Here is a 57,671-nt window from a genome sequence, read left to right as displayed (position 1 = left end):
ACGTCACTCATCAGTGGCGGATCCGGCGTCCGGAATCGGCGGCCGCGCGGCCGCCACGCAGGAGGGGTGCAGTTGACCGAGCGGAGCGAGCGGAACCGGACGGCCTCCGGTGGTCTCGGCCTGGCCGGCGCCTGCGCCGAAACGTTCGAACTTGTCCCGCTGCCGGCCGCACCGGCCCTGCTGAGCACCGCGGACGGCATCGTGGTGCGGGCGACGGAACAGGCCGCGACGCTCGCCGGCGAGACCGGCCCCGACGCGCTGATCGGCTGCCGCCTCGCGGACCTCGTGTCCCGCGACGGCGTGGTTTCAATGCTGCGGACGCGCACCGGCCGGATCCCGGTCCGCCCGCTGAGCTGGCCGCACGCCGACGACGAGCAGCTGCGCGTCACGGTGCTGACGGACGTCTCCGACCTCACCGAGGCGGCACCGGCGGTGGCCGACGCCGCCAACTCCAACGAGCGGCGCTGGCTGATCGAGGCGCAGCGCATCGCCAAGGTCGGCAGCTGGGTGTTCTACCCGGAAACCGGTGAGCTCTACCGCAGCCCGGTGCTCGCCGAGTTCCTCGGCGGCTCGGGCGCCGAGAACGCCACCGACGCGGGCTCGATGATCTCGGCGACCCATCCCGAGGACATGGATCGCGCCGCCCAGTTCTACGCCGACGTGCTCTCCGCGCCCGAGGGCGAACTGCTGGAGGTCGAGCTCCGCGACCTGCCCGGCAAGCGGGTCTACCTGTGCACCGGCCGCGCCGAGTACAACCGCTCCGGCCGGATCGAGCGGGTGCAGGGCACCGTCCAGGACGTCACCGAACACCGGGCGCTGGAACGCCAGCTCCGCGACGAGCGGCGCAAGCTGCAGGACGCGCAGCGGATCGCCCGGCTCGGCACCTGGGAGTGGGATCCGCGGGTCGACGACATCCGGCTGTCGCGGATGCTGCACGAGATCATCGGCAAGCCGGCCACCGCGCACACCACCTTCGCCACCTACCTGGAGCGGGTGCACCCGGACGACAAGGACTGGGTCCGGCAGGCCTGGGAACCGCTGCTCGACCGGCGCGAACCGATCGAGGTCGAGCACCGCTACGTGCGGATCGACGGCACGATGCGGATCCTGCGGCTGCACGGCACCGCGATCGAGGACGCCGACGGCGAAGTCGTCCTGGTCGGCACCGTGCAGGACGTCACCGAGCAGCGCGCGGTGGTGACCCGCATGGAGCGGTCCAGCCAGCGCTTCAGCGACCTGGTCAACATCACGCCGGTCGGGATCGGGCTGTTCGACCGGGCCGAACGGCTGGTCGACGCCAACGACACGCTGTGCGACCTGCTCGGCTACCGGCTGGAGCAGCTGCGCGGCATGTCGGTGCCCCAGATCACCCACCCCGACGAGCGGGATACCGGCCTGCCCACGCCGAGCGAGCGGCCGGGCCTCCGGCGCCGGGTGCCGCAGCGGGTGCTGGTGCGCTCCGACGGCGAGCCGGTGTACTGCGAGCTGCACACGTCGTCGTCGGTGCAGGACGACGGCACCCAGTTCTGGCTGGTGGTCTTCCAGGACATCACCGAGCGGCGCCGCGCGGCCGAGGCCCTGCGCTACCAGGCCACCCACGACGACCTGACCGGGCTGCCGAACCGCGCGGCGGTGAAGGACCTGCTGCTCGGGTTGCTCGGGCGCGCCGACTCGCACCGCGTCGCGGTGCTGTTCTGCGACATCGACAACTTCAAACGGGTAAACGATTCACTGGGCCACGACGCCGGGGACGAGCTGCTGGTCGCGCTGGCCCGGCGGCTCGAAGGCGGGCTGCCGGACGGCTGCACGGCGGCCCGGTTGTCCGGCGACGAATTCGTGATCATCTGCCAGGACATCGAGGCCGTCGGCGGCGTCGACTCGCTGGCGACCCGGGTGTCCGGGCTGCTGCGCACCGCGGTGCCGGTGCACGGCCAGCTGATCCGGGTGTCGTCGTCGATCGGCGCCGCGGTGCCCAACGGATCGGGGGCCGGCGGCGAGGACCTGCTGCGGTTCGCCGACGCGGCGATGTTCGAGGCGAAGCGCCGCGGCACGGGCAAGGTCTCGCTGGCCAGCCCCGCCCTGATGGCCTCGGCGGACCGGCAGCTGCAGCTGGAGGGCCAGCTGCGGGAGGCGCTGAACAACGACGGGCTCGTCCTGCACTACCAGCCGGTGGTGAACTCCGAAGGCGTGGTCGTCACCGCCGAGGCGCTGGTGCGCTGGCCGCACCCGGATCGCGGGATGCTCGCGCCGGACGCGTTCCTGCCGGTCGCGGAGCAGGGCGACCTGCTGCGCGAGCTGGACCGCTGGGTGCTGCGGACCGCGCTCCGGGAGGCGGCGACGTGGCCGGCCCGCAACGGCCGCCCGGTCGGCGTCGCGGTGAACCTGGCGGGCCTGGTGCCGGGCGGCCCGGAGTTCGTCGACGGGGTCGCCGACATCGTCGCCGAGACCGGCATCGCCTGGAGCCGGGTGATCCTGGAGCTGGTGGAGACGGCGCTGGTGGACCTGCCGTCGCGGACCCGGCACGAGATGGGCGAGCTGGTGGCGCGCGGCGTGCGGTTCGCCGTCGACGACTTCGGCACCGGCTACTCGTCGCTGGCCCGCCTGAAGGACCTGCCGGCGCAGATCATCAAGGTGGACCGCCGGTTCGTCGCCGGCGTCGGCGGCGACGCCTCGGACTTCGCGGTGGCGCGGGCGGTCGTGGACATGGCGCGAGCGATGGGCCGCCAGTGCGTCGCCGAGGGCGTGGAGACCGCGACGCAGTTCCACGTGCTCTGCGGCGTCGGCGTGGACGCCTACCAGGGCTGGCTGTTCTCCAAGGCGATCCCGGCCCACGAGTTCCGCGACCTCCTCGAACGCGGCCCCGTGCCGATCCCAGGAGCCTGACCCCGGGGCATCGCGCTTCAGGAGCGGCGTTTCCGCAGGTCCGGGGCCGTGAGTACTTTGTGTCGCTGTAGCCGCTGTAGCAGCCCAAAAGACTCACGGCCCCTTCACGGCCCCGTTGCCGGCGGGAACGCCGAATCGCGGCCGTTACGGTGTCGCGGCGCGGAGCAGGTCGCCGATCCGGTGGCGGGGCAGGTCGATCAGGCGCAGTTCGAGGTCGGCCGCGTTCGGGGCGAGCGCGGCGACCCGTTCCCTGGCTTCGCGCTTGGTCAGGTCCGCCTCGGAGCGCGCGATCAGCGCCTCCCGCCAGACGTTGCCGACCTTGCCGTGCGCCCGGGTCAGCAGGTGGTGCGCCACCGTCGGGGTGTCGACCAGGTCCGCCACCAGGATCGCGTGCTTCGAGTCCGGGCTGCTGCGGTGGAACCGCAGCCGGTACTTCGCCGCGACCAGCTCGGAAATGGCGCGCTGGGCACGCTCGTTGGTGATGTCCGGGTGGTTGTTCGGCACCACGAATCCGGCGCGTTCGGCGTTGCAGGCCAACAACATCCGCAGCAGCCACGGCCCCGGGTCGGCCCGCAGGTCGAACACCGGCGCGCCCTGCTGCTGCCGGATCGGCCGGGGCCAGCCGGGATCCCGCAGCGACGTGACCGGGCCGCCGACCCGTTCGCCGATCGCCTCCAGGAATTCCGCGGGCGCGGAGGCTTCCAGCGCCTCCACCGACTGCGGGCCGTGCGTGTAGATCCCCGGCGCTTGGCGCAGCGCCAGCTTGCGGGTGTGCGCGGTCGGCTGGCACACGTACAGGTCGCTGGCGCTGCCGATGGCCTGCGCGCCGAAGTACCGGTGGAACCGGGGCAGGATCGCCTCGAACACCATGCCCAGCCGCAGCAGTTCCTGCTGCACCTTGTGCCCCAGCGCCGGCGTCCGCGGGCTGTAGCCGTAGGCGATCAGCAGCCGGCTGTTCGGGCCGGCCAGGCATTCGGCGGCCCGGGTGGCGAACAACCCGATGCCCTCCGGGGTGTAGGGCGGGTCGGTGAACACCAGGTCCGCGCTGCTCTCCAGCACCGGCGGCACCCCGAACCGCAGGTCGGCGTGCATCGTGCGGACGGCGAAGCCGTGCTCGGCCGAGATCGAGTCGATGTGCTCCAGGATGCGCTCGTCGACGTCCACCACGGTCACCGACGCCGACGGCACGACGATGCTCAACGCCAGCGAAGTCAGGTCGTGGTCGCCGAGGCAGAGCACCTGCGCGCCGCGCAGGTCGTAGGTGTCGCGCAGCCATTCGGCGCGGCGCAGCGCCGTTTCCGGCGTGGCCGTCACGTGGTCGAGCGCCGCCGTAGGCGCCGGCCCGTTCTCGACGAACTCGCGCATCTTCGCCAGCTGCTCGGCACCGGTGGGCGCGGCGGGGCGCAGCTCGTCCAGCGCGAAGCGCCGCCGGTAGCGGTCGCGGGCCTCCGGCGTCAGCCGGTACGTCTCGCCGGAGGCTTCGACGTCGGGGCCTGCGGTGGCGATCAGGTCCTCGACCGTGCGCCGCGTGACGGCCGTCCGGCGGATCAGCTCGTCGAGCGGCAGCGCGCCTTCGGCGAGCTGGGCGAGGACTTCGCGCAGCCGTCGGGCGAGGACTCCGGCTTCGGCGAGTACCGCGTGCACGGCGTCGACGGGCTCGGGAGTTGCGGGGTGCTGAGCAGTGTTCATCGGGTTCTCAACCTTACGGCGTGCCCCGCGCGGCCGCTGCCGCGCCGGTTCCCAGAACGTGGGAGCGCGCTGTTGAGAAGATCACGCGATGGTCTCAGCCGATCGCACGATTCGGCCGATCGAGCTAGGGTCGGCCAGGTTTGGGGGACCGCGACGATCTACGAGGGGGCTCGGTTGATCGAGTTCCAGGCCGTGCGCAAGCAGTACGACAACGGCACTGTCGCCGTCCAAGAGCTGAGCCTGTCGGTGGGGGCTGGCACGATCACCGTCCTGGTGGGGCCGTCCGGGTGCGGCAAGACCACCCTGATGCGGATGGTGAACCGGATGATCGAGCCGTCGTCGGGAACGGTGCTGGTGGGCGGCGAAGACGTCCGCCGGCGCGATCCCGCGCAGCTGCGCCGCGGCATCGGCTACGTGATCCAGCAGGCCGGGCTGTTCCCGCACCGCAACGTCCTCGACAACGTGGCGACGGTGCCCGTGCTGGACGGTCGCAGCAAGCAGGAGGCGCGGCGGCGCGCGAGCGAGCTGCTGGAGCTGGTGGGGCTGTCGCAGGAGCTGGGCAAGCGCTACCCGGCGCAGCTCTCCGGTGGTCAGCAGCAGCGCGTCGGGGTGGCCCGGGCGCTGGCCGCCGATCCGCCGGTGCTGCTGATGGACGAGCCGTTCAGCGCCGTGGACCCGGTCGTGCGCGAGGGCTTGCAGGACGAGCTGCTGCGGTTGCAGGACGAGCTGGACAAGACGGTCCTGTTCGTCACGCACGACATCGACGAGGCCGTGAAGCTGGGCGAGAAGGTCGCGGTGCTGCGCCAGGGCGGGCACCTCGTCCAGTACGCCGCGCCCGATGACCTGCTCGCGGAGCCGGCCGACGACTTCGTGACCTCCTTCGTCGGCAAGGACCGCGGCTACCGCCGGCTGTCCTTCGTGGACTCCGAAGGGCTGAGCGCGAAACCGGTGGCCACGGTAGAGGTGGGGACGCGGGTGGCGCCGGAGCAGCGCTGGCGGCTCGCGCTGGACGGCGACGGCCGGCCGCGCGGCTGGCTCCCGCCGGGCTCCACTGTGGATGGTGAGCTGGCCGAGGCGCAGCTGGTCGCCGGCGGCTCGCTGCACACCCGGCACACCCCGCTGCGCGGAGCGCTGGACGCGGCGCTGTCCGCGCCGTCGGGCCTCGGCGTCGTCGTCGACGGCGACGGCCGGTACGTCGGCGTGATCACCGCCGACCACGTGCTCGGCCTGATCGAGCAGCACCGCCGCGCGGACGGCGAAGGGCTGACATGATCGACTTCTTCAGCAGCCCCAGCAACCGGGAGATGGTGCTCGAACAACTCGGCCAGCACATCTACCTATCGCTGCTGCCGCTGCTGCTCGGCGTCCTGGTGGCGCTGCCGCTGGGCCGCCTCGCGCAGCAGGTGCGCTGGCTGCGCGGCCTACTGCAGGGCAGCGCCAACATCTTCTACACGATCCCGTCGCTGGCCCTGTTCGTGATCATCCCCGGGCTGCTGGGCACGCCGCTGCTGTCCTCGATCAACGTGATCATCGCCCTGACGCTCTACACCGCGGCGCTGCTGGTGCGGCCGGTCCGGGACGCCCTGGAATCGGTGCCCGCGCACATCGTCACCGCCGCGACCGCGATGGGCTACCGCTCCGGCCGGCGGTTCCTGGCCGTGGAGCTGCCGCTGGCGGTGCCGGTGCTGGCGGCAGCCGTCCGGGTCGCGTCGGTCAGCAACATCAGCCTGGTCAGCGTGGGCGCGCTGGTCGGCATCGGCGGCCTGGGGAGGCTGTTCACCGCCGGGTTCCAGCTGGACTACCCGGCGCAGATCATCGTGGGCATCGTGCTGACCGTGCTGCTGGCACTGGTGGTCGACCTGCTGCTGGTGGCGTTGTGGCGGCTGCTGACGCCGTGGGCGCGGGCGGGGGTGAGCGGCGCATGATCGGCTCGCTGATCGCCTGGCTGACCGACCCGGCGCACTGGACGGGGCCGGGCGGAATCGCGGCGCAAACCCTGCTGCACCTGTATTACTGCGTGCTCTCGGTCGCCGCCGCGTCCGTGGTGGCCGTCCCGCTGGGTGTCTACATCGGGCACACCGGGCGCGGCGCGGTGTTCGTGGTGGGGATCAGCAACGCGATGCGGGCGCTGCCGACGCTGGGCGTGGTGACGCTGCTGGTGCTGGGGTTCGGGCTCGGGGAAGGCCCGGCGCTGGCCGGGCTGGTCATCCTCGCCATCCCGGCGATCCTCTCCGGCGCCTACGCCGGGGTCCGCAACGCGCCCGCCGACGCGGTCGACGCGGCCAAGGGCATGGGCATGACGCCGATGCAGCGGCTGTGGCAGGTGGAGCTGCCGACCGCGCTGCCGCTGCTGCTCGGCGGGGTGCGCAGCGCGATGCTGCAGGTGGTCGCCACCGCGGCCGTCGCCGCCTACGTCGGGCTCGGCGGGCTGGGGCGGATCCTGCTGGACGGGTTGAAGATCAGCAACTACGCGCAGATGGCCTCGGCCGCGATCGTCATCGCGGGGCTCGCGGTCCTGCTCGACCTGGTGTTGGCCGGCGCGACCCGGCTGTTGGTGCCGCGCGGTCTGGTGCTGGCCGCCCGACGAGGAGGTAAGGATTGATGAAGCGGTTGCTGGTGTGCGCCGCCGCGGCGGCGCTGCTGCTGACCGGCTGCGGTTCGCAGGACCCGTTGCAGGCCAACCGGGACGCCGCCGGTGGCGCGCTGGTGGTCGGCTCGGCGGACTTCGCCGAGAGCGAGCTGCTGATGCACGTCTACGCCGAGGCGCTGAAGACCACCGGTGCCGAGGTGGAGACCCGGCCGCGCATCGGCGCCCGGGAGTTCTACGTGAACGCGGTGCGCAACGGCGAGCTGGCGGTGGTTCCCGACTACACCGGCAACCTGCTCCAGTACCTGGACCCGCAGTCGCCGGCGACCGAGACCCAGCAGGTCTACGACCAGCTGAAGAAGGCCGTGCCGGGCGAAATGGAGCTGCTGGAGCAGTCCCCGGCCGAGGACTCCGACGTGCTGACCGTCACCGCGGCCACCGCGGGCACCGGGGTGCGCTCGATGGCCGACCTCGGGCCGCGCTGCGGTGAGTTCGTGCTCGGCGCGCCCGCGGAGTGGAAGTCCCGCTGGGAGACCAAGATCGCGGAGGTCTACGGCTGCCGGTTCAAGGAGATCCGCCCCGTGGAGGCGGGCACCATCACGGTCAACGCGTTGACCGCCGGGCAGATCCAGGTGGCGAACCTGTTCACCACCTCGTCGCAGATCGCGGCGAACAACCTGGTGAAGCTGGACGACCCGAAGAACATGTTCCCGGCGCAGAACGTGGTTCCGCTGGTGCACAAGGGGAAGCTGACCCCACAGCAGGCGGAGGCGCTGAACAAGGTGTCCCGGGCCCTCGACACGGACAAGCTCACGGAGCTCAACCGCAAGCTGGAGGTCGAGAAGGCCAACCCGGCGGACGTCGCCAAGGAATTCGTCGCCTCGGCGGGGCTGTGATCTCGCGGCTCGTTCAAGGCCCGTGAGCGTTTTGTGCTGCTATGGCGACACAAAGCGCTCACGGGCTTAGGCGGTGCGGCCGCTGATTCTGGTGGTCAGCTCCGTTGCCGCGTGGTGGACCTGGGCGGCCAGGTCCGGCCAGGTCTCGGCGCAGGGTTCGCCGCCCGGGGTGTCGCAGAAGTGGCGGAACGTCACGCTGATCGCCGCGATGGGGCGGGCGCCGTGGTCGAACACCGCGCACGCCACCGAGGCGAAGCCCGCCGTCACGAAACCGTCCTCGACCGCCCAGCCGCAGCGGCGCTCCGCCGCGAGCAGCCGGCGCAGTTCGGGCAGGTTCCGCGGGCCCCGGTCGGTGCGCAGCACGAACCGTTCGCTGGACGGCAGGAGCGCGCGCACGTGCGCGGCGGGCAGGTGCGCGAGCATCGCGCGCCCGGACGCCGTCAGCTGCGCGGGCAGCCGGACGCCCACGTCGGTGACCAGCGTCTGCGGCTGCGACGGCCGCTCCTTGATCAGGTACAGCGACTCGCCGCCGTGCAGGACGCCCAGGTGCGCGGTGCGGCCGACCTGGTCCACCAGCCGCCGCAGCAGCGGCCCGGCGAGGCGTTCCAGCGGGTCGTGGCGCAGGTAGGCGGAGCCGAGCTCGAAGGCCGCCATGCCCAGCCCGTAGCGCCGCTCCTCGGGCAGGTGGGTCACGAAGCCGGCGGCGACCAGCTCGGCCAGCAGGTGGTAGGTCGTCGACCTGGGCAGGTCCAGGTCGCGGGCGATGACCCCGGCCGACACCGGCCCGGCGCGGCCCGCGAGGACCCGCAGGATGGCCAGCCCGCGCCGCAGCGCCGGCACGTCGCTGCTACCGCCCACGGCAGCCTCCATTCGGGTTCCGGTCTCGTATTCCAGACATTCTCACCCCATCCGGGCTTCTGCCGGTAGCGCCGTCGCGCTGGTATGGAGATATGCAGGACGACATGCTGAATGTTGGTCCGGAGCCGTTGCACCGCGAGCAGGTCGTGGCCGTCGCGCGCGCCGCGACGCGGGTAGAACTGACCCGGCTCGCCGAACAGGGCATCGTCGCGACGCGCAAGCACATCGAGGCCCTCGCCGCCGAGAAGCGCCCCACCTACGGGGTGTCGACCGGCTTCGGGGCGCTGGCCGTGCGGCACATCCCGGCCGACCGGCGCGCGGCCCTGCAGCAGTCCTTCGTCCGGTCGCACGCGGCCGGCGCCGGTCCGGCGGCGGAGGCGGAGGTGGTGCGGGCGCAGATGCTGCTGCGGCTGCACACGATCGCCACCGGGCGCACCGGCGTCCGCCTGGAAACCGCGCACGCGCTGGCGGCGATGCTCAACGCGGGCATCGTGCCCGTGGTGCACGAGCACGGCTCCCTCGGCTGCTCCGGCGACCTCGCGCCGCTGGCGTCCGTCGCGCTCGCGCTGACCGGCGAGGGCGACGCCTTCGACGCTTCGGGGCGGCTCCGCCCGGCCGCCGAAGCGCTGGCCGACGCCGGGATCGAGCCGGTGGTGCTGGTGGAGAAGGAAGGCCTGGCGCTGACCAACGGCACCGACGGCATGCTCGGCATGCTGGTGCTCGCGCTGCACGACCTGTCCGCGCTGCTGGACGTGGCCGATGTGACCGCGGCGATGAGCGTGGAGGCGCTGCTGGGCACCGACCGGGTGTTCGCCGCCGACCTCCAGCGCCTGCGCCCACACCCGGGGCAGGCGGTGTCCGCGGCGCGGATGTCGGCGCTGCTGGCGGACTCGCCGATCATGGCGAGCCACCGGGGCGACGACTGCACGCGCGTGCAGGACGCGTACTCGCTGCGCTGCGCGCCGCAGGTGCACGGCGGGGCGCGGGACACCGTCACCCACGCCGAGACCGTGGCCGACCGGGAGCTCGCGGCCGCCATCGACAACCCGGTGGTCCTCGACGACGGCCGGGTCGAGTCCAACGGCAACTTCCACGGCGCGCCGCTGGCCTACGCGCTGGACTTCCTGGCCATCCCGCTCGCCGACGTCGCCAGCATGTCCGAGCGCCGCACCGACCGGATGCTCGACGTCGCGCGCTCGCACGGGCTGCCCGCGTTCCTCGCCGACGACCCGGGCGTGGACTCCGGGCACATGATCGCCCACTACACGCAGGCGGGCCTCGTCGCCGAGCTGAAGCGGCTCGCCGCGCCCGCGTCGGTCGACTCCATCCCGACCAGCGCGATGCAGGAGGACCACGTGTCGATGGGCTGGTCGGCGGCCCGCAAGCTCCGCCGCGCCATCGACGGCCTGACGACCGTGCTCGCCGTCGAGCTGCTCACCGCCGCCCGCGCCCTCGACCTGCGCGCGCCGCTGCAGCCGGGCCCGGCCACCGGCGCCGTGCGGGACCTGCTGCGCACCCGCGTCCCGGGCCCCGGCCCCGATCGCCACATCGCGCCGGAGATCGCGGCGGCCGAAGAGCTGATCCGTTCCGGCGCGGTGCGCGACACCGCCGCCGGCTTCACGAACTCCACAGTGGACCGGAGGTTGCCATGAGCGAAGCCCGACCCGTGCGAGCCCCGCGCGGGAGCACGCTGACCGCGCGGAGCTGGAGCACCGAAGCACCCTTGCGGATGCTGCAGAACAACCTCGACCCGGAGGTCGCCGAGCGGCCCGACGACCTCGTCGTCTACGGCGGCACCGGCAAGGCGGCGCGGAACTGGGCGTCGTTCGACGCGATCGTCCGGGAACTGACGACGCTGCGCGAGGACGAGACGCTGCTCGTCCAGTCCGGCAAGCCGGTCGGCGTGCTGCAGACCCACGAGTGGGCGCCGCGGGTGCTGATCGCCAACTCCAACCTCGTCGGCGACTGGGCGAACTGGCCGGAGTTCCGGCGCCTCGACGCGCTCGGCCTGATGATGTACGGCCAGATGACCGCCGGATCGTGGATCTACATCGGCACTCAGGGCATCCTGCAGGGCACCTACGAGACGTTCGGCGCGATCGCGGCCCGCCGCTTCGGCGGCAGCCTCGCGGGCACGCTGACCATCACCGCCGGGCTCGGTGGCATGGGCGGTGCGCAGCCGCTGGCAGTGACGATGAACGACGGCGTGGCGCTCGTCGTCGAATGCGACGCCGAACGCGCGCACCGCCGCGTCCGGCACGGCTACCTCGACGAGGTCGCCGACAGCCTCGACGACGCCATCGAGAAGGCCGTGGCGGCCAAGGTTGCGCGGCGCGCGTACTCGGTCGCGGTGATCGGCAACGCCGCCGAGCTGCTGCCCGAGATGCTGCGGCGCGGCGTGCCCGCCGACATCGTGACCGACCAGACCTCCGCGCACGACCCGCTGTCCTACCTGCCGCTGGGCGTCGACGTGGACGACTGGGCCGACTACGCGGCGAAGAAGCCCGACGAGTTCACCGAGCGGGCGCGCGACTCGATGGCCAAACATGTGGAAGCGATGGTCGGGTTCCTCGACGGCGGGGCGGAGGTCTTCGACTACGGCAACTCGCTGCGCGGCGAGGCCCAGCTCGGCGGCTACGAGCGGGCGTTCGCCTACCCGGGTTTCGTGCCCGCCTACATCCGGCCGCTGTTCTGCGAGGGCAAGGGCCCGTTCCGGTGGGCTGCGCTGTCCGGCGACCCGGCCGACATCGCCAAGACCGACCAGGCGATCCTCGACCTCTTCGGCGAGGACGAGCACCTGGCGCGGTGGATCCGGCTGGCCGGCGAGCGCGTTTCCTTCCAGGGACTGCCCGCGCGGATCTGCTGGCTCGGCTACGGCGAGCGCGCCGAGGCGGGCCTGCGGTTCAACGAGATGGTGGCCTCCGGCGAGCTCGCGGCGCCGGTGGTGCTCGGCCGCGACCACCTGGACTGCGGATCGGTGGCCTCGCCGTACCGGGAGACCGAGGCGATGGCCGACACCTCGGACGCGGTCGCGGACTGGCCGCTGCTGAACGCGCTGGTCAACACGGCCTCCGGCGCGACGTGGGTGTCGCTGCACCACGGCGGCGGCGTCGGCATGGGGCGGTCGCTGCACGCGGGTCAGGTCACGGTCGCCGACGGCACCGAGCTCGCGGCGCAGAAGCTGGCGCGGGTGCTGACCAACGACCCGGGCATGGGCGTGATCCGGCACGTCGACGCGGGATACGGCCGGGCGGAGCAGGTCGCCGCCGAGCGCGGCGTCCGCACGCCCCTGGTCGGCTGAGCACTCGTGAGCGCTTTTGGTCGCTACAGCAGACCAAAACGCTCACGAGCTCTGGAACTGACGGGTTGCTGCCCGGGACGCGGGTGTTCGAAAAGGAGCGGGTGTGGCGGGACCGAACGAGTTGATGGCGGCCATCGCCGATGTCGGCGCGGACCGGCGCCGGGGCGGATACTCCCGGCACGTCTTCGACGACGCCGAGCGGGAGCTCCGCGAGTGGTTCGTCGAGCAGGCCGAGGCTCGCGGCCTGCGCGTCACCACCGACCAGAACGCGAACATCTGGGCGTGGTGGGGCGAGCCGGGCGATGACGCGGTGGTGACCGGCAGCCACCTGGACTCGGTGCCCGGCGGCGGCGCGTTCGACGGCCCGCTCGGCGTGGTCAGCGCGCTGAGCGCGGTGGATCTGTTGCGGGCCAAGGGTTTCACGCCCCGGAAGCCGCTCGCGATGGTCGTCTTCGCCGAGGAGGAGGGCGGCCGGTTCGGCGTGCCGTGCCTGGGCTCCAGGCTGCTGGCCGGGACCATCGACGCGGACCGGGCCCGCGCGCTCCGCGACCCGAACGGCGTGACGTTCGCCGAGGCCATGCGGTCCTTCGGCGCGGACCCGGCCAGGCTGGGGCGCGACGACGCGGCGCTGCGGCGCATCGGGCAGTTCGTCGAGCTGCACGTGGAGCAGGGCCGGGGGCTGATCGACCTGGACCGCCCGGTGGCGGTCGCGTCGTCGATCCTGGCGCACGGCAGGTGGCGGTTCCGGTTCAGCGGCCAGGGGAACCACGCCGGCGCGACGCTGATCGCCGACCGCCACGACCCGATGCTGCCCGCGTCGCGGCTGGTCCTCGAAGCCCGCCGGATCGCGGCGGGCGTCGACGGCGGCCGGGCGACGGTGGGCAGGCTGGTCCCGAACCCCGGCGGCACCAACGTCATCGCGTCCACTGTGGACATCTGGTTGGACGCGCGGTCGCCGGACGACCGGTCGACGCGGTCCATGGTCGAAGACCTGTCCGGGGCGGCCGCGGAATTCGCCGCATCCGAGGGCTGCCAGGTCGAGGTGACGGAGGAATCCTACGGCGACACCGTGCACTTCGACGCCGCGTTCCGGGACCGGCTCGCAGGCCTGCTCGGCGACGCCCCGGCGCTGCCGACCGGAGCCGGGCACGACGCGGGAATCCTCGCCGCCGAGGTGCCGACGGCGATGCTCTTCGTGCGCAACCCGACCGGCATCAGCCACGCCCCGGAGGAACACGCCGAGCCCGGCGACTGCGATTCCGGCGCGCACGCGCTCGCCCAGGTCCTGGAAGACCTGGCCGGGTGAGGCGGTTGACCACCTACTGGTGCGAATGGGCCTGGCTGCCGAGCGGACCGGAGCGGGGCGTGCTCTTCGAAGTCGACGCCGGCCGCATCGCTGCCGTCGGCTCCGCGCAGAACCCGCCGGAACACGCCGAACGGCTCCCGGGCATGACGCTGCCCGGCATCGCCAACGCGCACTCCCACGCGTTCCACCGCGCGCTCCGCGGCGGGGACGACGGCGCGCGCGGCACCTTCTGGACCTGGCGCGAACAGATGTACCGGGTGGCGGAGGTGCTGGACCCGGACGGCTACTACCGGCTCGCCCGCGGCGTCTACGCCGAGATGGCGCTGGCCGGGATCACCTGCGTCGGCGAATTCCACTACCTGCACCACGCCGCGAACGGCACCCGGTACGACGACCCGAACGCGATGAGCCAGGCCCTCGCGCAGGCCGCGCGGGACGCGGGAATCCGGCTCACCCTGCTGGACACGTGCTACCTGGCGGGCGGTTTCGGGCGGCCGCTGGACGGTGTGCAGCTGCGCTTCTCGGACGGTTCGGCCGCGAGCTGGATCGACCGGATCGACCGGTGCACTGTGGACGGTGACCGGGTTCGCCTCGGCGCGGCGCTGCATTCGGTCCGCGCGGTGCCCGCGGAAGAGATCCCGGACGTGGCCGGCTGGGCGCGCGAGAACGAGGCACCGCTGCACGTGCACCTGTCCGAACAGCGCGCCGAGAACGAGGCGTGCCTGGCGGCGCACGGCTGCACCCCGACCCAGCTGCTGGACTCGCGCGGCGCACTGGGGCCCGGCGTGACGGCGGTGCACGCCACGCACCTGGCCGCGTCCGACGTGGCGCTGCTGGGCGGTAGCGCGACCGGGGTGTGCCTGTGCCCGACGACCGAAGCCGACCTGGCCGACGGGATCGGCCCGGCGGCGGCGCTGGCCGTCGCCGGGAGCCCGCTATCCGTCGGCAGCGACGGGCACTCCGCGATCGATCCGTTCGCGGAGGTGCAGGCCGTCGAGTCCTACCTGCGGCTGGACACCGAGACCCGCGGGCACTTCGCGGCCGCCGAGCTGCTGGCGATGGCCACCGAGGCCGCGCACCGGTCCCTGGGCTGGGCCGACGCGGGCCGGCTCGAAGCCGGTGCCCGCGCCGACTTCGTGGCGGTGGATCTCGGCTCGACCCGGCTGGCCGGAGTCGCGCCCGAGGCCGTCCCGGCGGTCGCGCGGGCCGACGACGTCCGGGTGGTGATCGCCGACGGGCACCGGATCGTGCAGGACGGCAAGCACGAAGCGATCGACGCGGCGGGCGAGCTCGGCGAAGCGATCGCCGCGCTGCGCTCGTGAGTGTTCGTTCCGGTTCTTACCGCGATATTCACTCACGAACACTTGAAGATACGACGAGCAGGGAACAAGAAACGATGACAAGCACTGTTATTACTGGAATCGGCGAGCTGACGACGAACGACGACGAGCTCGGCACGCTCACCGATGCCGCGCTGGTCATCGACGGTGACCGGGTCGTCTGGGCCGGCCCCGCGGCCGCCGCGCCGGAAGCCGACGAGCGGTTCGACGCGGCCGGGCGAGCGGTCCTGCCCGGCTGGGTCGACAGCCACACGCACCTGGTGTTCGCCGGCGACCGCACCGCGGAGTTCGCCGCCCGGATGGCCGGGCAGTCCTACCAGGCGGGCGGGATCGCCGTCACCGTGGAAGCGACGCGGGCCGCCACCGACGAGGAGCTGGCCGCCAACCTGCGCAAGCACATCGCGGAAGCCGCCGCGCAGGGCACGACGTGCATGGAGACCAAGACCGGCTACGGGCTCACGGTCGCCGAGGAGCTGCGGGCCGCGAAGATCGCCGCCGAAGCCGACGAGGTGACGTTCCTCGGCGCGCACCTGGTGCCGCCGGGCGAGGACGCGGACACCTACGCGGACCTGGTGCGCGGGGAGATGCTCGACGCCGTGGCGCCGCACGTCGGCTGGTGCGACGTGTTCTGCGAGCAGGGCGCGTTCGACGCCGACCAGTCCAGGCGAATCCTGGTGGCGGCGAAGGAACGCGGGCTGGGGCTGCGCGTGCACGGCAACCAGCTCGGCCCCGGGCCGGGCGTTCAGCTGGCCGTCGAACTCGGCGCCGCGAGCGTGGACCACTGCACCTACCTCACGGAGTCCGATGTGGACGCGTTGGCGGGTTCGGACACCGTGGCGACGTTGCTGCCCGCCTGCGACCTGTCCACGCGGCAGCCGCTGCCGGATGCCCGGGCGCTCATCGAGGCCGGCGCCGCGGTCGCCTTGGCGTCCAACTGCAATCCCGGCTCGTCCTACACGTCGTCGATGGCGTTCTGCGTGACGACGGCGGTGCTGCAGATGCGGATGACCATCGAAGAGGCGGTACGGGCGGCGACCTGGGGTGGCGCGCGGGCGCTGCGCCGGGAGACCGGCGACGGCGCGGTCGGCGTCCTCCGGCCCGGCGCGCGGGCGGACGTCCACATCCTCGACGCCCCGAGCACGACCTGGCTCGCCTACCGGCCGGGCGTGCCCCTCACCCACGCCGTCTGGCGCAAGGGCACGCGCGTCGGCTAACGCGCGCGAGCACGGGAACCTTCCTGTCACCGGCCCTTGATCACACCTCCTGGAGGTGTGATCAAGGGCACTTTCCTGTCGCCGCGTCGGCATGTTGACCTCCAGTTAAGTCGAAGTCGGAGGCTGTTGGCGGTCAACGGAGGAGGCTGAGCGACATGCGCGTGGTGCAGGTGAAGGAATTCGGTGGGCCGGAAGTGCTGGCAGTGGCGGACGTCGCCGATCCAGAACCCGGCGCGGGGCAGGTGCTCGTGCGAGCGTCCGCAGTGGACGTCCTGTTCCTGGACACCCAGCTGCGCGAGGGGTGGGGCAAGGAGTTCTTCGGTCAGTCGCCGCCGTACGTGCCCGGTGACGGCGTGGCCGGAGAAGTGGTGTCGGTCGGCGAATCCGTCGACCCGAGCTGGATCGGACGGTCGGTGGTCGCCAGCACGCGCAACGGAGGCACCTACGCAGAGCTGGTCGTCGTCGACGAGTCCGAGCTGATCCAGGTGCCGGATGGGCTGGGCGAGCGCGAAGCCGTCGCGCTGCTGCACGACGCCACCACGGCGTTGTTCCTCGCCGAGCACGCCCGGATCCAGCCCGGCGAACAGGTCCTGGTCAACGCCGCCACCGGGGGAGCGGCCTCGGTGCTGGTCCAGCTCGCGCGGGCGGCCGGTGCCCACGTCATCGGCGCGGCACGCGGCGACGCGAAGCTGAACCTGGTTCGCGAGTTGGGCGGCGAACCGGTCGACTACGCGAAGCCGGACTGGGGGCAGCGGGTGCGGGAGCTGACCGGTGGCGTCGACGTGGTCTTCGACGGCGTCGGCGGCGCGCTCGGGCGCGCGGCGTTCGAGACGACGAACAACGGTGCCCGGTTCTACTCGTACGGCGCGGCCAGCGGCGACTTCACCGAGATCGACCCGGCGGAAGCGCAGCGGCGCGACGTGACCGTGGTGGGGCTGCTGGACGTCCAGCCTTCCCCGGAGCAGAAGAAGCCGATGACCGAACGCGCGCTGGCGGAGGCTGCGGCAGGGCGGATCAAACCGACCATCGGCCAGGCCTTCCCGCTGGAACGGGCCGCCGAAGCACACGCGGCGATCGCGGCCCGCACCACACCCGGCCGAACCCTGCTCCTGCCGTGACGCGTCGGTGACAGGAAGGTTCCCATCCTCGCGTCGCATCGGTGACAGGAAGGTTCCCATGCTCGCATCGCTTCTCTCGAAGGCCGCTGATCCTCAGGGGCGAGCAGCGCGGCCCACAGCGTGAGCATGGGAACCTTCCTGTCACCCCAGGCCTGGATCGCAGCATGGGAACCTTCCTGTCACCCCAGGCCTGGATCGCAGCATGGGAACCTTCCTGTCACCCCAGGCGCAGGCGCGCAAGTATGGGAACTTTGCTGTCAATCCGGCGCGACGCAGGATCGGGAAGGGTGGCCTAGCGGCCCTTGCTCGCCAGCAGCGCGTTCAGCACGACGCGGACCAGCGGGTGCTCCTCCCGTCCGCACTGGACGGCGGCGAAGACCCGGCGGGTCGGCGGCTTGCCCGCGACCGGCAGCGCGACCACGTCCAGGCCGGCCGCGATGGCCGTGCGGGGCACCAGTGCGACACCGGTGCCCGCCGCGACCAGAGCCACCACCGCGTGGAAGTCGTCCGAGGTGTGCGTGATGTTCGGGACGAACCCCGCGTTCTCGCAGGACACCTGGGCCACCGCGCGGCACGGGTTGCCCGGCAGCGGCGCGATCCAGTCGTCGTCGCGCAGCGCGTCGAGCGCGATCTCCGCGGCGGAACCGAGCGGGTGGTTCGGCGGCAGCACCACGTCGAACGGCTCGGTGTACAGCGGGAACCTGCTCACCCGGCGGGCGTCCGCCTGCAGCGTCGACGTGTACTCCATCGAGATCGCGATGTCGATCTCCCCGGCCAGCAGCATCATCAGGCTGTTGTGCGCCTCGGCGTCGCGCACCAGCACCCGCACGTCCGGCGCCTGCTGCCGCAACGCGACGATCGACGGCGCCACGACCTGCGTGATCGCCGAGGCGAACGATGCCACCTCGACCGTGCCGACGGTGCCGGCCGCGCACGCCGCCAAGCTCGCCTCCGCGCGCTCCAGCTCCGCCAGGACCGCCTTGGCGTGCTCGACCAGCAGCTCACCGGCCGCGGTCAGCCGCACCCGGCGGCCCTGCCGGACCAGCAGCGGCTGCCCGACCTCGTTCTCCAGCGCGGTGAGCTGCTGCGATACCGCCGACGGCGTCAGGTAGAGCTTCTCCGCCGCCGCGCGCACGGTGCCGTGGTCGGCGAGCGCGCGGAGCACCTGGAGCCGCCGGGGGTCTATCACCGGGCGATGGTACCCATCCGATCGCGGGCCGCCACGAACGCCGACACCGCCCGCTCCACGTCCTCGGTGCTGTGCGCGGCCGACATCTGGGTGCGGATGCGGGCCTTGCCCTTGGGCACCACCGGGTAGGAGAAGCCGATGACGTAGATGCCCTCCTCCAGCAGCAGGTCCGCCATCCGCGCCGCCTCCGCCGCGTCGCCGATCATCACCGGGATGATCGGGTGCTCTCCGGGCAGCAGGTCGAAGCCCTCCTCGGCCATCCGGCGGCGGAACAGCGAGCTGTTGTCCCGCAGCCGCTCCCGCAGCTCCGGTTGCGCGGCGACCAGGTCCAGCGCGGCCAGCGAAGCGGCCACGATCGACGGCGCGAGGGAGTTCGAGAACAGGTACGGCCGGGAACGCTGCCGCAGCAGCTCGACGATCTCGGCGCGCGCGGACACGTAGCCGCCGCTGGCGCCGCCGAGCGCCTTGCCGAGCGTGCCGGTGACGATGTCGACCCGGTCGGCGACGCCGAACAGGTCCGGTGTGCCCGCACCCTTCGGGCCCGTGAACCCGACCGCGTGCGAGTCGTCGACCATCACCATCGCCCCGTACTTCTCGGCGAGCGCGCAGATCTCGTCCAGCGGCGCCAGGTAGCCGTCCATCGAGAACACGCCATCGGTGACGACGAGCTTGCGGCGCGCGTCGGAATTCTCCTTGAGCAGTCGCTCGAGATCGGCCATGTCCCGATTCCGGTACCGGCCGCGGCGGGCCTTGGACAGCCGGATGCCGTCGATGATGCTCGCGTGGTTGAGCTCGTCGGAGATCACCGCGTCCCGGTCGTCGAGCAGCGTCTCGAAAACCCCGCCGTTGGCGTCGAAGCACGAGCTGTACAGGATCGTGTCATCGGTGCCCAGGAACTCCGAGAGCCGCCGCTCCAACTCCTTGTGCGGGGCCTGCGTGCCGCAGATGAACCGCACCGACGCCATCCCGAAACCCCACTTCGCCAGCGCCTCCTCGGCGGCTGCGACCAGCGCGGGGTGATCGGCAAGCCCCAGGTAGTTGTTCGCGCAGAAGTTCAGCAGCTCGGCACCGCCGACGCCCACCCGCGCGCTCTGCGGCGAGTCCAGCACCCGCTCGTCCTTGTACAGCCCGGCGGCGCGGATCTCGGCCAGCTCGGCGCGGACGTCGTCAGCGATCGTGTACATCAGGAGGACCCCTTCGTTGTCCAGTCGAGGATGACCTTGCCGCAGCGGCCGCTGCGAGCCGTCTCGAACGCCTCGGCGTGCTGCGTGTACGGGAATCGGTGCGTGATCACCGGGCTCAGGTCCAGCCCGGACTCCAGCAGCACCGACATCGAGTACCAGGTCTCGAACATCTCGCGGCCGTAGATGCCCTTGACGGTGAGCATCTTGAACACCACCGCACTCCAGTCGAGCGGGAAGTCTTCGGCGGGCAGGCCCAGCATCGCGATCCGGCCGCCGTGCGCCATGTTCGCCACGGCCTCCCGCAGCGCCTCGGGCTTCCCGGAGACCTCCATCGCCACGTCGAAGCCCTCGCTCATGCCCAGCTGCTGCTGCGCGTCGGCGACCCGGGTCTGCGAAACGTCCACGGCCAGATCCACGCCGACGCGGCGGGCCAGCTCCAGCCGGTGCTCGCTGACGTCGGTGATCACCACGTGCCGGGCGCCCGCGTGCTTGGCCACCCCCGCGGCCATCAGCCCGATCGGCCCGGCGCCGGTGATCAGCACGTCCTCGCCGACGACGGGGAAGCTGAGCGCGGTGTGCACCGCGTTGCCGAACGGGTCGAAGATCGCCGCCACGTCCGGATCGACGTCGCCGCGGTGCACCCAGACGTTCTGCTCGGGCAGCACCGCGAACTCGGCGAACGCGCCGTTGCGGTGCACGCCGAGGCCCTGCGTGTGCGCGCACAGGTGGCGGCGGCCGGCGAGGCAGTTGCGGCAGCGGCCGCACACCAGATGCCCTTCGCCGCTGACGAAGTCGCCGACCGATGCCCGCGTGACCGCGGCGCCGATGGCCACCACCTCCCCGGCGAACTCGTGGCCGACCACCAGCGGCGTCGGCACGGTGCGGGCGGCCCACTCGTCCCACGACGCGATGTGCAGGTCCGTACCGCAGATCCCGGTGCGCATCACCCGCACCACGACTTCGTCGGGGCCCGGGGTCGGGTCGGGGAGCTCGGCCAGTTCCAGGCCGGGCGCGGGTGAGGTCTTCACCAGAGCGCGCAAGGTTCCTCCGCTCTCGATGCTTGTCGCAGTGGAGTCTGGCCCGGTGCCGCGGCGCAGGTCCATCGCAACTTTCTGCACTGGCTGGTAAGCGGTGCTGCACAGCGCACGGCGCCCCACCCGCCTTCGACGAATGGGGCGCGGCGTCGGCGGCTGGTCAACCGTTCGACGACTGCTCGTGCGTGTGGGAGAAGCCCTGCTGCCCGTGCGGGGAAGAGGTCTGGACGTGGTGCTGGTGCACGTGGCGGTACTTGTGCTGCTCGTTGTGGCTCACCTGGGGTTGCTGGTTCGGCCCCTGCGTGCTGCCGACGATTGCGGCGAGGAACGGGTCCGACGCCGACGAGTGGGGGCCATCGGCGGCAGCGGCCGTTCCGGTGGCGCCCAGCACGGCGAGACCAGTGAGCAGGGTGCTGGCAAGCAGACGTCGCATCGATTCCTCCGTAGTGCGGTGGCATTGCCAGCGCAGAGGCGATCACACATCGGCCCCGGCCGCCGTGCACGTCACTCCTTGGGGGATCACCCCGCATCCCCGGCCCCCCGGCCAGGGGAGCCGCCCGGAACACCCCGCCGCCCCCCCCGGGCGAGAGGAAGGGAACCTTCCTGTCACCAGCGGTCGCGGCGGTGGTGCGAGCAAGGGAACTTTCCTGTCACGACGAAGCCCGCACCAGCCGTTGTGAGGTGTGGAAGGGAACCTTCCTGTCACCCCGGGCGCCGTGGAGCGGGGCTGCGAGCAAGGGAACCTTTCTGTCAGCGGCCGTCGTGGCGGGGCTGCGAGCATGGGAACTTTCCTGTCACGCGCGGCGGCCGGTGGGCTCGCGGCGGCAACGACTTGACTTCTACCTAGATGGAGGTTCGAGGATCGTGTCGAAGCCGACGATCACGAGGAGGCCCGATGACGACCGGCCGCACCGAAATGCCCGACATCACCCGATCCGACGTCGGCACGATCCTGGTCAGCCCGTGGCTCGTGGGCACCCCGCAGCGGCAGCGCGATGCGGTGGACTCGACGATCGCGGAATGGCGCGTCGCGCCGTGGCCGCCGGCATTCCTGTCCTTGAACTGCTTCGTGAGCGACGACGGCACCACGGTGCTGAACTACGCGCAGTGGACCGACGACGACGCTCACCGCGAATTCGTCCGGACCTACCGGCCGACACTGGTCCGCGGCATCGACGAGGCCGTGCCGGGCATCGAACGCCCCGGCCTCGTCAGGTACCGCCTGCACAGCAGCGTCGTCGCACCAGAGCCTGGACGTGGCGATCTGGTCGCGGTTTTCACCTACGACACCGAGGACATCGAGCAGGCGCGGCAGCTGGCCGACGATGCGCGCGGCCGGATCACGCCCGAGCTGCCGCCGGGGCTCATCGCCGCGCACTTCCACATCAGCGTCGACGGCACCCGGGTGCTGATCTACGAGGAATGGGCCGATGAGGCCGCAGTCGCCGGCAGCACCCACCACCCGGAAACCGTTGCCGCCGGCGACCTCTACCGGCTGCACCGCAGCCTGACCCGCTACCGGGCCTGACGGGGGAGCAAGGGAACCTTCCTGTCACCAACGTGCCGGACGTGCGGTGGGGTGGCAGGAAGGGAACCTTTCGATCATCCGCCGGCCCGACGGCCGTGGCAGGAAGGGAACTTTCCTGTCACCGGCAGGCCGGCGCTTGCTTCTGGAACGGCCCGGGGCGAGGGGAAGGGAACCTTCCTGTCACCAACCGGTCGCCCCGGTGCTGGTCGAACCTCGGGGCTGGTTACTCGTCGTCGGCGTCGTCGCGGGCGAGGAACGTGGCGAGGCGTTCGGTGGCGTCCTCGAAGTCGGGGTTGAGGTCGACGAACGCCCGCATTCGGTCGGCGACCCAGGCCAGCGTGACCTCGTCGTCACCGCGACGATCTTCGAGTTCCTCAATGCCGCGGTCGGTGAAGTACACCGTGTCCTCCTAGTTGTTTCCGTCCGTGACCGGTGCGATCGGGGTTGGCAGAACAGCAGAGTACGAAACGCAATTCCGGCGGCGACGGGAACCGCCTCGAACGGCGGGAAGGTCGTTGTGCTTGCGAAGCTCCGGGGCTGAACGCCACAAGGCCGGAGCAGGACTCTAATCCGACGCGGCCAACCGCATCGAGCCGGGGCCGTGGAGCATGGGAACCTTCCTGTCACCTTTCCACGCTGCGGTGCGGGTTCAGGCGGTCCCGGCCGCCGGGAGGGCGTCGAGCGCCGTGGACCACCAGGTGTCGAGGGAGTGGAAGGCGCGCGGGTCCTGCTGGCGCAGGCGCGCGGAAAGCGCGTCGGTTTCCGCCTCGCTGCCGCCGGAGGCCAGCGCCATGAGCACCACGAATCCGTCGCGCTCGTCGAAGAGCCGGGCCGGCCGACGAACTCGGTGGTGAACAGCTCACCGGCGAAACGCGGCAGGCCGGCCTGGGTGAGGATGTGCCGGTCGGCATCGGACGAACCGGCGGCCGCGGACACGTCCAGGCGGACGAGGTTCTCCTCCCCGAAGACCTCGGCAAGGTCAGCACGCGCGATCATCCGACGGTATTCGGCGCTCTCCGCACCGAGAGCGTTTTCGGCTGCAGCCGCAAAAAACGGGCCGCCGGTTCCGGGAGGGAACCGGCGGCCCGCTTCAGCCGTGGATCAGGCGAAGGCGTTGCGCACGACCTCGGCCTGCTCGACCTCGTGGACCTTGGCCATACCGGTGGCCGGGGCGGCCATCGGACGACGCGAGACCCGCTGGAGCTTGCCGACCAGCTGCGGGAACAGCTCCGGCAGGGCCAGGCCGAGGAACGGCCACGCACCCTGGTTGGCCGGTTCCTCCTGCGTCCACCGGATCGAGGTGGCGTTCGGGTACCGCTCGAACAGCGCGCCCAGCTTGCGGTGGGGCAGCGGGTAGAGCTGCTCCAGCCGGACGATCGCGGTGTCGGTGATGCCCTCCTTGTCGCGGTGCGCGGCCAGCTCGTAGTAGAGCTTGCCGGTGCACAGCACGATGTTGCGCACGTTGGCCGGGTCCGGCTGCGCCGGGTCGTCGATCACCGAGGTGAACTTGCTGCCGTTGGTGAAGTCCTCGACCGGGCTGGTCGCGGCCTTCAACCGCAGCATCGACTTCGGCGTGAACACCACCAGCGGGCGGTGGATGTTGTCCAGCGCGTGCCGCCGCAGCAGGTGGAAGTAGTTCGCCGGCGTCGACGGCATCGCGACGGTCATCGAACCCTCGGCGCACAGCTGCAGCCACCGCTCGATGCGGGCCGAGCTGTGGTCCGGGCCCTGGCCCTCGTGGCCGTGCGGCAGCAGCATGACCACGTCGGACCGCTGGCCCCACTTGGCCTCACCGGACGAGATGAACTCGTCGATCACCGACTGGGCGCCGTTGAAGAAGTCACCGAACTGCGCTTCCCACAACACCAGGGAATCCGGGTTGCCGACCGAGTAGCCGTACTCGAAGCCCAGGGCCGCGTACTCGGACAGCGCCGAGTCGTAGACCAGGAACTTCGCCTGGTCGTCCGACAGGTTCTGCAGCGGCGTGTGCTCGGCGTTCTCCTTGCGGTCGATGAGCACCGAGTGCCGCTGGCCGAACGTGCCGCGCCGGCTGTCCTGACCGGTCAGGCGGACCTGGCGGCCCTCCATGACCAGCGAACCGAACGCCAGCAGCTCGCCGAACGCCCAGTCGATGCCGCCCTCACGACCCATCTTGGCGCGACGCTCCAGCACCGGCTTGACGCGCGGGTGCGGGGTGAAGCCCTCCGGCAGGTTGATCTGCGCCTCGGCGATGTGCTCCAAGGTCTCCTGCGAGATCGCGGTCGCCAGTCCGCGCGGCACCTGCTGCTCGGACTCCACCGACGGGCTCGGCGACGGCGGGTGCTTCTCCAGCTCGCGGACCTCGTTGAACACGTGCTCCAACTGGGCCGCGTAGTCCTTCAGCGCCTTCTCCGCCTCTTCGACGGTGATGTCGCCGCGGCCGATCAGGGCCTCGGTGTACACCTTGCGGACGCTGCGCATCTTGTCGATCGCGTCGTACATCTTCGGCTGCGTCATCGACGGGTCGTCGCCCTCGTTGTGACCGCGGCGGCGGTAGCACACCATGTCGATCACGACGTCCTTGCCGAACGCCTGGCGGTACGCCACGGCCAGCTTCGCGACCCAGACGCAGGCCTCGGGGTCGTCGCCGTTGACGTGGAACACCGGGGCGCCGATCATCTTCGCCACGTCGGTGCAGTACTTGCTGGAGCGCGAGTGCTCCGGCGCGGTGGTGTAACCGACCTGGTTGTTGACGATCACGTGCACCGTGCCGCCCGTGCGGTAGCCCCGCAGCAGCGACAGGTTCAGCGTCTCGGCGACCACGCCCTGACCGGCGAACGCGGCGTCGCCGTGCAGCAGCACCGGCAGAACCGTGAAGCCTTCCTGGCCCTTGTCCAGGATGTCCTGCTTGGCGCGGACGATGCCCTCGAGCACCGGGTCGACGGCTTCCAGGTGCGACGGGTTCGACGTCAGCGACACCTTGGTCTCGCCGTCACCGAACATCCGGAAGTACTTGCCCTCGGCGCCGAGGTGGTACTTGACGTCGCCGGAACCGTGCGCCTGGCCCGGGTCCAGGTTGCCCTCGAACTCCCGGAAGATCTGCGAGATCGGCTTGCCGACGATGTTGGCCAGCACGTTGAGGCGGCCGCGGTGCGGCATGCCGATGACGACCTCGTCGAGCTCGTGCGCCGCCGAGGTGTCCAGCACCGCGTCCAGCAGCGGCACCACGGTCTCGGCGCCCTCCAGCGAGAAGCGCTTCTGCCCGACGTACTTGGTCTGCAGGAAGGTCTCGAACGCCTCGGCCGCGTTGAGCTTCGACAGGATGTACTTCTGCTCCGACGGCTCCGGCTTGGTGTGCGGCTTCTCGACCCGCTGCTGCAGCCACTCGCGCTCGTCGGGCTCGAGGATGTGCATGTACTCGACGCCGACGGTCCGGCAGTACGAGTCGCGCAGCACGCCCAGCACGTCGCGGAGCTTCATGTGCTCCTTGCCGGCGAAACCGCCGACCGCGAACTCCCGGTCCAGGTCCCAGAGGGTGAGGCTGTGCGACAGGACGTCGAGGTCCTCGTGCCGCCGCTGCCGGTAGTTCAGCGGGTCGATGTCGGCCATCAGGTGGCCGCGGGTGCGGTAGGCGTCGATCAGCTCGAGCACGCGGGCGGTCTTGTCCACCGCGCCCTCGGGGATGTCCTGCGTCCAGCGCACCGGCTCGTACGGGATGCGCAGCGACGCGAAGATGTCGTCGAAGAACCCGTCCTCGCCCAGCAGCAGCTGGTGCATCTTGCGCAGGAAGTCACCGGACTCGGCGCCCTGGATGACCCGGTGGTCGTAGGTGGACGTCAGCGTCACGATCTTGCTGATGCCCATGTCGACCCGCGCCTTTTCGCTGGCGCCCTGGAACTCCGCCGGGTAGTCCATCGCGCCGACGCCGATGATCGCGCTCTGGCCCTTGGTCAGCCGCGGCACCGAGTGGTTGGTGCCGGACGGGCCGGGGTTGGTCAGCGAGATCGTGGTGCCGGCGAAGTCGTCGGCGGTCAGCGCGTTGTTGCGGGCCTTGCGGATGATGTCCTCGTAGGCCTGCCAGAACTGCTGGAACGTCATGTCCTCGCAGCCCTTGATGGAGGCGACCACGAGGTTGCGCGACCCGTCCTTGCCCGGCAGGTCGATGGCCAGGCCCAGGTTGATGTGCTCCGGCGTGACGGCCGCGGGCTTGCCCTTGGCGTCCTCGCCGTAGTGGCGGTTCATGTTCGGGTAGTCCCGGACCGCCCGGACCAGCGCGTAGCCGATCAGGTGCGTGAAGGAGACCTTCCCGCCCTTGTTCCGCTTGAGGTGGTTGTTGATGACGATGCGGTTGTCGAACAGCAGCTTGGCCGGCACCGCGCGCACGCTCGTCGCGGTCGGCACGGTCAGCGACTGATCCATGTTCTTGGCGATCGCAGCCGCGGCGCCGCGGAGCGTCTTCACATCGCCACCGGCCTGGGGCTCCTTCACCGGAGCGGCCTTGGCGGCCTGCTGCGGGGACGGCTTGGGCGCGGCGGCGGGCTTGCTCGCCGGGGGCGCGGTCGCAGCGGCGGCCGGCGGGACCTGACCATTGGTCTCACTCGGGCGCGTCGCGGTGGCCGTGGTCGTCGGGGCCGCTGCAGCGGCGGCAGCAGCGGTGTTCTCGGTGGCTGCCTGGCCCGGCTTGTAGTCGGCGAAGAATTCGTGCCACGCCGAGTCTACGGAAGTGGGATCGTTGAGGAACTGCTCGTACATCTCCTCGATCAACCACTCGTTGGGGCCGAACTGTGACGCAGGGCTGCTGGACACGGCTGGCGTTCGCCTCGATCCATATGCTCGTGATTTACAGACACACTCAGGTACCAGGCTAGCGGTCCGATTCGCGCGGTTGACACACAGGACGGCCGTTCGGCCGACGAGCTCGGTCACAAAATCGATCAGGAAAGCCCAGCTCGCGGGGAACGGGCCCCGTCCGGCTCGGACGAACGATCATCGACCGCACTTCGGCATGCACCACTCAAGATCGGCGTTGCTCGGTACTACTCCATCCGGGTTGTCGTCCGACACCAGTATGACGTTTCACCGACACGCTGTGTTCCCTCTCCGTTAATGGACATTCGCGGAGTTCGGCCCTCGGCGGCACTCCGGCCCCACTGGTCCCGAGCAAGTGTGACGACAGGCGGTCGCGGTTGCGGAACGTGTCCGGAATGTTCCTTTCCGTGTACGCGAGTGGGCGGTCTTGTGCGGTTCGGTGGCAGAAAGGTTCCCTTGCTGCGCCTCCAGCCAGGGCATCTGACAGGAAGGTTCCCTTCCTCACACCGCAGGGCCCGGCGATGACAGGAAAGTTCCCTTCCTCTCAATCCGCAGCGGCACGACAGGCCGATGGATGACAGAAAGGTTCCCTTGCTCACGTCACAGGGCTCGGCGGTGGCAGAAAGGTTCCCTTCCTCACGTCACAGGGCTCGGTGGTGACAGGAAGGTTCCCTTGCTCACATCGGGTCAGGCGATGTTGGTCGCGTCGATGTCCCGCTCCCGCTCGCCCGGCGCGCCGTCCGCTGCCCGCCACAGGCGTGCGTAGTGGCCGTCGTCCGCGAGCAGTTCGGCGTGGCTGCCCTGCTCGACGATCCGGCCGCCGTCGATGACCACGATGCGATCGGCGCGCGCCGCCGTGGCCAGCCGGTGCGCGACGACGAACGTCGTGCGCTGCGCCGCCACCCGGTCGCTGGCCGCGACCACCATCGACTCCGTCGCCGGGTCGAGCGCGGCGGTCGCCTCGTCGAGCAGCAGCACATCGGGGTCCACCAGCTCGGCGCGCGCCAGCGCGACCAGCTGCCGCTGACCCGCCGAGAGGCCCCGCCCGCGCTCTCCCACCTGCTGCCGGAAGCCGCGCGGCAGCATGGCGATCCCCGGCAGCGCCCCGACCGCCCGGGCCGCGGCCTCGACCTCGGTCGGATCGGCGCCCGGCTGCGCGTAGGCGACGTTGCTGGCGATGTCCCCGGTGAACAGGTGGCCTTCCTGCGGGACGACGGCGAGCCGCCGGTGGAACTCCGCGAGGTCGTAGCGGCGGATGTCCTGCCCGTCGATCAGCACGGCGCCGTCGGTGGCGTCGTAGAACCGCGCGATCAACTTGATCAGCGTCGACTTCCCGGCACCGGTCGCCCCGACCAGCGCCACGGTCTCGCCGGGCCGCACCCGCAGCGCGATGTCGCGCAGCGCGAACTGCTCGGTGCCCGGGTAGCGGAACGACACCGACCGGAGCTCGACGCCCCCTTCGAACCGTTCCGGCACGGGAGCGGGATCGGCTGCGGCGGGCACCGAGGTGGGCGTCCGCAGAAGGTCCCCGATCCGCTGCAGCCCCACCTTCGCCTGCTGGTAGCCGTCGAACACGCCGGACAGCTGCTGCACGGGCGAGAAGAACAGGCCGAGGTAGAGCAGGAACGCGACCAGCACACCGGCGGTCAGATCGCCCGACGCGACTCGCGCCGCGCCGACGCCCAGCACCGCCGCCTGCGCGATCTCCGACAGCAGCGCGACGAACGGGAAGTAGGTGGCGATGTAGCGCTGGGCGCGCAGCCTGGACCGCCGGTAGGCGTCGCTGCGCTGCGCGAACACCTTCGCCGCGTGCCCCTCGCGGCGGTGCGCCTGCGCCACCCGCATCCCGGAGACGTTCTCCTGCAGGTCGGCGTTGACCGTGCTCACTCGCTCGCGCGCTTCGGCGTAAGCGGTCGACGAGACCTTGCGGAAGATCACGGTGGCCACCAGCAGGAACGGCAGCACCGCCATCGCCACGAGCGCCAGCGAGACGTCCGTGACCAGCAGCGCGCCCGCGATGCCGAACAGCGTCAGCACGCTGACCACGAACGTCGCCAGCCCGGTCTGCAGGAACGTCGACAGCGCGTCGACGTCCGTGGTCATCCGGGTCATGATCCGGCCGGCGAGCTCCCGCTCGTAGTAGTCCAGCCCGAGCCGTTGCAGGTGCGCGAAGCTGCGCAAGCGCAGCAGGTAGAGCAGCGTCTCGCCGGTGCGCGCGGTGATGACGGTCTGCAACCTGACCACGAGCCAGCCAGCCACGACGACCACGACGCCCAGGCCGGTGGCGACCCACAGCGCGTCGGTGTGGCCCGAGCCCACCCCGCCGTCGATGCCGTGGCGCACCAGGGACGGCAACGAGATCGACGTCAGCGCGTCCCCGGCCACCAGCAGCACGGTCAGCAGCAGGCCCCAGCGGATCGGCCGCAGCAGCCGGGACAGCTTGAAATCGGGGTCGGGCGCCGTGGCGACCTCGCCACGCAGATCGGGCTGATCGGTCGCGGGCGGGAGCTTCCGGATGCCTTCGGTCAACTCGGGTGTCGGCGGCATCGTCATGCCGCCCATGCCGCGCGACCCGGGCATCGTCGCCGCGCCGGCGGCAGCCGATTCGGCGTCGTCCAACGGGGGCCAGAGCTCCGGCGTGATGCCGTCCGGGCCGGCCACGACATGGCCGTCGCTACGGCTGTCGATCGACTCCCCGGGACCGGCCAGCAGCGACCGGAACAGCTCGCACCGCTGGTTCAGCTCCTCCTCGGTGCCGACGTCGACGACGCGCCCCTCGTCGAGCACCGCGATCCGGTCGGCCAGCGCCAGTGTCGACCGGCGGTGCGCGATCAGCAGGGTGGTGCGCTGCGCGGTCACCGACCGGAGGGTGTCGTGGATGGCCGCCTCGGTCGCCGGGTCCACGGCCGACGTCGCGTCATCGAGCACCAGGATCCGCGGGTTCGAGAGCAGCGCCCGCGCGAGCGCCACGCGCTGGCGCTGCCCACCCGACAGCGTCAGGCCGCGCTCGCCGACCGTCGTGTCGTAGCCGTCGGGGAGGCCGGTGATGAACTCGTGCGCTTCCGCGGCTTTCGCCGCAGCGATCACGTCGGCCTCCGAAGCGTCGGGACGGCCGTACGCGATGTTGCCGCGAATGGTGTCGGAGAACAGGAACGCCTCCTCGAACACCACCCCGACCGCGGCGCGCAGCGAATCCAGTCGCAGGTCGCGGATGTCGTGGCTCGCGTCGCCGTCCTCGGCCGGCCCGATCCGGATGCTCCCCGCGTGCACGTCGTAGAAGCGCGGCAGGAGCAGCGAAACCGTCGACTTGCCCGAACCCGCCGGGCCCACCAGCGCCACGGTCTCGCCGGGGCTGACGCGCAGCGACGCGTCGCGCAGCACGGGCTGATCGCGGGTGTAGCCGAAGCTCGCGTCGTCGAGCCGGACCTCCAGCGGCCCGTCGGGCAGGGTCGCCGCTCCGGGTTTCTCCTGCACCTCGGGCTGGGAGTCGATCAGCTCGTGGATGCGCTCGACACCGGCGCGGGCGAGCTGCGCCTGGATCATCACGCTCGACAACATCCGGGCCGGACCGGCCAGCATCGCCACGTACCCGGCGAAGGCGACGAACGTCCCGAGGCTCACCTGGTCCTGCAGCACCATCCAGCCGCCGAGGCCGAGCACCCCGACCTGCCCGGCGGAGGGCAGCGCGGCCAGGCTCGCCGCCGGTTTCGACGTCATCCTGGCGGCGCGCAGCCGCTCGGCGAACAGCCGCCGCGCGCGGCCCTCCAGCCGCCCGACCTCGCGGTCCTCCTGGCCGAAGCCCTTCACGACCCGGACACCGGTGACGGTTTCCTCGACGTGCTGCGCGATGTCCGCGGCGCGCTGCTGCGCCGACCACGTCGCGGGGAACAAGCTCTTCTTGCTGCGCGCCGAAATCACCGCGATCAGCGGCGCGACGATCAGCGAAACGACCGTGAGCAGCGGTGACAGCCACAACATCGCCACGATCGCGAACAGCGCGAGCACCGCAGTACCGGCCGCCAGCGGCAGCATCGACAGCAGCGAGTTCACCATCTGCAGATCGCTGATGGAGCGGGACACGACCTGGCCGGTGCGCAGCGCGTCCTGCTTCCCGCCGTCCAGCCGCTGCATCGCGGCGAACACCGCCCGGCGCAGGTCGTGCTGCACGTCGAGGGCCAGCCGCCCGGCGCTGTAGCGGCGGACGAACGCCGACGCGAAGCGGAACACACCGAGCCCGAGCAGCGCGATCACGATCCACCACAGGCGGTCGGTGCTGCGCGCGACGGCGTCGTCCACCGCCAGCTTGGTCAGCAGCGGAACCAGCGCCTCCAACCCGACCGCCGTGACGGACGCACCCATCGCCAACGTCAAGGCCACGGGGTGCCGGCGACAGGCGGCGAAGAGGCGACGGATCCAACCGCCGGAAGTCGGGCGGGGATTACCGGAGTCGCTCACCTCGCCAGGTTATGCCGCCCCACCGACCACGCAGCCCGACCGGACGGTCGCTGTGACCCCCGCCAAACCGGGGAGGCGGTGCGAGCATGGGAACTTTCCTGTCACCACGACCGCCCAGACCGCGCCCGGAGTGACAGGAAGGTTCCCATGCACCACCCACCGGTTCCTCGGTTCGGGCGGCGGGCCTGCCCGGCGGCGACCGGTGGCCGATGGCAGGAAGGGAACCTTCCTGTCACCGGCGCCGCAGTGACAGGAAGGTTCCCTTCCGCAGGTGGTGCGAGTCAGGCGATGTCGCGCCGACGGCCGGCCAGCCAGCCGCCGGCGATGAACACGGCGGCGTAGCCGGCGAAGGTGAGCAGGCTCGCCCACCACGGATGGCCGTAGCTGCCGCCGAAGAAGAAGTGCAGGATCTCGAAGATCGCCCGCGGTGTGTCCGGTTCGTCGGGCCCGGCGACCGCGGAGACGAACAGCGGCACCGCCATGTTCGCCACGATGCCGTTGCCGGCGGTCCCGGGCAGGTACGGGCTGACGCCGGAGATCGGCGATCCGATCAGGACCAGCGACAGGATGAACTCGACCATGAACTTGTAGATCAGCGGCAGGATGATCGCGAGCACGGCGTTCGCGACCAGCGCGCCGAACCCGACGCCCAGCACCGTCCACAGCACCATCGTCAGCGCACCGGCCGCGCCGACGCTGAGCCAGTCGGCCAGGCTGCCGAAGGTGCCGAAGTCCATGCCCGCGCCCACCAGGCTGCCGAGGCTCGCGGACAGCACGTTCGTCACGCCGTAGATCAGGCCGATGCCCGAGTAGGCGAGCAGCTTCGCCGCCAGCACCGCGCCGCGCGGGTTGCCCGTGAGGTACGTCGTCGAGATGGTCCTGTTCCGGTGCTCGCCGGCGAACGCCATGGCCCCGAACAGCCCCGCGAAGATGGTGCTGAAGTTCGTCGACATCGAAAGCGACAGCAGGCCCAGCGGGACCGGCCGGTCGAGTTCCTGCACCGAGTCGATGAGCGCCGCCATGGGGCCGCCCAGCGAGCCCGCGCCGAAGCCGAGCAGCACCACCGGCGCGAGCATCCCCCACCACAGGCTCGTGGTGAAGATCTTGCGGAATTCCGCCTTGACCAGCGCGACCATCATGCGGTCCCCCCGAACCCGCGGGCGTCCGGCGCGGCCTGCGCGCCGTGCTGCTGGACGCCGGTGTACTGGCCGTGGGTGAGCTGGAAGAACAGCTGTTCCAGGCCGATCCGCTCGTCCTGCATCGCGTACAACGCGATCCCGGCCTCCAGCGCCAGGTCCGCGACCGTGCGGGAGTCGGCGCCGGTCACCGCGAGGCGGCCGTCCGGGATGTAGTCGACGCTCAATCCGGCTGCGTGGAGCTTCTCGATCAGCTTGCGGGGGTCGGCGGCCTGCACGAGCGTCCGCGATCGCTGCGCGGCGCGCAGCTCGTCGAGGTGGCCGTCGAAGACGCAGCGCCCGCGGCTGATGATCACCAGCTGGTCGACGGTGTGCTCGATCTCCCGGAGGAAGTGGCTGGACATCAGGACCGTCCGGCCGCTCGCGGCGAAGGCCTTCAGGAAGTTCCGCAGCCAGGCGATGCCCTCCGGGTCAAGCCCGTTGGCCGGCTCGTCCAGCACCAGCACCTGCGGGTCGCCGAGCAGCGCGGTGGCCAGCGCGAGGCGCTGCCGCATGCCCAGCGAGAACGTGCCCGCTTTGCGCTTCCCCGCGGAGCCCAGCCCGACGAGTTCGAGGGCCCGGTCGACCTGCGTGTCCGGCACGTTCATCGCGGCGGCGTAGCACCGCAGGTGGTGGCGGGCGGTGCGACCGGGGTGGAAGCTCTGCGCGTCGAGCACGGCGCCGACCACGCTCGCCGGGTTCGGCAGCTGGTGGAACGGCAGGCCGTTGATGGTGGCGGTGCCCGAGGTGGGCATGACCAGGCCGAGGAGCATCCGCAGCGTCGTCGTCTTGCCGGACCCGTTCGGGCCGAGGAACCCGGTCACCGCCCCGGGGCGGACCGTGAAGCTCAGGTCCTGCACCGCGCTGACCGGGCCGAAGCTCTTGCTGAGACCCTCAACGACGAGCCGGCCACTGCCGTCGTGCACACGCCCTCCATCATCACCCGTTCTACCGACGGGGCCCATCCTGCCGGACAGGCCAGGGTGGTCTGGTGCGAAGGAGCGTTTTCCCAGCTTGTTCTCAGCGCCGGGGGTGGTCGCGGCCCTGCGGTGTGACGGACATCGCCACGTGCGGGCGCCTAGGGCCAGCGGATGGACCGGTCGATCACGGCGGCCCGGTAGATCGTGCCGCGATCCGCACCGAGATGACCGGGCGCCGGCGGCGGGGTCGGGTCCGTGGTCAGGTCTGGGCGGAGGAATTCGTTGGTGTCCCAGTCGCTGGGCCCGGGGCCGGTCGAGGAGATGATCGGCTCGGGCAGGACCGCGATGTCCTTCGCCTCGTCGTCCCACCTGCGCCGCAGCCTTCGGCGCAGCGCGTCCAGACCGCTGCCGCGGGCGTGCGCGGGCTCGCCGGTGTGGTCCCCGATCAGCAGCCGGTGCGCGGTCACCCAGATCGTGCACGGCCACGGTCGGCTGCGCAGCGTGCCCTGGCAGGACCGGCACCTGCCGTCCTCGGCCGGTTCGTGCTCGTCGAGCAGGGCGCGCAGGCCCTCGGTGAGCCGGTAGAGCTCGGAGCGGGCGAGCGGCAACAGCACCTCGGGTGCGTTGTCTTCGGATGCCAGGTCCACCCTGTCGAGTCGGTCGAGGACAGCTTTCCGCAGCGCCGTGTCCGTCACTTCGTCTCCCACCGTCGAACGTTGCGAGTGCGTCGGTGTTGCCGGTGGAGATCGCGGAGCGGAGCACCCCGACGACCCCCATCGGGTGACATCGGCAGTCGAGGCGCACGCCTGCACAGCCACCACTCGAGGCTCACTCCATCGAGTGGTTATCGATTCGGTCCGAAATTGGCGGCCGAGCAGGGGCTCGCTGCTTCGGCAAATGGGCGATCGTGGCCTACACTAAAAGTGGCGGCCTGCTCCCAGTGACCCCCAGGCTGGTTGAGCGGGCCGCCCCGTTCGGCTGTGTGAGCCCGTCACCTGTTCGGTGCATTCGCGGCGACGATCCGAGAATACGTCCCAGACGGGCTCCCGCATGCGAAAACGCCGCGAGTGGGGAAACCGCCCTGCCGCGCGGTGACAGGAAGGTTCCCCCGCTCGCAGGCGAGATCAGGCGAGCACGCTGCTGATCGGGGTGCTGGTCAGCCCGTGCGCCTCGGCGACGGGCGCGTTGACCAGCTTGCCGTCGTGGGTGTTGAGGCCACCGGCGAGCGCGTCGTCCGCGCGGCAGGCCCGCTGCCAGCCCTGCTCGGCGATGCGCAGCACGTACGGCAACGTGACGTTGGTGAGCGCGTGCGTCGAGGTGTTCGGGACCGCGCCCGGCATGTTCGCCACGCAGTAGAACACCGAGTTGTGCACCCGGTACGTCGGGTCGTCGTGCGTGGTCGGGCGGGAGTCGGCGAAGCAACCGCCCTGGTCGATGGCGATGTCGACCAGCACGCTGCCCGGCTTCATCTCGGAGACCAGGTGGTTGGAGACCAGCTTCGGCGCCTTCGCACCCGGGATCAGCACGGCGCCGATGACCAGGTCAGCGGCCCGCACGGCCTGCTCCACCGAATAGCGGTTGGACGTCACGGTGCGGATCTGGCCGTGGAAGTCGCGGTCGATCTCGCGGAGCTTGTCGACGTTGGTGTCGAGCAGCTCGACGTCGGCGCCCATGCCCATCGCGACGCGCGCGGCATTGAGGCCCGCGACGCCACCGCCGATCACCACGACCCGCGCCGGGTGCACGCCGGGAACACCGCCCGGCAGCACGCCGCGGCCACCGCAGGGACGCATCAGCGAGTAGGCGCCCACCTGCGGGGCGAGGCGCCCGGCGACCTCGCTCATCGGTGCGAGCAGCGGCAGGGCGCCGTTGGCCGTCTGCACCGTCTCGTAGGCGATGCCGGTGACCCCGGACTTCAGCATCGCGTCGGTCAGCTCGGCGGAGGCCGCCAGGTGCAGGTAGGTGAACAGCACCTGGTCCCGGCGCAACCGCGGGTACTCCTCGGCGATCGGCTCCTTGACCTTGAGGACCAGCTGGCCCTCCCCCCACACTTCTTCGGCGGTGGGCAGCACCTTCGCCCCGGCCGCGAGGTAGTCCTCGTCGGGGATGGAGGAACCGGCGCCGGCGTTCGTCTCGACGAAGACGTCGTGACCGCGGGTGGTCAGCTCGTGCACGCCCGCAGGTGTGATCGCGACCCGGTACTCGTTGTTTTTGATCTCGCGCGGCACTGCGATCTTCACGGCGGAATCCTTTCGTCTCCTGTTGCGCACAACGATGCGCTGCCGCCGAAAGGGGCGCATCATTCCCGCAGGATGAGATTGCCCCGCGCGCTTTGTGCCCGCAGAACAAAGCCCGTGGCGGCGAAGCCAACGCGCCGGCAGGGGCCGAAACGGGGCGGCGAGGACGCCGGGTGGCAGAAAGGTTCCCTTGCTCGCAGCCGCCCGGGCGGCCGGTGAAAGCAAGGGAACTTTCCTGTCATGCGCTGGCAGGAAGGTTCCCTTTTCGCACGTCACCGGCGGTGCGTCACGGGCCTGGTGATGACAGGAAGGTTCCCTTGCTCGCATCCCGCCGGACCCGTTGTGACAGGAAGGTTCCCTTGTTCGCAGCCGCCGGGGGCGTGGCTCGGCGGGGGCGGGGTGACAGGAAAGTTCCCTTGCTGTCAGCCGTGCTGAGCCCAGCGGTCGGCGAGAAGTTGCACGAACAGCGCTGCGCGGACGTTGGGGCTCTCCAGGTCGATGTCCACGAGTTGGGTGAGCCGCTTCATCCGGTAGCGGAAGGTGTTCGGGTGCACGCGCAGCTCTCGGCTCGCCTGCCGCGGGTCGCCCGGGTGGCGCAGCCACGCGTGGAGGGTTGCCAGGTATTCGGTGCCCTGCGTTCGGTCGTGCTCGCGCAGCACCGGTAGCGGGCCCAGAGAGCCGACGCCCGCGTCGGTCGACGCACCGGCCATCCGGCTGAGCACCACCAGGTGCCAGTTGTCCTCGTACACCGCCACCCGGTCGCGCAGCTGGCCGGTGCGCAGCAGGCCGACCAGCTCATCGGCCTGCGCGCGCGACTGGGGCAGGTCGGCGACCGCCACCGCATTGCCCACCGCGATCAGCGGGCGGGGCGAAGCGTCGTGGGACACGAGCGCTTCCCGCAGGTCCGGCCAGCCGCCCGCGCCCGCCCGGTCCGGCACCAGGGCGTAGAGCATGGTGCCGATCTCGGTGACCAGCGGGCGCCGCCCGATCCCGCGCGTGATCCACTCCCACATCGCCAGCCGGTGCCCCTCCGCGGGCCCGGCGGACGACGGCATTTCGATCGCGACGACCCGATGCGCCTCGTTGGGCACCGCCAGCTCGTTCACGGCCACCCGCCAGCCCTCGCCGCCCTCCAGCAGCAGCCGCACCTGCTCGGCGGACCGGCGGCGCTCCGCGTCCGCCACCGCCCGCCACCGCAGCAGTTGCAGCGCGACCAGCGGCGCGGTGTCGGCGAACGCGGTGGAGCGCTCCTCGGAGACCTCGCCGGGCACCACGGCCCACATCGAGCCGAGCAGCTCGCCGCCCATCCGGATCGGCACCACCAGGCGGGGCAGGGTGCCGTCCTGCTGGGCGGGCACGAAGATCGCCGAACTGCCCTTGCTGAGCTGGCGGAACGTGCCGCGGGCCCGGAACTTGGCGAGTACCTCGTCGGGCTGCTTCCGGCCCATGATCGTCGAGACCCGCGCCGGGTCGGTCAGGTCCTGCCGGGCGGAGTAGGCCAGGACCTGGGAGTGCGCGTCCTCGATCGTGACCGGCGCGTCCACCACGTCGGCGACCGCGTCGGCGAGGCGGAACAGATCGCCGACCCCGGTGCCGCGCGCGTCGGCCTCCTCGATGCCGGTCCCGGCCAGCGCCGCCCGGATCAGCCACACCAACTGCGCCCAGCCGGCACCCGGCCGGACCTCCACCAACGCCACCCCGGCTTCCGCGGCCGCCGCGGCCACCGCGTCGTCCGCCGAGATCGGCGGCTTGAGCAGCACCGCTGCCGCGCCCTGCGCGCCGCAAGCCCTCGCCAGCCGCGTCGCCTGCTCGCGATCCGCGACCGCCACGCCCAGCACGAGGTCGCCGCCAGCCGCGGTCGGCGGCTCATCGGGTTCGGCGATGACGACGTCCCCCACGCAGACCGTCGGCTCCGGGCTGACCACGGTGCGCAGCAGTGTGGGGCCGACCCGTTCGACCAGCGCCCGGATGTCCAGCATCACCGGCCTCCTGAGTGCTTCGGGCCGCCGCCGGTCAGTGGGGGAGGGCATTGACACCAGGGCTGGCCCGTTTATCGTTGCTGAGCACATCGACAATCGCATACCGGCCGTCGACCCCGTGCGGGAGAGACCCTGGGGGCTCACACCGAGCCGTCAGGGCGCCGAAGGAGCAAGACTCCCCACAAACTCTCAGGCACCCATGACCGTTCGGGCGAGGCAACTCTGGAAAGCGCGCGTCATCCCTGACGCTCCACCCACGGTGCAAGCCGCGAGAAGCCGCGGCGAAGCTCTCAGGTTCCGAAACAGAGGGGGAGGCCCAGCCCCGCTCGGGCATCCGTGCCCCCGAAAGCCTTGGAGCCTCCCACCATGTCCCTGCCTGCGAACCTGCGCTACACCGAAGAGCACGAGTGGATCGAGGACCGCGACGAGCTGGTCCGGATCGGCATCACCCAGCACGCCGCGGACGCGCTCGGCGACATCGTCTTCGTGCAGCTGCCCGAGGTGGGGGAGCAGATCGAGTCGGGCCAGGCCTGCGGCGAGCTGGAGTCCACGAAGTCCGTCAGCGACCTGTTCGCGCCGGTCACCGGCGAGGTCGTGGCGATCAACGAGTCCGTCGTGGACGATCCGGCGCTGGTCAACTCCGAGCCCTACGGCGAGGGCTGGCTGCTGGAGGTGCGCACCTCCGACACCAGTGCTCTGCTCACCGCCGAGCAGTACGCCGCGGTGATCGCGGAGTAGCGGGGAATAGGAGAGGGAGGAGACGGTCAATGGCGATCAGCGTCTTCGACCTGTTCTCGGTCGGTATCGGGCCGTCCAGTTCGCACACGGTCGGCCCGATGCGCGCGGCCCGGCTGTTCGTGCAGCGGTTGCACGGCGAGGGCCGGTTGTCGCAGGTCAAGCGAATCAAGGCGGAACTGTTCGGGTCGCTCGGCGCGACCGGGCACGGGCACGGCAGCCCGAAGGCGGTGCTGCTCGGCCTCGAGGGGCACAGCCCGGAGACCGTCGACCCGGCGGCAGTGGAGGGCCGGGTCGCCGAGATCCGGGAGACCGGGCGGCTGCGGCTCGACGGTGTGCAGGAGATCCGGTTCACCGTGGACCGCGACCTGGTGATGCACCGGCGCAAGTCGCTGCCGCTGCACCCCAACGGGATGCGGTTCACCGCGACCGGCACCGACGGGGTCGAGCTCGAGAGCGCGGTCTACTACTCGGTCGGCGGCGGTTTCGTCGTCGACGAGGACGCCACCGGCACCGATCGGATCAAGCCCGACGCGACCGCGGTGCGCTACCCGTTCCGGACCGGCGCGGAACTGCTCGCCCGCACCGAGGAGTCCGGGCTGCCGATCAGCGGCGTCATGCTGGCCAACGAGCTGTCCTGGCGCGGCGAGGACGCCGTGCACAAGGAGCTGCTGGACATCTGGCAGGTCATGCGCGAATGCGTGGACAACGGATGCCGGAACTCCGGGGAACTGCCCGGCGGGCTCAAGGTCCGGCGGCGGGCGGCGGAGCTGGCCGCCTCGCTGACCGAGCACGACGATGCGCTGGAGTGGGTGACCCTCTTCGCGCTCGCGGTGAACGAGGAGAACGCGGCCGGCGGGCGCGTGGTGACCGCGCCGACCAACGGAGCGGCCGGGATCGTCCCCGCGGTGCTGCACTACTACATGCGGTTCGTGCCGGGTGCCGACGACGTCGGCGTGGTGCGCTTCCTGCTCGTGGCCGGTGCGGTCGGCGTGCTGTTCAAGGAGAACGCGTCGATCTCCGGTGCAGAGGTCGGCTGCCAGGGCGAGGTCGGGTCCGCGTGCTCGATGGCGGCCGCCGGGCTCGCCGAGGTGCTCGGCGGGACCCCGAGCCAGGTGGAGAACGCCGCGGAGATCGCGATGGAGCACAACCTCGGGCTCACCTGCGACCCGATCGGCGGTCTCGTGCAGATCCCGTGCATCGAGCGCAACGCGGTCGCGTCGGTGAAGGCGATCACGGCGGCGCGGATGGCGCTGCGCGGCGACGGCACCCACTTCGTCTCGCTGGACAAGGTCATCAAGACCATGCGCGAGACAGGCCGTGACATGAAGGTCAAGTACAAGGAGACGGCTCGCGGCGGCCTCGCCGTCAACGTCATCGAGTGCTGACCCGCCGCACGCCCGGTGAGTGCATGGGAACTTTCCTGTCACCACCGGGCCGTGCGGTGCGAGCTGGGGAACCTTCCTGTCACCGCCCGCCCGCACCGGGGCCCGGTGGCATGCGGATGGGAACTCCTCCGTCATCGGGCCGCAGTGAGTGCATGGGAACTTTCCTGTCAGCGCCGCTCAGTACTGCGGTGAGTGCATGGGAACTTTCCTGTCGCCACTGAGCCGTGCGGTGAGAGTTGGGGAACCTTCCTGTCACGGGCCGGTTCCTGCGGTGAGTGCATGGGAACTTTCCTGTCACCGATGATCCACCGGGCGCCTGTTGTGGAGCCGTTCCGGCCGTCGGCTCCGGTGCGAGGATGGGAACCTTCCTGTCACCGCTCCCCGCCGCGCACCGGCCAGATGCCGTGCACCGGAGACCAGTCGAGGAGCCGTCGCGCCGCTTCGCTGCTGACCCGGTGCGACGGCTCGGCTGCCTCGTCCGGGGCCTGCCCGGGGGCCGGGCTGCCGTCCGCGCGGGCCAGCTCGCGGTAGTAGTCCGCGACCCGGACGGGCTCGTCGGCGATGTTCAGCGTCTCGCCCGCGCAGCCGCGCTCCAGCGCGCCGACCACCGCCTCCGCGTAATCCCGCGCGTGCACCATCGCCGCCCACGACCGCCCGTCGCCCGGGATGGGCAGCCGCCCGGCGCGCAGCCGGGCCCGCTGCTGGTCCTGCACCGTCGCGGGGCCTACGAAGCGTCCGCCGCGCAGGATGCTCCACGCGATCTCGTCGGCGGGCAGTTCGCGGACCGCGGCTTCCATCGCCTGGACCGGGGCGACGATGGTCGTCCGTTCCGGCCGGTGGTCGAACGGCGCCGTCTCGGTCAGCGGGGTGTCGCCGCCGTCCGCGTAGGCCATCGTGATGCTCATCTGGACGAAGCGCCCCACCCCGGCTTCCTGCAGCGCGTCGGTCACCACCGCGGTTCCGGTGCTGCGCAGCGCCGTGTTCAGCGCCCAGCTGCCCGCGGTCGGCGGGACCGCGGTGGCCGCGTTGACCACCGCGTCGACGTCCTTGAACTCCGTCGCCAGCAGTCGCCCGGCGACCGGGTCGAGCAGCGAGGCCCGGATTCGGCGGGCTTCTTCCGGCAGGCGGTCGAGGCGGTCGCCGGGCGCCATGGCGGTCACGTCGTGTCCGCGGCGCAGCAGCATCGGGACGAGGTGGTGCCCTAGGACCCCGCTGGCCCCGATGGCGAATACGTGCATCGGTTCCCCTTCAGTTCCGCAGTTGCCAGGCGAGTCCGGCGGCGAACGACCGGTAGTCGCGCGGCGGTCGGCCGGTGATGTCCGCGACCGCCGTCGTCACCACCTCCGCCTCGCCTGCCCGGTAGGTGGCGTAGAGCTGGAGGCGCGCCGCCACCGCCCAGTCGGGCACTCCCGCCGATCGCATGGCTGCCGCGACCTCGGCGGGCGCGGCGTCCACGTGCCGGATCGGGCGTCCGGCCACTTCGGACAGGATCTCGGCCACCTCCCGGTAGCCGAGGGCTTCCGGACCGGTGAGGTCGTAGTCGCCGGCCGCGGCGTCCGCGGTCAGCAGGCTCGCCGCCGCGAGGGCGATGTCCTCGACGTCGATCATGCTGACCCGCGCCGCCCCGACCGGCAGCACGATCGCGTCGCGCGCCCGGATCGTCGGCAGCCATTGCAGCGCGTTCTGCATGAAAGCGTTGGGGCGCAGCACCGCGTGCGGAATGCCCGCGGCGCGCAGCTCGTCGTCGCCGACGCCGTGCTGGTGGTGGATGCTCGACTCGGCCCCAGGCCGTGCTCCGAGCGCGGACAGCTTCACCACCCGGCTCACCCCCGCCTCGCCGCTGGCCGCGATGAGATTGCGTTGCAGCACAAGCTGTTCCGGGTGGAACGGGGTGAGCATGAACAACCGGTCCGCGCCGCGCAGCGCGCTCAGCGCCGACGCTCGGTCGGTGAGGTCGCACTCGACGACCGCCGCGTCGGGCGCGCGGTTCGGCGAGCCGGGGCGCACCAGCGTGCGCGGGCGGTGGCCGAGCCGCACGAGTTCCCGCGTCACCGCGCGCCCGACGGCGCCCGATGCGCCCGCGACGGCGATGACCGGCCCGCTCACGCCGCCCCCAGCGCGCGTGCCCCGGCGAGCTCCAGGTCCGCCGGGAGCCGGTCGCGCACCGCCGAGTCCGCGAGCAGCTCGCCCAGCTCCGGGGCGAACTTGAACAGGTTGTGCCCGGCGATCGCGGTGACCCCGGGGGCGTGCCAGGCGCGGAGCGCGTCGCTGCCCGCGGGCAGCTTGCTCATGATGCACACCCGCACCCCGATCGGCTCCGGGATCAGCCCCGGCAGGGCGCGCTCGACGTAGCCGGTGACCCGGCGAACGTGGTCCTCCATGCCTTCCTCGCCGGTCAGCGCGCCGCGGGCGTCGAACGGCACGTCGACGCCGTCGCCGATGAGGCCCAGCACGTACTGGTCGGTGTAGGGGATCACCGAGCCGTACACCATCTCGCCGAACTGGCCGGACTTGTCCACCCAGCACGGCGTCGGCGCGCCGCGCAGCTCCTCGCGGATCCGGTAGTGCGGGCGGGCGTGCAGCGCGCAGTCCAGCGGGATGTCCCAGCCGAGGCGGGCCGCCAGGCGCGGCGTGTCGACGCCGGCGCAGAGCACGACGTGCCGCGCGTGGTAGATCGCGTCGGCGGTCTGGAACTCGACGTTGCCGTTGTCGAGCACCAGGAGGCTGTGGATGTCGTTGGCGATGATGTGGTCGCCGACCCAGCCGGTCAGCGTCTCGATCACGTGGTTGACGCGCAGCGCCCCGGCGGTCGGGTCGACCAGCAGCGGGCCGTCGATGGGCCCGAGCGCGCCGAACACCTCCGCGCGGTCGGCTGCCGGCGCGTAGTGGTGCGGCACCTGGTGGGTCTTCAGGCCGGTGGTGTCGGCGGGGGTGGTGCCCAGGTACGCGCAGCCCTCGGTGCCCACCATCTCGACGCCGGAGCGGCGTTCCCACTCGCGGTAGCCGGCCAGGCCGCGCGCGGCCAGGTCGACGATGTGCGGATCGTCGTGCCGGTGCCGGAAGGTGCGGGACAGCCCGCCGGACTGGCCCGATCCGGGCCGGCGGCCGTCGAAGCACTTCACGTTCGCGCCCCGCCGCAGCAGGGCCTCCGTGGTGGACAACCCGATTACCCCGGCGCCGATCACCGCGATGTCCAGTTCCCTCTTGTGCTCAGCCATCTTTCCGCTCCTCCAGCCGTTTGCCGGCGTCTGGTTCTCCTTGCGGCAGCCGGACCCCAGCATGCTTCGCCCGGCCCGGCCGCGACATCACGTGTTCTCGGGAGCCGGTCGACGCGAAGATGCCGCCTCGCTCGGGCGAGGCGGCATCTTCCGGGGAAGGAAAGGAAATCGGATCGTCTACAGTGGCCTTTCGTGTTCTGGGCGCGGTAGGGCGGGTTTTGCAGCGGCGCAGCCGCTTAGCCCACCAACGAAGGCCTGTCAGCCCTCCACGAATTTCAGGCCGGCGATGCCGACCACGATCAGTGCCAGGAAGGCCAGTCTCGAGAACGTCACCGGCTCGCTCAGGAAGATCATCCCCACCGCAGCGACTCCGACGGTGCCGATGCCGACCCAGATCGCGTAGGCGCTGCCCACGGGAAGGTCCTTCAGCGCCACCGAAAGCATGCCGAGGCTGATCATGGCGACGCCGATGCCCAGCACCGCGGGCCACAGCCGCGTCATGCCCTCGGCGTGCTTCAGCGCCAGCGACCAGACGATCTCGAGCAGGCCCGCTGCGACGAGGATGACCCAAGCCATTGCTGTTTCCCTTGTTCCAGGAGGTCGGAGCAACGCCGTCAGGCGTTGGCGCCGCCGTCGACGAGGATGCCGGTGCCGGTGATGTTGCGGCCGCCCTCGCCGGCCAGGAAGGCGACCGCGGCCGCGATGTCGGCCGGGTCGTTGTAGCGGCCCAGGGCGGTCAGGGCGCGCTCGCCGTCGGCCTCGTCGCCGTCGGCCGGGTTCATCTCGGTGTCGGTGGAGCCCGGGTTCACCAGGTTGACCGTGATGCCGCGCGGACCGAGGTCGCGGGCGAGGCCCCGGGTGAAGCCGGTCAGCGCCGACTTGCTCAGCGAGTACAGGCTCAGGCCGGGGCCGGGGGTCCGGTCGGCGAGGTTGCTGCCGACGCTGATGATCCGGCCGCCCTCGGGCAGGTGCTTGACCGCGGCCTGCACGGCGACGAACACCGCGCGCACGTGGATGCCGACGGTCTCGTCGAACTGCTCCAGGGTCAGCTCGTCGATGGGGGCCCACGGGAAGATCCCGGCGTTGTTGACCAGGATGTCCAGCCGGCCGAACTCGGCGACCGTCTGCTCAACAGCGCTGGTCACCGCCGCGGCGTCGGTGGCGGGGGCCGCGAACGCGGCACCGCGCCGGCCCGCCGCCTTGATCTTGTCGACCACGCCGTTGGCACGGTCGGCCGAGGTGTTGTACGTGATCGCGACGTCGGCGCCGTCCGCGGCCAGTCGCTCGGCGACCGCCGCACCGATGCCGCGTCCGCCACCGGTGACCAGTGCGACCTTGCCGTCCAGACCTGTCATGAGCCCCTCGCTTTTCTGTGTCGAACGATATATAAATGGCTATCATCGCTACTCTCGGGTGTCAACAGGGGAAGGCCCGGTGCGAACCGGCGCCATCCGGGGAGGAGGGAAGCCGATGTCGCCACGCGGACGTCCGCGCAGCTTCGACCGGGAAGCCGCCCTGCGGACCGCCATGGAGCTGTTCTGGGAACGCGGCTACGAGGCCACGTCGCTGAGCGACCTCACCGGCGCGATGGGCATCAGCTCACCGAGCCTGTACGCGGCATTCGGGTCCAAAGAGGACCTGTTCCGGGAGGCCGTCGCGCTCTACAACAGCGCCGACGAGGCGGTCGGCGACCGGTCGCTGCAGAGCCGGCCGACGGCGCGGCGCGCGATCGAGGCGATGCTGCGCGACAACGCCGACGCCTACGTGGATCCGGACACGCCGCGCGGCTGCATGGTGGTGCTCGCGGCCACCAACTGCACGCCGGACAACGAGCGGATCTGGGATTTCCTTGCGGAGTGCCGGAAGGACGACTTCCGCGCGGTGCTCGCCCGGCTGGAGCGCGGCGTTGCCGACGGCGACGTGCCCGCCGGCGCGGACCTGGAGAAGATCGCCTCGTTCTACCTGACCGTCCTGCAAGGACTGTCCATTCAGGCCAGAGATGGGAGCTCCCGCGACGCCGTGCACGCGGTCATCGACTGCGCGATGCTGGCCTGGGACGGGATGATGGCCGGGCCGGAGGTGCGTCGCGATGGCGCCGTGCCCGCCTGATCCGAGCGCGTCGACCGGGCACCGGCGCAGGCCGGTGCCCGGGGTGCGCGCCCGCCGCGGTGGGCCGGCCGGACTATTCGATGCCGTACTTCTCCGACGCGATCCGCATGGACCGTTCCACATCGGCCTCGAATTGGCTCGGCGGCGGCGCCGGCTGACCGGGCACCGCCTCCACGCCGACCTCCAGGAAGAATTTTTCGAACCCGCTCGGAAGGAAAAGCATGAGCATTCTCGCGGGCGTATCGGAAATATTCTTGAACCGGTGCGCCGAACCGCGCGGAAGATAAATGAAAGAACCCGGTTCGGCGGTGAATTCTCGGTCCCCGTCGAACACCTGGAGGCTTCCTTCGACGAGGTAGAAAGCCTCGTCCTCGTACTGGTGGACGTGCAGCGGCGGGCCACTGCCCGGCGGGATCTCGCCCTCCATGACCCCGATCATTCCGTCCGTGTCCTCGGCTCCGACCTTCAGCGTGTAGCGGTCGCCGCTGAAGGCCCAGACGCTTTGGCCCGCGCCGGGCGGGACGTGGATCACCCGGCGGGTGACCTCCGGTGCGCTCATGTTCAGACTCCTCTCGACCAGCGGGTGCGCGCCGTCGAGCCTCTGCGATCGGCCCGGGTGCGGGCATCACGTCATCGCGGGATTCCCATTGATCGGCCGTTCCCAGCCGACCACCCCGTGCTATGTGGCCAAGATCACCCGTTTCTGGGGTGTTCGCGCCGCGCTGGGCCGAACGGTGGCGCACGATTCCGCCGACGGGAATTCACTGGATGCCTTCGCGGCGGATATGTCGTGAAAAGGAAATGGACGGAGGGTTACGGACTTTGATACCAAAAAAGCCCCGTGCGGTAAAGATCTACCGGCGGCATCCTCCTGCGACACTCGGGTGAATGCATTCCCTTTGACGCTTTTGGAACAGCCCGCCTCGTGCTGATTGTTCGGGTACTGTCGCGTCAGCTATCTGCGTTCGTCCGATGCTGCTCACTGAGGGGAACACACGATGGACACTGATGCGTTACCGCTGATCGGCCGGGAACGTGTCTTAGGTGAATCGCGCGAGTTTTTGCTGCAGGTCGCCGAGGGAGCCGGGAACTGCGTCGTCGTGGAGGGGTCGGCCGGCATCGGCAAGAGCCGACTGCTGCAGGAAGTGGAGGCCGAAAGCCGCGCACTGGGTCTCGGAGTCATCTCTTCGCAGGCCGTGAAGCTGGACAAGAACACGCCGTTGATCACGTTGCGTTCGCTGTTCCGATCGTGCCATCTGCTCGGACCGCAGATCCCGGCGGGCCCCGAGCTGAACACCTCCACGCTGTGGGCCGTGGACCAGGTCGGCGAGATGATCGCGCAACAGGCCCGGAAGCAGCCGATGCTGATCGCCCTCGACGACGCGCACTGGGCCGACGAAGCGACCGCCCTGGCACTGCGCGTGCTCGTGCCCGCCCTCCGCTCGGAACCCGTGCTCTGGTACTTCACCCGCCGCCCCTACCCGATTCGCAGCTGCGCGCAGGAAGCGCTGGACTGGCTGATCGGCGACGGGGCCCAGAAGCGGCAGCTCGAACCGCTTTCCGACGGCGCGGTCGCGCAGCTGTGCGCCGAGGTGCTCGGCGTAGAACCGGACGAGGCGACCCTGGCCTACGCGGCGCGCAGCGGCGGGAATCCATTCCTGCTGCGGGAGATGCTGCGCGGGCTGCCGGGCGACGGACCGCAGGAGCCGCCCGCGGCGATGACGCCGACGTTCTTCGACGCCGTCGGCGAGCGGATGCAGGACCTGCCGGAGGACACCCGCCGCGCGCTGGACGCGATGACGGTGTTCGGCCGGCCCTTCGGGGTGCACGAGGTCGCCGCGCTGCTCGGGCGCCCGGCGGTGGACCTGCTGGGCACCGTCGCGATGCTCGTCGACGCCGAGGTGCTGGTCGAGCAGGGCGCGAAGCTGAGCTTCCGGCACGAGCTGATCCGCGAGGCGCTCTACCACCGGATGCCGGAGCCGACCCGGGCGACGCTGCACCAGGAGGCCGCGTCGGTGCTCGCCCAGCACGGCCGGTCGGCCACCGAGCAGGTCAAGCACCTGCTGCTCAGCGGCGGCGGCTGGGTGGACGTGGCGACCGTGGTGAAGCGCGCGGTGCAGGAGATCGCCCCGGCGGCGCCGAACACCGGCGCCGACCTGATCCTCCGCAGCCTGCCGCTGATCGACGAGCGCAGCCCGATCCGCGCGGAACTGGCCGCCGAGGCGGTGCGGCTGCTGGTGCTGGCGGGCCGCCCGGCCGAGGCGATCGAGCTCGGCCAGCGCTTCCGCGGCAGCGGGCTGCCGCCGAACACCGAGGCGATGCTGCTGCTCGGCCTGACCGAAGCGCTGCACACCGTCGGCGAGCACGCCGCGGTCATCGAGCACACGGTGCTCGCCCTGCCCCGGGCCAAATCGGATTCGATGGTGCGCGCCGAACTGCTGGCGATGCACGCGCACGGGCTGGTCGCGGTCGGCGACATCGAACCGGCGGCGGCCGCGGCGACCAACACCGTGCACGTCGCCAACCGGGCCCGCACGCACGGGGCGCTGGTGTGCGGGACCGGCGCGCGGAGCCGGGTTTCCCTCGCACAGGGCGATCTCGCGTCGGCCATCCGGTACGCGGCCGAAGCGGTGCGGCTCGGCGACCGCGCCGGTGACATCGGGCGCACCCGGCATCCCCGGCTGCACCTGGCCGCCGCGCTGACGGCCGCCGACCGCCTCGGCGAGGCGGAGGAAGAGCTGTGCCGGGACGAGCAGGACGTCGCCGAGCTGGAGACGGTGTGGTCGCAGCCGCCGCGCTACCTGTGCCGGGCCGAGCTGCTGTTCGCCACCGGCCGGCTCAACGACGCCGCGGCCGAAGCGGAAGCCGGAATCCTGCTCACCGAACAGCTTTCCGCGGAAGCGCTGGCAGTTCCGCTGCTCGCGCTGCGGGCCGTGGTGGCGCTGCGGGCCGACGGCGTGCCGGCCGCGTGGCGGCACCTCAACCGCGCCCAGGAGATCGTGGAGACCGGGCGGCGGAGGATGCCGGACCTGCTGGTCTGGGCGCGGCTGCTCGCCGAAGGGGCGGAAGGCGATCCGGACCGGATCCGGCTGGAGCTGGTGGAAGTCCTCGACCGGCTCAAGCGCAGCAGGTCGCTGCTGGTCGGCTCGCCCGAACGAGTCCCGGTGCTGGTGCGGCTGGCCATGCGGGTCGGCGCCGACGACGCGGCCGCCCAGGTGATCGCCGCGGCGGTCGAGCTGGGCCGCCGCAACCCCGACGTCTACGTGTTCCTCGGCGCCGCGGCGCACGGTGCCGGCCTGCACCGCCGGGACGTGCGGTCGCTGCGCACCGCCGTCGAGCACTACCGGGCGGGCTCGCAGCCGGTGCTGCTGGCGCACGGGCTGGAAGACCTGGCGGCGGCCGAGGCTGATCTCGGCAACCTCGACCAGGCCACCGAGCTGCTCATCGAGGCCGAATCCGGGTACGCGCGGTGCGACGCGCTGCTGGACGCCGCCCGGATGCGCGGGCTGCTGGCCCGGACCCCGAACCTCCCGGGGCCGCGGCGGCAGAGCACCCGCAAGACGGGCTGGGACAGCCTGACCCGCGCGGAGCTGCGCGTGGTGCGGCTGGTCGCCGAGGGGCTCACCAACCGGGAAGTCGCGAACCGGCTGTACCTGTCACCGCACACTGTGGACAGCCACCTCCGGCACAGCTTCGCGAAACTGGGCATCACCAGCCGCGTCGAGCTGGCGCGACGCGTGATGACGCACGACCAGCCGGCAACTCACGCGAACACGTGATGACCGTCGGCGGCCCGGGCGGGGATGCTGGTTGCGAGCCGGTCGGAGACCCGCCGAAGAAGGCGGAAGTCCTTTCCACCGGCCCCAATCACCCGATTCCCGTTAGGAGCTGTGGTGTCCACAAACGTAGTCGGACCGGACTTCCTGACCTTGCAGGTGCGCGACCTGGAGCGGGCGCGGCGGTTCTACACCGAGGTCGTCGGATTCTCCACTGTGGAATCCAAGGTGCCCAACGCGGCGGTGCTGGCCGCCGCGCCCATCCGCATCGCGCTGCGCCAGGCCACGATCGACCTCGACGAGGTCGCCAAGGTCGGGCACGGCGTCGTCGTCTGGATCAAGGCGGAGAACCCCGACAAGCTGCACGAGCAGCTGACCGCCGCCGGCGTGCCGATCAGCAAGCCGATCTGCGACGGTTCCTGCGGCCGTGAGTTCATCTTCGAGGACCCCGACGGCTACCTGATCACCGTCTACGAAGGTCAGCCCGTCTAGCAGGCTCGTCCTGCGTGGCGGTGCGGCTGGCCGGACCTCAGAGGCCTTCTCGTCGCGTCTTCGCGAGAAGGCCTCTGAGGGACTGCTTCCGAACTCGTTCTGCGTAGCGGCGCGGGTGGCGCCCCCTGCGGGAATTTCGGCCGCCGGCCGGCTGTGGGATCCCCGACTTGCGTATGAACCAATACGCGGCATCGGGGACTGGCCTCGCCCAGGCGCGGCATGAGAACCCGCAGCGGTGCGAGTTGCCTGAGTGGGCTAAGCGGCTTCGCCGCTTCAAAGAACAAAGCCTGCGGTACCACTGAGAACCCGCGGCGGTGCGGGCTTGGCCCCGCGCCGCGCACGAAGCAGGGCATTGTCCCCTGTGGACGATTGTGTTCGTCGGCGCGGCCCCGTTCGCGGTGCGCCGTGCCGTTTCCTCCTGCCGTCCGCCCGGGCCGGTTCGCGCCCCGGGCGGTCCCCGAAGGAGCACCAGCATGATCGCACTCGAGAACATCCGTCCCGACGCGCGCCTTCCGTTACCCGCGCGGCTGAAGTTGCTGCTGGACCGGGAACTGGGGATGGGCAACTTCCTGGACCGCGCCGCGGCGCACAACCCCGCCCCGGACCGGGCGTTCCTGTTCGCCCAGCGGCCGGAAGGCGAGATCGAGGCCTACAGCCTGGCCCGGCTGCTGGAGGTGCGCAACGCCTACGCGGCCTGGTACCACGCGCACGGCGTCGGCAAGGGCGACGTGGTCGGCGTGCACGTCCCGGAAGGCGTCGACTCGTTCCTGCACTTCCTGGCGTTGACCTCGCTCGGCGCGATCGCCGCGCTGGTCAACGGCCGGATGAAGCCGGAGGTCGCGGCCGAGTACCTCGGCCGCATCGGCGCGCTCGGCGTCGTGGCCGACGGCCCCCGCCTCGATCGGCTGCGCGACGCCGGCCTGGACACCGAGCGGCTCGCGTTCCACACCGAGCCGACCGCGCTGCCCACCACGCCCGCCGCCGGCGCCACCCATCCCGGCGTCTTCCCGTACGTCCACGCCGACGACGACCTGGTGATGGTCTGCCACACCTCCGGCACCACCGGCCCGCCGAAGGCCGCCAGCTTCGGCCACCGCCAGTTCTTCCTCGGCAAGCGCGGGCGGCTGTGGAACTTCCCGCCGGCGGCCCGCAACCGGCTGCTCACCGCGCTGCCCCAGTCGCACTCGGCGGGCATCAGCTACCTGATGACCGCGACCCTGCTCGGCCTGCCGACGCTGGTGATGGCCGACACCGGGGGACCGGCGGTGCGGGCGGCGATGCGCCGGTTCCGGCCGACCATCGTCGCCGCGTTCCCGCAAACCTGGGCCGACCTGGCCGAAATCGGCCTGGAGGCGGCCGACGCCCGGCACGTGCACACGTGGATCAACACCGGCGACGCCGCGCACGAGGCGCACATCAAGGCGCTCATCCAGCACGGCCGCCGCCCCGGCCGGCTCCGGTCCCGGCCGGGCAGCCGGTTCATCGACGGGCTCGGCTCGTCGGAGATGGGCATGGCGCTGTTCCGCAAGGTCAGCGAGCTCGGCAGCACCGACTACGGCCGCTGCGTGGGCACGCCGATCAAGGTGGTGCGCCGCGCCGTGGTCCTGGACGACGACGGCCGCGAGCTCGGGCCGGGCCGCGCCGGGCGGCTGGGCGTGCTGACCCCGACCCGGACCCCCGGCTACTGGAACAACACCGAGCAGACGGTGAAGTCGTCGTTCGCCGGCTACTGGCTGACCGGCGACGTCGTCTACCGCGACGAACGCGGCCGGTTCATCCATCTCGACCGGGTGCCCGACGTGATCCGCACCGCCGGCGGCCCGGTCTACAGCCTGCCGCTGGAGGAGGCGATCCTCGTCGGCTGCCGGTTCGCGGCGGACTGCTCGGTGATCGGGGTCGGCGATCCCCGCTCGCCCGGCGCGCAGGTGCCGCTGGCCGTGGTGCGCCTGCACCCCGACGCCGCGCCGGTGGCGGACCTGACCGCGTCGATCAACGCGGCGCTCACCGCCGCCGGACTGTCCGAAGTGCACGGTGCGGTGGTCGCCCGCGACGACGCGGACTTCCCGACCGGCGCGACCGGCAAGGTCCTCAAGCGGCAGCTCCGCGAACGCTTCGCCGACCACCTGATCACCACCAACGTCTGACGCCCGGTTACAAGCGGCGCAAACCGTTTCTCGATCACTGCGCCCGGGCGTGCCTGCGCCCGGATGGGGAAGGGGAGTCATGAACGAACCCGGCTCGGCGACGCCCTACGGCGTGCTCTCGGAGGGAACGCAGGCGCCGCCCGCGGTCCGCATGTACGAAATGCTCTACAGCTCGCTGGTCAGCCAGCTGCTGATCGCGGTGGCCGAGCTCGGCGTCGCCGACGCGATCCACGGCGAGCCGACGCACGTCGACGACATCGCCACACGCGTCGACGCGGACGCCGACAGCCTTTACCGGGGCCTGCGGGCGCTGGCCAGCGTCGGGGTGTTCACCGAGGTCGAGCACCGGGTGTTCGACCTGACGCCGCTCGCGGCCACGCTGCGCAGCGACGGCGAGGGCTCCATGCGCGCCCTGGCCCGCTACGTCGGGCTGCCGGAGCGGCAGCGCTCCTTCGGTGCGCTCGCCTACAGCCTGCGCAGCGGCCGCCCGGCCTTCGAGCACGTGCACGGCCGCGGGTGGTGGGCGCACTTCGCCGACCACCCGGAGCTGGCGAAGCTGTTCAACGACGCGATGGGCAGCATGGCCCGGATGGTGAACTCGGCGATGCTGGAGGCCTACGACCTGACCGGCGTGCGGCACCTCGTCGACGTCGCGGGCGGGCAGGGGCACCTGGTGGCCACCATCCTGGCGCGCTACCCGGAGATGACCGCGGAGGTCTTCGACCTGCCGCGGGTGGTGCCGGAGGCCGAGGAGGTGCTGCGAGCGGCGGGCCTGTCGGGCCGCGCGAAGTGCGTCGGCGGCGACTTCTTCGACTCGGTGCCGACCGGCGGCGACGTGTACGTGCTGTCCTGGACCATCCACGACTGGAAGGACGAGGACGCGATCAGCATCCTGCGCAACATCCGGGCGGCGATGTCGCCGGAGAGCAAGCTGCTGGTGATCGACGAGGTGCTGCCGCCAGGCGACACCCCGCACTTCGGCAAGTTCGAGGACATCGTGATGCTGAGCCTGCTGTCGGGCCACGTCCGGACGGAGCCGGAGCTGACGGCGCTGTTCGAGAAGGCGGGCCTGCGCCACGAGGAGACGCGGGCGACGAGCTCCCCGACCAGCGTGCTGGTGGCGTCCCCCGCCTGACCGTTCGCGAGGACCGTGCCCGGCCGGGCACGGTCCTCGCTCGGTCGAATGTCCTATGTGGATTGGCCGCACCGGGCCGCGCACCCGGCTTCCTGGCGGTACTTGCTGGGGCTGACGCCGTGGAACCGCTTGAAAGCCGCGCTGAAGCCGAAGGCGTCCGCGTATCCGACCCGATGCGCTATCGCGGCGACCGGATCGGTGGATTCGGCCAGCAGGTCGGCGGCCAACGTCATCCGCCAGTCCGTCAGGTACGTCAGCGGCGGCTCGCCCACCAGCTTGGCGAACCGGCCGGCCAGCGTCGTGCGCGACACCCGCGCCTCGCGGGCCAGGGCGGCGAGCGTCCAGGGCTTCTCCGGTGCGGCGTGCATCGCCCGCAGCGCGGAGCCGATCGCGGCGTCGCCCAACGCCCGGAACAGGCCGGGGGCAACGGATTCCGGCCGGTCGAACCAGCCCCGCAGCGTGCACACCAGCAGCCAGTCGAGCAGCCGGTCGAGCACCACCTGCCGTCCCGGCGGGCTCGCGACGATCTGCGAGTCCAGGAATCCGCGGATCGACGAGCAATCGTCCCCGTCGGGTACCACCAGCACGGGTGGCAGCACGCCCAGCAGTCGTTGCGACACCTTGCCCCGCACGCGGTACGTCGCGGTCAGCAGCACCGTGCGACCGGCTGACGCCGTGTGTCCCGGTTCGGGCCGGTCGGAGATGGCGAAGGGCCCCGGGCCGCGCGCGATCGCGGTGTCGCCGGCCCGCACCAGCCGCGGTTTCCCGCCGTCCCCGAAGGAAATCCAGCCCTCGCCCCGCAGCGGCGCGAGCAGCGTCAGGGATTCCGCGTCCCCGAACCGCAGCGCCCACGGTGGGGAGAGCTCCGTCCGGCTGAAACCGGCGCCGTCCGCGCGGACGCCCCGCAGCAGGTCGTCGAAGGGGTCCATGAACTCCACGATAGCGGCGGACGATCGGACATGTTCCGCGTACGACGAGCCATGGCCGCCCCGCGCCGCCGCCGGTTGACTGCTTCCCATGACGACACAACCGGATTCGATCCTGGTGCTGGGAGCGACGGGCAAGACCGGACGACGGCTGGTGAGCACGTTGCGCGCGGCGGGCGAACACGTCCGGGCCGCGTCCCGTTCCGGCGAGGTGCGGTTCGACTGGGCCGACCGGGGAACCTGGCCGGCCGCGCTGGACGGGGCCTCGGCGGTATACCTCGTGGCTTCCGAGAACCCGGCGCTGACAAGGATTTTCGTCGGAGATGCGGTCGCGGCGGGTGTCCGCCGCTTCGTGGCCCTGTCCGGGCGCGGCATCGGGCTGGTTCCCCCGGAACCCTTCAAGAGCGTGGTCGCGGCGGAAGAGGCAGTGCGCGACTCCGGCGCGCAATGGTCGATCATCCGGCCGAACAACTTCAACCAGAACTTCGACGAGGGCCTGTGGCGCGCGCCGCTGCGAGCAGGTCTGCTGGCCCTGCCCATCGGCCCCGCGCCGGAGCCGTTCATCGACGTCCAGGACGTCGCCGACGTCGCGACGGCCCTGCTGACATCGGACGGCCACCACGGGCAGGTGTACGAGCTCTCGGGATCTCGGGCGCTCACCTTCGGGGAAGCCGTCGAGATGATGGCCGATGCCGCCGGGCGGTCCATCCGCTACGTGGAGCTCACGCCCGAGGAGTACCGGGCCGAGCTCGTGGCCGGGGGAGCGTCGGAGGACGAGGTCGAGGAGGTCGACGCGATGTTCGCCGCGATGCGCGCCGGGCACCTCGCCGAGCCCACCGACGCGGTTCGGCGAGTGCTCGGGCGCGCACCGGTCGACTTCGGCGACTACGCAGCCCGGGCCGCCGCGACGGGCGCGTGGTCGTAGTCGGGAGGCCGGGTCCCGTTGTCCAGGTAGGCCGAACGGAGCAGCCACCGAGAGTGAGTCAATCACGTGATCACGTGATGTCTTTTGGCGCAGGGATCTACACGATTGGGTGTAGCCGCCCGTGATCGACGCTGCGGCCGCGACTCTGCGTCATCTGCCCTTTGCTCCATGAGGTCGATGCCGGTCCGGCCTGTCCGCGGATCGCGACGGCGCAGGGGACCAAGTCACTCTCGGAGGAGTTCGCATGAGCGCGTTATCGCGCCGCAACCTGCTCACCTGGACTGCGGCGCTCGGCGGCTCGGCCGCCGTCCTCTCCACCACCGAAGCACTCGCGGCACCAACCGTCCCGCAGCAGGTGGGACCGGCCGCCAACCCGGCCATCACCGTCGGCCCCGCGGACGTCCGCTTCGCCGGCCTGACCAGGGGCCAGAACCAGCGATTCGTGAGCAACCCCGAAAGCGTGTGCCTGCCGTCCACGACGGAACAGGTGGTCGCGGCCGTCGGCGACGCGGCGCGGCGCGGCAAGCGCATCGGCGTGCGCAGCGGCGGGCACTGCTACGAGAACTTCGTCGACAACCCCGACGTGCGGGTCCTCATCGACATGACGCAGATGAACGCGATCGCCCACGACACCAAGATGAACGCGATCATGGTCGAGGCGGGCGCGGAGCTGGGCGACGTCTACGACACGCTCTACAAGCGGTGGGGCGTCTGCCTGCCCGGCGGCTCCTGCTACACCGTCGGCGTCGGCGGGCACGTCACCGGCAGCGGCTACGGGCCGCTGAGCCGCCGGCACGGCTACATCAGCGACCACGTGTACGCGGTGGAGGTCGTGGTGGTCGACGCCGGCGGGAAAGCGCGGGCGATGGTCGCGACCCGGGAGGCCAGCGACCCCAACCGCGAGCTGTGGTGGGCGCACACCGGCGGCGGCGGTGGCGCTTTCGGCGTCGTCACGCGGTTCTGGTTCCGCGACCCGAACGCCACCGGCACCGACCCGGCGAAGCTGCTGCCGGCCCCGCCGCGGGAGGCGTGGATCCACCGCCGCGAGTGGGCCTGGGACCAGATGACGCCCGAGCGGTTCGCCCGGCTGCTGCGCAACTACGGCACCTGGATGGAGCGCAACAGCGGCCCGGACAGCCCCTACACCGGGCTGTTCTCCCGGCTGGAGCTGACGACCCGCGCGTACGGCCCGTTCCACCTGGTCGTGCAGATCGACGCGGGCCTGCCCAACGCGGCGCGGCTGCTCAACGACTTCCTCAACGCGGTCGGCGAAGGCGTCGGCGTGAAGCCCACCGTCACCGACCACCGGAAGCTGCCGTGGCTGCACGCGACCGGCTGGCCCGGGATGTGGATGAGCAACCCGACCGACCGCTACAAGTACAAGTCCAGCTACCACCGCAAGGGCTTCACCGACGCGCAGATCGCCGCGCTCTACGACCAGCTGACCAACACCGACTACGCGCAGCTGCCGTTCGTGGTGTCGATCGCGTCCTTCGGCGGCAAGGTCAACACCGTCGCGCCCGACGCGACCGCCAACCCGCACCGCGACTCGGTGATGAAGCTGCTGTGGGGCACCGCCTGGCAGGGCGCCGCGGACGACGACCGCCACGTGGGCTGGCACCAGCGGTTCTACCAGGCCGTCTACCGGGACACCGGCGGCGTGCCGGTGCCCAACGACGTCACCGACGGCTGCTTCATCAACTACTGCGACATCGACATCAGCGACCCGGCGTGGAACGCCTCGGGCGTCCCGTGGCACGACCTGTACTTCAAGGGGAACTACCGGCGCCTGCAGCAGGCGAAGAAGGCCTACGACCCGAGGGACGTGTTCAAGCACGCCCAGTCGATCAGGCTGCCCTGACCGGACGCGCAGCGGCCGCGGGAGGCAGCGCCACCCGCGGCCGCGTTGCGCCAGCACCGGACCAAGCCGGACAACCCCGCCCCGAATCACCACCGGCACCCGCGAGGTGCGCCGTTTTCGCGCGAAACCGTCGCACCTCCCTCACAGAAAACGCCGGTTTCGCGCGAAAACGGCGGGTACCCCCGATCGGGTAAGCATATCTATCCACAGTGGATGGGGTTGTCCACAGATCTCCGCAACGCTGATGACAGCTCCCGAGCCGAGCTCGCATGCTGCGATGCATGACAACTTTGATCAGTGCCAACACGCCGTTCGATTTCGGACTGATGACCTGCGCCCAGGCGCTTTCCCAAGGGATCACCGAACGCCAGCTGCGCAAGAGCGGCGAATACCGGCGAGTGATCCACGGCGTTTACTGCAGCAGCGAGATCGAGATAACCCATGCGCTCCGCTGCCTTGCCGCTGCCCTCGTCCTGCCGCAGGAGTCGATCATCACCGGCCGGTCCGCCGCCACCCTGCGTGGGGTGCCGTTGGCGAGGGCTCATGACCGGGTCGAAGTGCTCGTGAGCGGGCACAAATACATGAACAGGCGTTTCGGCCTGCGATGTTGGTCGGTCCGAAGTTGGGCGTTCGAGCGGGCGGGATGGGCGGGAATCCACCTGGCGACCGTCGAACGCACGGTGCTGGACCTCCTCGCCCGCAATCCGCGGAGGCCGGCGGTTGCCGCCGGTGATGCATTGGTTCACGCCGGGCTGATCGATGTGAAGGCGATCCACGCCTTCCTCGCTGGGCGCCACGACCACGGCATAGTCCGCGCGCGAGCCGCGGCTGCGCTCCTGGATGGGCGAGCGGAGTCACTCCCCGAATCGGAGCTGCGCGTTGCCATGGTGCAAGCCGGTTTTCGCCCGACGCCGCAGGTGGAGATCCACGATGGGCATGGTTTCGTCGCTCGCGTTGATCTCGCCCTGGAAGACGTGAAGATCGCCCTCGAGTACGACGGAGCCTGGCACGCCGACCCCGATCGGCACCGGTTGGATCAGAAGCGGCTGCACCGAATCCGAGCGTGCGGCTGGCATGTGATCGTGGTGACCGCGGAGCGCTTGTACGAGCGTTTGCCGGACCTGCTCGCAGAGGTCCGCGCAGCGGTTGCGGCCCGCCGGTGATTGCGGCGTTTTTTTGGGGGGAAAAGAAAACCCCCCCCACAACAGCGGATCCTTTTCCCGCAGAAGAACAGCCCCCCCCCCCACCCGGCTCCCCCCCGTTTCTTTGGCCGTCGGGGCC

General features: G+C 71.3%; 44 protein-coding genes, 1 pseudogene and 2 riboswitches. Of the genes and pseudogenes, 22 read left to right on the top strand and 23 right to left on the bottom strand.

Annotation, left to right across the window (positions count from 1 at the left end; genetic code table 11):
- The first annotated feature begins 66 nt into the window (after positions 1 to 66).
- Positions 67 to 2,883 (top strand): sensor domain-containing protein, encoded by a 2,817-nt coding sequence (locus AC07EQ_RS22965; RefSeq protein ID WP_478389956.1) that lies wholly within the window; start codon positions 67 to 69, stop codon positions 2,881 to 2,883.
- A gap of 144 nt (positions 2,884 to 3,027) precedes the next feature.
- Here AC07EQ_RS22965 and AC07EQ_RS22960 read toward each other — a convergent pair whose 3' ends face one another.
- Positions 3,028 to 4,572, bottom strand: a complete 1,545-nt coding sequence (locus tag AC07EQ_RS22960) for a bis-aminopropyl spermidine synthase family protein (protein WP_478389955.1) — start codon at positions 4,570 to 4,572, stop codon at positions 3,028 to 3,030.
- A 174-nt stretch (positions 4,573 to 4,746) separates the two neighbouring features.
- Between AC07EQ_RS22960 and AC07EQ_RS22955 the strand changes: the two genes are divergently transcribed.
- The 4 genes from AC07EQ_RS22955 to AC07EQ_RS22940 are packed head-to-tail and all read left to right on the top strand — an operon-like array spanning position 4,747 to position 8,055.
- A complete protein-coding gene (locus AC07EQ_RS22955; RefSeq protein WP_478389954.1) occupies positions 4,747 to 5,844 on the top strand; it encodes an ABC transporter ATP-binding protein in 1,098 nt (365 codons plus the stop codon).
- Positions 5,841 to 6,497, top strand: coding sequence for an ABC transporter permease (locus AC07EQ_RS22950; protein ID WP_478389953.1), 657 nt, complete (start codon positions 5,841 to 5,843; stop codon positions 6,495 to 6,497). The genes AC07EQ_RS22955 and AC07EQ_RS22950 overlap by 4 nt, the downstream gene beginning before the upstream one ends.
- Positions 6,494 to 7,174, top strand: coding sequence for an ABC transporter permease (locus AC07EQ_RS22945; protein ID WP_478389984.1), 681 nt, complete (start codon positions 6,494 to 6,496; stop codon positions 7,172 to 7,174). The genes AC07EQ_RS22950 and AC07EQ_RS22945 overlap by 4 nt, the downstream gene beginning before the upstream one ends.
- On the top strand, positions 7,174 to 8,055 hold the full coding sequence (locus AC07EQ_RS22940; RefSeq protein ID WP_478389952.1) for an ABC transporter substrate-binding protein: 882 nt from the start codon (positions 7,174 to 7,176) through the stop codon (positions 8,053 to 8,055). The genes AC07EQ_RS22945 and AC07EQ_RS22940 overlap by 1 nt, the downstream gene beginning before the upstream one ends.
- A gap of 66 nt (positions 8,056 to 8,121) precedes the next feature.
- Here AC07EQ_RS22940 and AC07EQ_RS22935 read toward each other — a convergent pair whose 3' ends face one another.
- Positions 8,122 to 8,913, bottom strand: coding sequence for an IclR family transcriptional regulator (locus tag AC07EQ_RS22935; protein WP_478389951.1), 792 nt, complete (start codon positions 8,911 to 8,913; stop codon positions 8,122 to 8,124).
- A 104-nt stretch (positions 8,914 to 9,017) separates the two neighbouring features.
- Between AC07EQ_RS22935 and hutH the strand changes: the two genes are divergently transcribed.
- From hutH to AC07EQ_RS22905, 6 genes are all read left to right on the top strand, one after another.
- Positions 9,018 to 10,565, top strand: coding sequence for a histidine ammonia-lyase (gene hutH, locus AC07EQ_RS22930; protein ID WP_478389950.1), 1,548 nt, complete (start codon positions 9,018 to 9,020; stop codon positions 10,563 to 10,565).
- Positions 10,562 to 12,214: a urocanate hydratase gene (gene hutU, locus AC07EQ_RS22925; RefSeq protein ID WP_478389949.1), complete on the top strand. Its 1,653-nt coding sequence runs from the start codon at positions 10,562 to 10,564 to the stop codon at positions 12,212 to 12,214. Before hutH ends, hutU begins: the two co-directional genes overlap by 4 nt.
- 124 nt (positions 12,215 to 12,338) lie before the next feature.
- Positions 12,339 to 13,520 carry an allantoate amidohydrolase gene (locus tag AC07EQ_RS22920; protein WP_478389983.1) on the top strand — a complete coding sequence of 394 codons (1,182 nt, stop codon included), beginning with the start codon at positions 12,339 to 12,341 and terminating at the stop codon, positions 13,518 to 13,520.
- Positions 13,521 to 13,525: 5 nt separating this feature from the next.
- Positions 13,526 to 14,842: a formimidoylglutamate deiminase gene (locus tag AC07EQ_RS22915; protein WP_478389948.1), complete on the top strand. Its 1,317-nt coding sequence runs from the start codon at positions 13,526 to 13,528 to the stop codon at positions 14,840 to 14,842.
- Between the two features lie 74 nt (positions 14,843 to 14,916).
- Complete coding sequence (hutI, locus tag AC07EQ_RS22910; protein WP_478389947.1) at positions 14,917 to 16,074, top strand: imidazolonepropionase; 1,158 nt, start codon at positions 14,917 to 14,919, stop codon at positions 16,072 to 16,074.
- A 155-nt stretch (positions 16,075 to 16,229) separates the two neighbouring features.
- The gene (locus AC07EQ_RS22905; protein ID WP_478389946.1) at positions 16,230 to 17,192 is read left to right on the top strand and encodes a zinc-binding dehydrogenase; all 963 of its coding nucleotides are present in this window, start codon (positions 16,230 to 16,232) and stop codon (positions 17,190 to 17,192) included.
- A 292-nt stretch (positions 17,193 to 17,484) separates the two neighbouring features.
- On the opposite strand, the gene AC07EQ_RS22900 is transcribed toward AC07EQ_RS22905, so the two are convergent.
- The 4 genes from AC07EQ_RS22900 to AC07EQ_RS22885 form a co-directional block, all read right to left on the bottom strand.
- Positions 17,485 to 18,381: a LysR family transcriptional regulator gene (locus AC07EQ_RS22900; protein WP_478389945.1), complete on the bottom strand. Its 897-nt coding sequence runs from the start codon at positions 18,379 to 18,381 to the stop codon at positions 17,485 to 17,487.
- The gene (locus tag AC07EQ_RS22895; RefSeq protein WP_478389944.1) at positions 18,378 to 19,565 is read right to left on the bottom strand and encodes a glycine C-acetyltransferase; all 1,188 of its coding nucleotides are present in this window, start codon (positions 19,563 to 19,565) and stop codon (positions 18,378 to 18,380) included. Before AC07EQ_RS22895 ends, AC07EQ_RS22900 begins: the two co-directional genes overlap by 4 nt.
- Positions 19,565 to 20,605: an L-threonine 3-dehydrogenase gene (gene tdh, locus AC07EQ_RS22890; RefSeq protein WP_478389943.1), complete on the bottom strand. Its 1,041-nt coding sequence runs from the start codon at positions 20,603 to 20,605 to the stop codon at positions 19,565 to 19,567. The genes AC07EQ_RS22895 and tdh overlap by 1 nt, the downstream gene beginning before the upstream one ends.
- 154 nt (positions 20,606 to 20,759) lie before the next feature.
- Positions 20,760 to 21,032: a hypothetical protein gene (locus tag AC07EQ_RS22885; protein ID WP_478389942.1), complete on the bottom strand. Its 273-nt coding sequence runs from the start codon at positions 21,030 to 21,032 to the stop codon at positions 20,760 to 20,762.
- A gap of 462 nt (positions 21,033 to 21,494) precedes the next feature.
- Between AC07EQ_RS22885 and AC07EQ_RS22880 the strand changes: the two genes are divergently transcribed.
- A complete protein-coding gene (locus AC07EQ_RS22880) occupies positions 21,495 to 22,127 on the top strand; it encodes an antibiotic biosynthesis monooxygenase (protein ID WP_478389941.1) in 633 nt (210 codons plus the stop codon).
- Positions 22,128 to 22,350: 223 nt separating this feature from the next.
- Here AC07EQ_RS22880 and AC07EQ_RS22875 read toward each other — a convergent pair whose 3' ends face one another.
- The 10 genes and pseudogenes from AC07EQ_RS22875 to AC07EQ_RS22830 all read right to left on the bottom strand — a co-directional run bounded on the left by AC07EQ_RS22875 (position 22,351) and on the right by AC07EQ_RS22830 (position 37,681).
- Positions 22,351 to 22,527: a DUF6104 family protein gene (locus AC07EQ_RS22875; protein WP_010304877.1), complete on the bottom strand. Its 177-nt coding sequence runs from the start codon at positions 22,525 to 22,527 to the stop codon at positions 22,351 to 22,353.
- 249 nt (positions 22,528 to 22,776) lie between these two features.
- Positions 22,777 to 22,926, bottom strand: a complete 150-nt coding sequence (locus AC07EQ_RS22870) for a hypothetical protein (protein ID WP_478389940.1) — start codon at positions 22,924 to 22,926, stop codon at positions 22,777 to 22,779.
- A gap of 29 nt (positions 22,927 to 22,955) precedes the next feature.
- Positions 22,956 to 23,123, bottom strand: a pseudogene (locus tag AC07EQ_RS22865) (SUKH-4 family immunity protein); the annotation flags it as partial.
- 105 nt (positions 23,124 to 23,228) lie between these two features.
- Positions 23,229 to 26,858 (bottom strand): multifunctional oxoglutarate decarboxylase/oxoglutarate dehydrogenase thiamine pyrophosphate-binding subunit/dihydrolipoyllysine-residue succinyltransferase subunit, encoded by a 3,630-nt coding sequence (locus AC07EQ_RS22860; RefSeq protein ID WP_478389982.1) that lies wholly within the window; start codon positions 26,856 to 26,858, stop codon positions 23,229 to 23,231.
- 744 nt (positions 26,859 to 27,602) lie between these two features.
- Entirely contained in the window at positions 27,603 to 31,274 is a 3,672-nt protein-coding gene (locus AC07EQ_RS22855) for an ABC transporter ATP-binding protein (RefSeq protein ID WP_478389939.1), read from the bottom strand.
- Positions 31,275 to 31,651: 377 nt separating this feature from the next.
- Positions 31,652 to 32,509, bottom strand: a complete 858-nt coding sequence (locus tag AC07EQ_RS22850) for an ABC transporter permease (protein WP_478389938.1) — start codon at positions 32,507 to 32,509, stop codon at positions 31,652 to 31,654.
- A complete protein-coding gene (locus AC07EQ_RS22845; protein WP_478389937.1) occupies positions 32,506 to 33,471 on the bottom strand; it encodes an ABC transporter ATP-binding protein in 966 nt (321 codons plus the stop codon). The genes AC07EQ_RS22850 and AC07EQ_RS22845 overlap by 4 nt, the downstream gene beginning before the upstream one ends.
- Before the next feature lie 152 nt (positions 33,472 to 33,623).
- The gene (locus AC07EQ_RS22840; protein ID WP_478389936.1) at positions 33,624 to 34,160 is read right to left on the bottom strand and encodes a hypothetical protein; all 537 of its coding nucleotides are present in this window, start codon (positions 34,158 to 34,160) and stop codon (positions 33,624 to 33,626) included.
- Positions 34,161 to 34,589: 429 nt separating this feature from the next.
- Positions 34,590 to 35,705 (bottom strand): alanine dehydrogenase, encoded by a 1,116-nt coding sequence (gene ald, locus AC07EQ_RS22835; RefSeq protein WP_478389935.1) that lies wholly within the window; start codon positions 35,703 to 35,705, stop codon positions 34,590 to 34,592.
- A gap of 419 nt (positions 35,706 to 36,124) precedes the next feature.
- Positions 36,125 to 37,681 (bottom strand): PucR family transcriptional regulator, encoded by a 1,557-nt coding sequence (locus tag AC07EQ_RS22830; RefSeq protein ID WP_478389934.1) that lies wholly within the window; start codon positions 37,679 to 37,681, stop codon positions 36,125 to 36,127.
- A 111-nt stretch (positions 37,682 to 37,792) separates the two neighbouring features.
- A riboswitch (glycine riboswitch) is annotated at positions 37,793 to 37,897 on the top strand.
- A riboswitch (glycine riboswitch) is annotated at positions 37,898 to 37,997 on the top strand.
- Positions 37,998 to 38,047: 50 nt separating this feature from the next.
- Between AC07EQ_RS22830 and gcvH the strand changes: the two genes are divergently transcribed.
- Together gcvH and AC07EQ_RS22820 are read left to right on the top strand one after the other, a co-directional pair.
- Positions 38,048 to 38,419 (top strand): glycine cleavage system protein GcvH, encoded by a 372-nt coding sequence (gcvH, locus tag AC07EQ_RS22825; protein WP_478389933.1) that lies wholly within the window; start codon positions 38,048 to 38,050, stop codon positions 38,417 to 38,419.
- Positions 38,420 to 38,448: 29 nt separating this feature from the next.
- Positions 38,449 to 39,804 carry an L-serine ammonia-lyase gene (locus AC07EQ_RS22820; protein WP_478389932.1) on the top strand — a complete coding sequence of 452 codons (1,356 nt, stop codon included), beginning with the start codon at positions 38,449 to 38,451 and terminating at the stop codon, positions 39,802 to 39,804.
- A gap of 371 nt (positions 39,805 to 40,175) precedes the next feature.
- Here AC07EQ_RS22820 and AC07EQ_RS22815 read toward each other — a convergent pair whose 3' ends face one another.
- The 5 genes from AC07EQ_RS22815 to AC07EQ_RS22795 all read right to left on the bottom strand — a co-directional run bounded on the left by AC07EQ_RS22815 (position 40,176) and on the right by AC07EQ_RS22795 (position 44,377).
- On the bottom strand, positions 40,176 to 41,042 hold the full coding sequence (locus tag AC07EQ_RS22815; protein ID WP_478389931.1) for an NAD-dependent epimerase/dehydratase family protein: 867 nt from the start codon (positions 41,040 to 41,042) through the stop codon (positions 40,176 to 40,178).
- Between the two features lie 10 nt (positions 41,043 to 41,052).
- The gene (locus AC07EQ_RS22810; RefSeq protein WP_478389930.1) at positions 41,053 to 41,910 is read right to left on the bottom strand and encodes an NmrA family NAD(P)-binding protein; all 858 of its coding nucleotides are present in this window, start codon (positions 41,908 to 41,910) and stop codon (positions 41,053 to 41,055) included.
- Positions 41,907 to 43,022, bottom strand: coding sequence for an NAD(P)/FAD-dependent oxidoreductase (locus tag AC07EQ_RS22805; protein ID WP_478389929.1), 1,116 nt, complete (start codon positions 43,020 to 43,022; stop codon positions 41,907 to 41,909). Before AC07EQ_RS22805 ends, AC07EQ_RS22810 begins: the two co-directional genes overlap by 4 nt.
- Positions 43,023 to 43,280: 258 nt before the next feature.
- Positions 43,281 to 43,598 (bottom strand): DMT family transporter, encoded by a 318-nt coding sequence (locus AC07EQ_RS22800; protein WP_132489716.1) that lies wholly within the window; start codon positions 43,596 to 43,598, stop codon positions 43,281 to 43,283.
- 38 nt (positions 43,599 to 43,636) lie between these two features.
- Entirely contained in the window at positions 43,637 to 44,377 is a 741-nt protein-coding gene (locus tag AC07EQ_RS22795; protein ID WP_478389928.1) for an SDR family NAD(P)-dependent oxidoreductase, read from the bottom strand.
- A 115-nt stretch (positions 44,378 to 44,492) separates the two neighbouring features.
- Here AC07EQ_RS22795 and AC07EQ_RS22790 point away from each other — a divergent pair, with 115 nt between their 5' ends.
- Entirely contained in the window at positions 44,493 to 45,131 is a 639-nt protein-coding gene (locus AC07EQ_RS22790) for a TetR/AcrR family transcriptional regulator (protein WP_478389927.1), read from the top strand.
- Positions 45,132 to 45,204: 73 nt separating this feature from the next.
- Here the strand turns inward: AC07EQ_RS22790 and AC07EQ_RS22785 are convergent, their stop codons facing one another.
- The gene (locus AC07EQ_RS22785) at positions 45,205 to 45,690 is read right to left on the bottom strand and encodes a cupin domain-containing protein (RefSeq protein ID WP_478389926.1); all 486 of its coding nucleotides are present in this window, start codon (positions 45,688 to 45,690) and stop codon (positions 45,205 to 45,207) included.
- Positions 45,691 to 46,129: 439 nt separating this feature from the next.
- Here AC07EQ_RS22785 and AC07EQ_RS22780 point away from each other — a divergent pair, with 439 nt between their 5' ends.
- The 4 genes from AC07EQ_RS22780 to AC07EQ_RS22765 all read left to right on the top strand — a co-directional run bounded on the left by AC07EQ_RS22780 (position 46,130) and on the right by AC07EQ_RS22765 (position 52,678).
- Complete coding sequence (locus tag AC07EQ_RS22780; protein WP_478389925.1) at positions 46,130 to 48,910, top strand: helix-turn-helix transcriptional regulator; 2,781 nt, start codon at positions 46,130 to 46,132, stop codon at positions 48,908 to 48,910.
- 114 nt (positions 48,911 to 49,024) lie between these two features.
- The gene (locus tag AC07EQ_RS22775; RefSeq protein ID WP_235883828.1) at positions 49,025 to 49,399 is read left to right on the top strand and encodes a VOC family protein; all 375 of its coding nucleotides are present in this window, start codon (positions 49,025 to 49,027) and stop codon (positions 49,397 to 49,399) included.
- Between the two features lie 473 nt (positions 49,400 to 49,872).
- Positions 49,873 to 51,543 carry a class I adenylate-forming enzyme family protein gene (locus AC07EQ_RS22770; protein WP_478389924.1) on the top strand — a complete coding sequence of 557 codons (1,671 nt, stop codon included), beginning with the start codon at positions 49,873 to 49,875 and terminating at the stop codon, positions 51,541 to 51,543.
- A 79-nt stretch (positions 51,544 to 51,622) separates the two neighbouring features.
- Positions 51,623 to 52,678, top strand: coding sequence for a methyltransferase (locus tag AC07EQ_RS22765; RefSeq protein ID WP_478389923.1), 1,056 nt, complete (start codon positions 51,623 to 51,625; stop codon positions 52,676 to 52,678).
- Between the two features lie 53 nt (positions 52,679 to 52,731).
- Here the strand turns inward: AC07EQ_RS22765 and AC07EQ_RS22760 are convergent, their stop codons facing one another.
- On the bottom strand, positions 52,732 to 53,607 hold the full coding sequence (locus AC07EQ_RS22760) for an AraC family transcriptional regulator (RefSeq protein ID WP_478389922.1): 876 nt from the start codon (positions 53,605 to 53,607) through the stop codon (positions 52,732 to 52,734).
- Positions 53,608 to 53,695: 88 nt separating this feature from the next.
- Here AC07EQ_RS22760 and AC07EQ_RS22755 point away from each other — a divergent pair, with 88 nt between their 5' ends.
- The 3 genes from AC07EQ_RS22755 (at position 53,696) to AC07EQ_RS22745 (ending at position 57,553) form a co-directional block, all read left to right on the top strand.
- Positions 53,696 to 54,529, top strand: coding sequence for an NAD(P)H-binding protein (locus AC07EQ_RS22755; RefSeq protein ID WP_478389921.1), 834 nt, complete (start codon positions 53,696 to 53,698; stop codon positions 54,527 to 54,529).
- A gap of 244 nt (positions 54,530 to 54,773) precedes the next feature.
- Positions 54,774 to 56,390 (top strand): FAD-binding oxidoreductase, encoded by a 1,617-nt coding sequence (locus tag AC07EQ_RS22750; protein ID WP_478389920.1) that lies wholly within the window; start codon positions 54,774 to 54,776, stop codon positions 56,388 to 56,390.
- A 281-nt stretch (positions 56,391 to 56,671) separates the two neighbouring features.
- Entirely contained in the window at positions 56,672 to 57,553 is an 882-nt protein-coding gene (locus AC07EQ_RS22745; RefSeq protein ID WP_478389919.1) for a hypothetical protein, read from the top strand.
- The last annotated feature ends 118 nt before the right edge of the window (positions 57,554 to 57,671 follow it).

The sequence above is a fragment of the Saccharopolyspora sp. NPDC045839 genome (genome assembly GCF_056431645.1).
The sequence above is the reverse complement of the archived record's forward strand: the minus strand, read 5'-3'. Positions and strand labels throughout refer to the sequence as shown.

What these genes read in the sequence shown, in the direction of transcription:
- AC07EQ_RS22800 (WP_132489716.1), bottom strand. Translation starts at nt 43,598, where the DNA reads ATGGCTTGGGTCATCCTCGTCGCAGCGGGCCTGCTCGAGATCGTCTGG.
- AC07EQ_RS22880 (WP_478389941.1), top strand. Translation starts at nt 21,495, where the DNA reads ATGACGACCGGCCGCACCGAAATGCCCGACATCACCCGATCCGACGTC.
- AC07EQ_RS22770 (WP_478389924.1), top strand. Translation starts at nt 49,873, where the DNA reads ATGATCGCACTCGAGAACATCCGTCCCGACGCGCGCCTTCCGTTACCC.
- hutH (WP_478389950.1), top strand. Translation starts at nt 9,018, where the DNA reads ATGCTGAATGTTGGTCCGGAGCCGTTGCACCGCGAGCAGGTCGTGGCC.
- AC07EQ_RS22860 (WP_478389982.1), bottom strand. Translation starts at nt 26,858, where the DNA reads ATGTACGAGCAGTTCCTCAACGATCCCACTTCCGTAGACTCGGCGTGG.
- hutI (WP_478389947.1), top strand. Translation starts at nt 14,917, where the DNA reads ATGACAAGCACTGTTATTACTGGAATCGGCGAGCTGACGACGAACGAC.
- AC07EQ_RS22820 (WP_478389932.1), top strand. Translation starts at nt 38,449, where the DNA reads ATGGCGATCAGCGTCTTCGACCTGTTCTCGGTCGGTATCGGGCCGTCC.
- AC07EQ_RS22855 (WP_478389939.1), bottom strand. Translation starts at nt 31,274, where the DNA reads ATGGGTGCGTCCGTCACGGCGGTCGGGTTGGAGGCGCTGGTTCCGCTG.
- hutU (WP_478389949.1), top strand. Translation starts at nt 10,562, where the DNA reads ATGAGCGAAGCCCGACCCGTGCGAGCCCCGCGCGGGAGCACGCTGACC.
- AC07EQ_RS22760 (WP_478389922.1), bottom strand. Translation starts at nt 53,607, where the DNA reads ATGGACCCCTTCGACGACCTGCTGCGGGGCGTCCGCGCGGACGGCGCC.
- AC07EQ_RS22805 (WP_478389929.1), bottom strand. Translation starts at nt 43,022, where the DNA reads ATGGCTGAGCACAAGAGGGAACTGGACATCGCGGTGATCGGCGCCGGG.
- AC07EQ_RS22905 (WP_478389946.1), top strand. Translation starts at nt 16,230, where the DNA reads ATGCGCGTGGTGCAGGTGAAGGAATTCGGTGGGCCGGAAGTGCTGGCA.
- AC07EQ_RS22795 (WP_478389928.1), bottom strand. Translation starts at nt 44,377, where the DNA reads ATGACAGGTCTGGACGGCAAGGTCGCACTGGTCACCGGTGGCGGACGC.
- AC07EQ_RS22895 (WP_478389944.1), bottom strand. Translation starts at nt 19,565, where the DNA reads ATGTACACGATCGCTGACGACGTCCGCGCCGAGCTGGCCGAGATCCGC.
- gcvH (WP_478389933.1), top strand. Translation starts at nt 38,048, where the DNA reads ATGTCCCTGCCTGCGAACCTGCGCTACACCGAAGAGCACGAGTGGATC.
- AC07EQ_RS22960 (WP_478389955.1), bottom strand. Translation starts at nt 4,572, where the DNA reads ATGAACACTGCTCAGCACCCCGCAACTCCCGAGCCCGTCGACGCCGTG.
- AC07EQ_RS22780 (WP_478389925.1), top strand. Translation starts at nt 46,130, where the DNA reads ATGGACACTGATGCGTTACCGCTGATCGGCCGGGAACGTGTCTTAGGT.
- AC07EQ_RS22815 (WP_478389931.1), bottom strand. Translation starts at nt 41,042, where the DNA reads ATGCACGTATTCGCCATCGGGGCCAGCGGGGTCCTAGGGCACCACCTC.
- AC07EQ_RS22765 (WP_478389923.1), top strand. Translation starts at nt 51,623, where the DNA reads ATGAACGAACCCGGCTCGGCGACGCCCTACGGCGTGCTCTCGGAGGGA.
- AC07EQ_RS22920 (WP_478389983.1), top strand. Translation starts at nt 12,339, where the DNA reads ATGGCGGCCATCGCCGATGTCGGCGCGGACCGGCGCCGGGGCGGATAC.
- AC07EQ_RS22790 (WP_478389927.1), top strand. Translation starts at nt 44,493, where the DNA reads ATGTCGCCACGCGGACGTCCGCGCAGCTTCGACCGGGAAGCCGCCCTG.
- AC07EQ_RS22885 (WP_478389942.1), bottom strand. Translation starts at nt 21,032, where the DNA reads ATGCGACGTCTGCTTGCCAGCACCCTGCTCACTGGTCTCGCCGTGCTG.
- AC07EQ_RS22750 (WP_478389920.1), top strand. Translation starts at nt 54,774, where the DNA reads ATGAGCGCGTTATCGCGCCGCAACCTGCTCACCTGGACTGCGGCGCTC.
- AC07EQ_RS22950 (WP_478389953.1), top strand. Translation starts at nt 5,841, where the DNA reads ATGATCGACTTCTTCAGCAGCCCCAGCAACCGGGAGATGGTGCTCGAA.
- AC07EQ_RS22940 (WP_478389952.1), top strand. Translation starts at nt 7,174, where the DNA reads ATGAAGCGGTTGCTGGTGTGCGCCGCCGCGGCGGCGCTGCTGCTGACC.
- AC07EQ_RS22850 (WP_478389938.1), bottom strand. Translation starts at nt 32,509, where the DNA reads ATGATGGTCGCGCTGGTCAAGGCGGAATTCCGCAAGATCTTCACCACG.
- AC07EQ_RS22785 (WP_478389926.1), bottom strand. Translation starts at nt 45,690, where the DNA reads ATGAGCGCACCGGAGGTCACCCGCCGGGTGATCCACGTCCCGCCCGGC.
- AC07EQ_RS22755 (WP_478389921.1), top strand. Translation starts at nt 53,696, where the DNA reads ATGACGACACAACCGGATTCGATCCTGGTGCTGGGAGCGACGGGCAAG.
- AC07EQ_RS22945 (WP_478389984.1), top strand. Translation starts at nt 6,494, where the DNA reads ATGATCGGCTCGCTGATCGCCTGGCTGACCGACCCGGCGCACTGGACG.
- AC07EQ_RS22745 (WP_478389919.1), top strand. Translation starts at nt 56,672, where the DNA reads ATGACAACTTTGATCAGTGCCAACACGCCGTTCGATTTCGGACTGATG.
- AC07EQ_RS22830 (WP_478389934.1), bottom strand. Translation starts at nt 37,681, where the DNA reads ATGCTGGACATCCGGGCGCTGGTCGAACGGGTCGGCCCCACACTGCTG.